Genomic DNA, 54,216 nt, shown 5'->3' with positions numbered 1-54,216 from the left:
TTAATATCCCCAGGCGGCTCCTCTTCCGGAACTTTGCTAGGTTCAGCAAGGGCGATCACCTCGCCCTCAGCGACATCGTTGTCATGAAAAGTCTCTGGTTCAGGCGTTTTCAACCCCTCCACCTGAAGTTTTGCCACCGGAATCCGGGTGCGAAAGTTGTAGCCCACAAATTTCACTACAGCTTCAGCCTCAACTGAATCCCATCGCACATAGGTGTAGACCCAGTTTTGGTTGGCTATTGAGACGCGATCGCCCTTTTTTAGGTTTTTGATGTCGTCTGGAGTAGCGGTGCGCCATGCGCCTTGCTTGCCTTCGCTGTAGTAAGCTTCGCCCTGGTAAACGGCAACGGCGCTGACCTCGACGGGTTTGGACGGGAAGACGCGATCGTCTCTTCGGAATTTTTGAATAGGAGCCACTTCGGGAGCCTCACCCTGTTCATCCGCGCTGAGTTGTTCGATTTCACGGACATCTAGAGATGTGATCGAATCCCGATGATGCTTGGTGGGAGCCTCACCCTGCCAGCTAATTTCGAGCAGGGCGCTACTGATGTGTTTTGTCACCTTCCCCACTCTCCCGTTCCTGTCGAGCAACGTCGCGCCAACGGAAAACTTTTTACGAATATCCTTTTCAGCGGAAGCGACCATTACGAAGCCCTCCCGACAAGTTGATTGTGTGCTTTCATAAGCCTCCTAATTCTTCGCGAAGGGGTAATTGAATTCGTGTCGGATCTTTGCCCTGCCCTGCTGGTATTGGGTCAGTGATGCCTATCAAATCAATCGTGAGTTGGCCGCTACGCTCCAACTTCAGCCGTTTCTTAGTCCCCATTGCTTTGAGGTCGTAGCGACAATGGCATGGAGAGCACCACGCTTTCAGCTCAGCGTCTGGGTTCTCCGGGTCGTGGTTTGGATGGGCAGTCGTCAGCGTGAATCGGGTGAGCTTTGGGATTTCGATCGCCCCAAATTCCTCAGTTTCTTGCCATTCGTATAGGTCTTTCGCCCATGCGGAATGGTCTGTTTCGATGCGTTCAACCAGTTCGGCATCCAACTCGCCAGGTCGCCGACATGGACGGTTACAGGCTTCGCATGTCCAGTTGGCGGCAGTTTTGATCTGGAGGGCGATCGACTCCCATGCCTTGGGATAGCGACGACGATCCATCGGCATCAGGTCACCTCCTCAATAATTTTGCCATTGAAGAATTGGGCGAAGTTTTGGGCGATCGCCTTCAAATCCTCAGTTTCAGGAGATTGCTCAGGAATTCGCACACCGATGCGGCGCTGCCCGTCGGCAATGGTGATGAGGTTGCGATCGACGCTCACGCTCAGCGCCTTGCCGTTGACCACCATCAAGCCAGCGTATAGATGCTTGATGGTGGGTTCGCAACACTCGCTGAGGCGATAGCTGTTGCCTTTGCACCCTCTGGGGGCATCCATCAGGAGGTATTCGCCCGTGGTGGGGCAGCGGACTAGCCTGCTGGCGATGAACAGAGTGCCAGTCGGCCTGTGGTATGCGGGGCAGTTGGATTGAAGCCAGGGCGGTAGGGTGGTGTTCATGTTCTGTGTCCACCTACGCTGTTATTTGATCTATACCGGGGCTGGACACCGCTGATTGACTTTTAATCTGGTCACGCTCTATCCAGCGCAAGTAAACCTCGTCCCTGCCGTCTCTGGCTGGACGATACAGATAGACCCGGACGCGATTGCCCCTTGACCCCTCCCTCCGGTCATAGGTAAGCCGCTGCCCAATCTTGCCCAACAGTGTTTGCACGATCGCAATCGGCGTATCTTTTTGAGAAATCGTGACATTGAGAACGGTTTTCAGGTCGTAGGCGTGTGCCTTCGCTTTTTTGGCAAATTCGATTAAGTCAGCATCGGTGCAGCGGAATTCCCGATTTGGGTCTAGTAGTTGTGGAATCCCCAAAAACTCCAATGCCCCAATTTGAACGCCAAGTTGAGCGTGATTTAGGGACGGTAGCCAGATTTCATGGCTTTGCACAGCCGCATCCACAACAGCCCGATCGCGGTCTTTGAGGAATTGGCGGCCATACACCAGATAGTAGTGGAGCCGGATCTGGGGGTGCCAGCCCTTGTCGTCCTTCTCGATTAGTTCTGGTGTGACTTCTGACCCGTAGCGCTGTTGCAGCTTATGTTTTCGCTCTTTATGCCACTCCTCCATTCTTTTATTTTTCTGAGATTTAAGGGTTTCGTATTGGCTGGGGGTGATCTCATCGGCAGTAGTGATGGCCTCCCGCTCCTTTAAATACTCCTCATCTCGAACAGCTGTGATCTCTTCCTTTAGCTCGGAGCGATCGACCTTCCAGCCGAATTCAAAGATTTGGTGTCCCTCCCCCCGAAGTCCGTAGAGCACCACTTCTCGGTAGCGAATCATACCAATGTTGATTCGGGCGGCCATTTTTGCCCAAGTGTTGAGGGCGGCATGGTGGCTGAAGAATTCGCCTGTTGTTGAGTCAAAATCGAGATCTACCAGCTTTAAACTGGCTTGCGCCATCTTTTGCTGAGATTTCAGCAGCGCTTGTGGCGAGGTGGCACCACTGCCCACTTTGCCAAGTCCGTGTTTGGCGATCCAGATGTGCCGCTCAACGGGTTCTCTTACCCGTGCCAGGGATTGTCTTACGGTATTTTCTGGGGTGCAGCCCTGAAAGCAGCCCCAGACTGCTGTGAAGTGCCCCTTAATATCAACGCTGACCCCGGTTTCGATACTGGGAGAGGCGAGAATTATGTCGTAGTTGCCTACGATTTCATTCAGTCGGCTAATGCAACCGTAGGCTGGGTGTGTTTTGTCGCCGATGCTCTTGCTATCAATCCGGAGGATTCGCTTGTCTGGAAACCGCCTGCGGAGGTGAGACTCCATTGTGCAGGTACTCCAGCGGCTCTTCGTTCTTTGGGAGTGGGTGCAGACAAAGTGGTGTCCACCCTGAGCGATCGCACCAACCAGGGAGTTGTACCATTCGGTTGGTTCGGTCTGGCTGTAGTGGTAGATCTCCCAGCTTTGCTCAGATCCGGGTCTCCAATGGTTGACGATTAAGTAGGGGGCAGTCCTGATTTCGGTATGTTTCTGAACAAACTCGATACTCAGATCGGATAGGTCAGCATCGGATAGGATGACCATTCCGCGATCGCTCTCCAGTGTGTTGATGAGCAGTTGGCGGAGTTGGCGTAAGACGGCAATGCGGTGTTTGCTGATTTCAGTTTCAGCGGAGAACAGATGCCAGAAGACCTGCTCACATTCGTCAATGATGACGATGGCATCATTCCAGTGTTCAGCGTCAAACCGCGCCTGAGAGCCTGGATGCAGGGAGTCCAGGCAGAGTCCATAGCCGAGCAGTCCACGGGTCTCGGAAACGCGAATTTCCGATACGAAATCGATTCCAATGCGATCGCAGATGGCCTGTCCTAGTTGAGTGCGGTGGGTGAGCAGTAGAACCCGCTGCCCGGTTTGAACTGCTTCAGAAACTAACTCAACGAAACTTTCTGTCTTGCCAGTGCCCTTTGGTGACTTAATGGCTAGCAGTTTGGGGTTGTTCAGCAGGCACATTGCCCCCAGGTATCGTTGATTGAGTTCCAGGGTGGGAGTATGGCTGAGCTTGGTGTAATGCTCAATCTGCCAGACTTCGTGCGGTAGAGCCGCTTCATAACAGGATCTAAACGCCTCTGCGCCCTGTGCCACGATGAAATCATCAACGCCTTTTTCGGGGCCGGGTAGGGGCACAACTTTGGCTGTGCAGCCTGCCAGTTGGGCTAAGCGGCACAGCTTTTCTGTTTCACGTCGAACCGCCCATGCGGTTTTTGCCTTGGTCTCATAGTCGAAGCAGATAAGCCATTCTCGGTCTTTGGTGGCGAAATGCTCTAACTCTGGAATCAGTCGGGGCAGGCATGGGTTGCCATGCTCATCTTTACTGCGAGCGCCCATTGTGATACCAGGGAGGGCGATCGCGACCACCCCTTGCGTAAGCAAACAGCCAGCCTTCTTTTCGCCTTCAGTCAGGGTGATTGGGAGTCCGTTTGTAAAAACCCATTCCCAAAAATCTGGGTCTTCATGCTGGAGGGCAGATCCCGCAGGTAGCACTGAGGATGCCACTCGTCCAGCTCCGGAATGTAACACAGCGTCGCTGAAATTCCCGATCTCTTCAATTGCTGGATGCGTTTCTCGGCTCTGCGTTTCTGCTTCGCTGCCCTGGTGCGCTTGCAAAATCCGTTTGACGTAGACTTCTTCATGTCCTAAGCTCCTCGCGATTTTAAGGCCAGCTTTCCAGCTCACCCGCAAGAACGTAGCGCGGCTCGACACGTTTTTGGGGGCAAGATATCTTTTAGGTTTGCCGTTTTCGTCCAGCAATGGGAGGTTGGGTTTGAACCTGACCCAATCCATCGGCTGGCAGTTATTTAGAGGGTCAACTCCCTGGCAGAGCCAGCCCTCTAAATTTGTTTTGGCACGTTGCCCAAAGCGGGTATATCGCCAATTGAGCAGATCGGCGATTGGTGTAGACACCTCACGGGTGACGGGGTCAACTTCTAAATCGCTGATACTGCGGATGTTGAGCCGTGTGATGTCTGGATCGACAGCGCTTTCTACACACCACTCATTCCAGTGCTTGACGGTGATGTGATCCGGTTTGATGGCTTGAAGGTCAATGCGATCGAGTTCAGTAGTGAAACGAGTGGTAGAGGTCATTGGGCTACCTCCGAGGCAATCGCTGCTTTCTCCAGGAACTCAACCCAGGCCGTTAGCAGTGCCAGGGCAGGATCAGGATCTTTGGCAAATACTAAAAACTGGAAGCTGTTTGAATCTGGAAGCCGTTTCCCAAGGGTGGCGTGCCACCCTTGGGACGAATTTTCAAGGCGCACTCTGGCACTTTCGCTGGAGGCGATCGCCTCCAGCAGGGTTTGGAGTAGTTCGGCTTGGGCGGCGCGATCGTCCATCCCCTGAGAACGCTCAACCCAGGCTTTATATTGGTCAGGTTCGAGTTTGCCCCAGGTGCCAAGCAGGTCGATGGCGTTCATGCCGCACCTCCGACAGTCATTCTTCCTCTAGAGAGAGAATTGTTTAAGGGCAGAAGTGTCGCTTGTGGCTGACAGTCCGGATTTGGGGCTGGTATGCTTGTAGTTATGTGAAACATTTTGTTGTCCGTTAGGGCAGACAACAGCCGTCACACTTTCAAGGCGGGGCGGCTGTTGATCACCGGGTGTACTTCTTTCGGCAGGTTTTGCCTGTTGGGTGGTATCTCGCTAATGGGCACGGGATAACTAGAGGTCTGAGAGAGCCGTTACGGTCTGAGAAACTTTTGGCGGCTTTCTCGCCTTATTCAGAAATATTCAAAAACCGCTCCAGTCCTGCAACTGGGGCGGTCTTGCTATGAGGCGATTTGTCGATCTCTTTCGAGAAGCTCAAGCACAACGGGCAGGTTGGAGATTTTAGGTAGATATTGGCGCAGTGCTTCGGTCACTAGATCGCTCTTGTCCTGGCCGACCTCAATAGAGGTGTGACCTAGCGCTTTATCCACAGAGTCAAGAATGTAAACGGTTCGCCGCACTCTCAGCGGTTTCAACGGTTTCAGCCTAGGCATGATGTTTTTACACCTGAACGCAAAAGCTCTTTCAATTGGATTATAGCTTCCTGCTATCAAAACGATCACAATAACCTTTCATCAAATCTTGTAACAACCACCTGTTATATGCGTGATTAGATGCTCGTAAGGGCGTTTGGATTAAAGCTTGTCTAGGCTTCAGGCAAAAAAAGATCGGCTCGCAGCGCTGCTGATCCGATACATGCAAGAAAATAATTTGTCGGGGCGGCAACTCGCTCGGAGATTAGGTGTAAGTCAGCCAAGTGCATTGGCTTATCTTGATGCGGTGACCTATCCAAGCCAAGAAACAAGAGAATCTATTGCACCCGTCCTAAATATGACTCCAGTGGAATTGGAGTCATATTTGGATGACATCCCGGTGCAGCCGCAAAAGTTACTAGATGAAGTCCTGCAAGAAATCAGAGCGATGGGTCGGGATGATTTTTCGGAGGTGGCGAGGGTCGTGTTTGATCGTCTTCTAGATGAACGGAAAGCTGTGACTTAACTAGTGCTGATATCAAGCGACTAATTTCAAAGTACTGCCCCGTGGCAATTTGACCTGACTCCAGCCAAGTGTCAAGCAGTCCTGTTATTTCACATCGAATAATGATGCGATCTACAAGGGCTTTGGCGATCGCGCAGGTGATATGAAGGTCTTGATAAATCTTGTTGTCTGTAATGCTTCCTCCGCTGGGAGGAGAGCATGAAAACCTCCACCTACTTCCGACAGGCAAAACCAAAATTATCCAGTTTCGGTATTCAATCCGAGTCAATTTCATGTGCATCCCTGATGTTGACGGATGCATTTGCTAAGGTAACAAATCAGCTTTAAGTGATGTCACTGTGTCAGTTGGAAACACCGAAATATCACCCGATCGTGGGAGAAACTAAGGCTTTATTCAAGCTTTACTCTTGTTGCGTTTTAGGTTCATAGGTCTCGGGCACGTTGAGCGTATAGCGTTTTCTTCCTCTTCAATATGCTGAAGGTTTGTGCTCTGCCCGCTGCTGTAGCATCTCTTGCCGTAGCAATTATGTCGCCTGCGATCGCTCAAGTCAGCAACGTCCAACAATTACAGTCTCAACTGCAAAATTCTGTCTGTGCGAGTGATTGGAATAATGCCATAGCTGCCATACAACAACTAATTGGTTCTGCCGAAATTACTCCAGATTATCGCCAACAGCTCGTTGCTTATCGCAGCCAGTTAGATGGTTACCGAGCTTCCAGGGTGGAATACGCTCGAAGCAGCGATCCGAGATGCCAATCAACATCCACTGTCATTCAACCATCTTCTCAACAAGCATCGGGACAATCGTTTGATTGGGATAGAGCACTTGCATCGGTTGAAAGTGCAAGACCTCAAACCACAACACCATCAACTAGCGGCTATTCACAGCCTGTTGCTGCCGCTCCTGTTACTGCTTCTGGTGTTTTGGACGAGCAGTTTTGGGCTATTTTCTCAGGCATTGGAGCAGATTACCCAAGAGTATTAGAGTCTGCTAGATCTGTTGAACCTGCAACGATCGTTTCGTATGCACGTATGATTTGCCCAACCGTTCAAGCACATGGCTCTTTGCAGGTTGTATTACGACAACAGGCCGCTAGCGATGTGCCTGCTTCACTTCTTGCAGCAATTAATGTAGCCGCCATCAATGCTTACTGCCCTGAACATAGTTGGATGCTCTAAAGATCGAGTCAGTAACCCTAGCTGGAGTAGCTAGGGTTACTGACTTCTTCCGTCTTCAGTTGTTTGGTTCAGCCTGTTCGACCGCTCACCACGCTAGAGAGACATACAAGCCTGAAAGAACGCAGCCATCACAATCCAGAAGAAACCTGCAACCACGACACCCTTCGCTACCTGGTCTGTGATGTCAAGCGGTTTCTTGTTATTGAGGTCTGCACGTAATCCAGTTACTTCTGATTTGAGTTCTGCAAACTCACGCCGTAGCGATCGCAGCTCCATCAATGTTGGGTTCTGAGAGTTGGGTTGTCCAGATGGTTGTGTTGTCATGTTGTTTCTTCCAAGGGGTTCTGGTTTAAAGTCCCCAACCGCCAGCTCCATCTAACGCAAAAGCGGCTGCTACCCCTTGGAAGAGCAACCGCCGCTGGCTGTCGTAGAACAGTTGTTTCCATTGTGCCCCATTGCGAATTTGGGCACGCTGAACCCAGCGAAATCAGGAGACTTCATGCATCGATTTACCCGCCGTTATGATGTTGCGATCGTCCTTTGGTTGCTCTGGCTTGTCACCTGGCCGCTGCGTTGGGCGTGGCGACGGGTAAAGAGTAGCAAGAAGAGGTAGGGGCGATCGACTCTTCCAAATCCGCAACGGTTGCGGATTTGATCTAGATCGTTTCACTGCCGTCAGTTGCACTCTCAATAACTCTCCAGTCACCCACCTTGGATACTGCAATCCTGACGGGCACTTCCAAAAAGTTTTCTACAAAGTGGTAGCTGCTGCTATATTCTGCCAGCGCTCCGGACGGGCGGCGGATGTGATAGTGAAAATCTGAAATACCGCGATCGCGTTCAATTGCTTGAACGAGCTGCCCGTAGTAGTTGGTCTTGCCAATCTGAAACGAGTCTCGCCATAGCTTTTTGAAATCCAATCCAATCCAGTCATCGCCGGTCCAGCCACCGCCGCGATCGAATACCTGAAGATCGTTAACCAGTAAACATTTATCGCTCACCATGCTGGTAATGGTGACAATTAGCCCTTCAGCTTTTTTGCCTTTGATGAAGTCTGCCACCGCCTCATGGTTAGCATCAGGGCTGATTTTAGAGGGAGCGTAGCTGTCGATGCTTGGTGACTTAGCGCTAGCCATGCCTTCCACCTTGATTGGCTGAGCGCAGCCATCCCAGAGCAATTCGATTGAGCCAAGAGTTTGCGCCGAAAGCTTTAAATACTCTCTTGCTCCTTCATAGAAGAACTGAGCATCCATACCGTTAGGTGCCACCAGGCGAACGCCATTAGCTGTTGGTAGAACTTGCCAATTGCTTGGCAAGTAATCATTTAGTTCCAGTTTTTGTTTTGTCGCCATTCACTCCTCCATTGATTGGCAGGTCTGAAACGTACTCTTCGGTCAACTCCAGTAACAGAGCAATCCGCAAAACTTCGACTTCTGTGGGGCGATCGCCGTCCATCAGCTCCTTCAGCCGCTTTTGTGGTAGCTTGCCTGACTCGGCTAGCTTGCTGAGGTTGTGCATAACTAGCTGAGATAGGGATTTGTATTCCGGTAGTGGTGACCCACCAGGAGGTGGAGGAATCTTGCCCTCCTCCTTCGCCTGGCGCACCGCTTGCTCTACCAGGAAACCTGCCAATCCAGCAGAATTATTGCTTTCGCTATCAGCCCATCGCTTCAAGTCGGCAGCTACGCCGTCAGGCAAGGTTAAAAATACGCGCTTGCTCACATACGCTCCGTTGTTGCTTCCTTTCCATCGTAAGAACTAACAGCCGTTTGGCTACTATTCAGCTTAAAAACTTTAGCTAGCTACTATCTAGTAGCTTTACAGCTACTAAAAATGTGCTATTTTGCATGTATCCGGAATGTCACCCGAATCTGATCAGAATTGCTTGAGATTCCGGTGACATTCAGCCGAGAGCCTGAAATGCCCACAGCACAACTACTAGAGGACTACACCAGAGATGACGTTAGGCGAGAGCTACTGATATGGGCTGATCGCGAGTTAAGCGTCTCCCAGTTTTATGAGTGGCTCCCCTTCTGTCTGGTGCAACGTAAGCCGCTATATGGCAAGCGCGATGTCGCTAAGTTCCTCTTTATTGCCAATCACCTAAAGCGCGATCGCTCCCTTGAGCGAGCAAAAACTGCGCTACTTAAAGACCTTAATCAACACCCTGAAAGGTACCCCAATGACTGAACACAGCAATTTAACCCCCGAAGAGCAAGCTGTTCTAAACAACCAAAAGCAGCAGATTAAGCGACCAATTCACCCTAGCCAAAAGCAGACTGATAAAGCATTTCAGCCTGTTGAAACCGGAGAGATTGCTCGTGTCTATGCCGACAACACGCGTATTACTGCCAACCGATTTCACCAGCAAACTGCCGAACTAAATCAAGAGCTGGCAGGTGCAATTCAGGCAAATCAGCGCTACGTGGAGCAAGCCTCTGACGTGTTGGTTGAGCTGCATCGCACAACCAAAGCTCGCATCTTTGCCGCTGCTGTGGAAAAGATCGAAAACCTCGATCGCCAGTATGAAAAGCCAGAGCAAATCGCAGATTCACAGGTATTTGAGGTGGAGTTTGGGGATTTTTTCGCGCTTCCCGGAATCCCAATCCAGCGGAATCTAACGGGTTCCTGATCTGCAAAGCGCTCGTCCTCGCCATGCTGGTGGGTTCCGTCCTCACCGCATGGCATCTCTTCAACAGCCCTTTATGCTCACAAAACAATGGCACTGAAACGAGTTGCAGCAAATGAATGCTGCGGAATAACCAACAACGGAGAAACCGGAAAGAATCGCATCTATTACGCCCTTTTGCCCGATGGCGGCAGGCGGCGCATTACTAAAGCCAACTACATGGCTTTGCTCAATCGTTATTCCAGTCGCTAACCCAGTCCGGAATTCCGGACTGGAATTCCGGTCCAGCTATTCAATCCAGCCCATATAGCCAAGAGGATTCCAACATGCCAGAAAACGCTACTTATCCAGAAAGCCCTACCTACACAGAAATTTGTGAAGGATTGACCCAGGAGTTTGGCTCCACCTTCCAAAAGATGACCAAACGCTGCAAGCTCACACTGGTCGGGGCGATCGGTTCTGTGCTAGCGACAGACGAACTGGAATTATATCTGTCGCCCGAACAGTACGTCGAATTCCCGCTCCAGTACGTAGTCGAGGACGAACTGAAGGCTGTTGGCCTGGATGAAGCCTTAATCGATATCTTCGATCTGCCCGAACGCGACCTCCTTGATCTACTCGCTGCCCTCATTGCTCAGGTTCAGCAAGGAGTGTTCGCCTGATGAGCTTATTCCAAGAACTCCAGTCCAATACCAGCCGTAAAAACTGGGCGCAGCGAAATCCCATGCTTTCCCTCGCATTGGTGGCCACGGCAGCGATCGCAGCAATGAACCATCAAAACATTCTCGAAAACATGAAAGCGTCTGAAGTTCGAGCGCAGCAAATCAAAGCCAATGCGGCTTTGAGCGCCGAGGCAGAAGCTTCCACCCTTTTCGCTGAACAGCAGGCCGCGATCGCCGAAGGGCGATACGTCGCAGGCTGTATGTTCATTTACTTTGCAGACACTCCCAATCAATACGCCAATGTTGCCGTTGGGGCACGCGTGGTCGATCCGGTCGATGGCTCACCACTGCCACCTGGCACGGTGGTCTGCGACGCTAACGGCAACACTGCAATCCTAGATGGCAACAGCAAAATCAGCCTGCCTGCCTATACAGGCAACAAGGCGATCGTTCGAGAAGCAGAGCAACGCCAGTTTGCAGAAGGCACTTACTCAAACCCCGTGAGGAACTAACTAATGGCCTATCAATCCAGAACCAGACGGCATGAAGAGGACTACCAGGCACCGCAATCTAACTGGCAAGAGCCAGCGGATAGCAGCAGCGGCAAATGGCAGGGCCGACGATGGCTTTCCGCGTTAAAAGACACCTGGATCTTCAGTCTCCTATATTGGACAGCCGCACTCATTGCACTATTCTTTTGCTGGTTGAACATCTTCCCCTACAGTAGAGCCGTTGAGTATCTCGTCGGCCTGACTGGAGTTGTCCCGACTAGTGGAGTAGTCGCTTGGCTGGCTGGCATTCCTTTGAGCATCATCTTCTGGCTCTTGGGAGCAATTCTTTGGCTATTCATCCAGATTTGCGAGACGGCTCCAGTCTTTGTTGAACGCAACCGAATTTTGATGCAAGGCATCATCAATGATGCTGAGTCCGGCAGAAAATATAGCGTTCGCCCCTGGGAAGACCCGTTGCTTCAATCCTTGAAAAAAGTCTACAACCGCTTACCACTGCAAACGGTTGCAACAGCCAGGAATGCCGCCTGCTTTGCGTACATTCTCGACTTCTGCGTTGTTAGCACCATTTACCCGCCAATTGAAGGTGGGTTTGATAGAGCGTGGTTAGTCCTGATGACCGGGCAGTGGAATCAAATCAACTGGGGTAACGTGGCAGCGATCGGCTTCTGCCTGTACTGCGTCGAGTTCCTGGTCAAAGTGATGTTCGGCTTGTCCAACCTAATCACCCATCTCAAGGCTCACCGCTAGAAGGTGCTGACGTATGAAATTCTCTATGGAATCAGCAAAACTGACAGATGAACAATGGATCGAGCATGCTTACCTCAAAGCCGCTAAGGGCACCCACACTGGATTGATTGGGGTGAGTGGCATTGTTGCGGGGGTTGCCCTCGCGGCAGTTACTGGAACAGGTTTCGCATTCTTGCCGCCTGCTATCATCGGCATCCACACTGCTTGGCGACGGAACAAAGAAATGAGCGAGAGTCAGACAGCCATCCAGCAGTATGGCTGCGTTGCTCATGAGTTAGAAGGTCATTCGCTAGGCGAGTATTGCGAACAGTATGGCGACGAGACTGCGATCGCGCAGTTGATATGGGCGGAGAAGAAAGGGTTGCGGCTATCGCCCGATGCAGAGGCGTTGCTCAACCTTTGGAGGCAGCGTCAGGAGAAGCCTAAGCCTCAGCGGAAGGAGTCATTAAATAAATTGCTTGAACCTGCAACGCTTACTCCGTCTGCCTTCACCAATCAAGCCGTTGGATCAGAGTCAGAAGAAAGGTCGATTGACCTACCTGCCAATGATGAGCCAGATGATAGCGATGAGCAGCGCTCAATGGAGCCTGACTTATCCAACCCTGACCCCAGGGCGCGGATGGTGGATCTGCTCACGGTGCTAGGTCGTGACGGTTTCCCGCTTGGGTCGCTAATCCACCATCCGTTTGTCTGGTTTTATGGCGCGTCCCAAAGCGGGAAAACAACCGCTGCCTTGATGCTGGCGATCGCCCGGTTAGCCTTAGATCATCAGGTTGGCTATTTTAGCACCGACGATGATTACCCCAAACGAATTGCCTGGAGCGAGGTAGCCAGCAACTTTCGAGCTTACTCTCAGGGTGTTGACCGGATGACCCGTGCTATTGAATCCGCCTCAAAACATTCTTTAAAGCATCAGTCTGTCATTTTTGACGAAATGCTGGCCGCTGCTAGCCAATACGAAATCGATTTGCAGAAGCTGCTCACCGCTGTGCTGATGAAAGGACCAAAGAGCGGCATAGGTTTCATCGGCATCAGCCAAAATGACACCTCCGGCGCTCATGGGTTGAAAGGCATGGATGCGACCTGGCGCAGTGGTCGTGTTGGCATCTTTGCCGTTCACACTGAAGACGAAATGGGTGAGCGATCGCCCACTGGCAAATATCTGATCGATCGAAACGGTAGAGAAGACCGATGGGAGTTGCCATCATGGATTCTCACCGAAACTAATGAGTATGGGCATCCAGATCCAGTGGTTTGGATGTTAACTCGATTCCCTGAACTGACCAGCTCAAATGGGTCAAGACAAACACCGGACAGAGATGGACAAAACCCGGACAAAACCGGGACAAGCGCTGGACAAAACCCGGACAACCCGCATGGACTGGTGGACAAACCCGTTTTAGGGTTGATTCAAGAATTGGGACAAAATTGGGCTGGCCTGAGCGAGCGGAGTTTTCTCGGATTGTTTTTGACGCTCAGCAAAGGCATGGGGCGAACCAGATTTATTGAGCAACACATGGGAGTAACCAGCGGCAGGAAGCGGCAGGAAATTTCTAAATACATTGATAGCTTGCTCGCCAAATTTCAGGTTGAAGAAACCAGATAGATCGATAAGGACTGATTCATGACCGACCCCAAAAGAACCATTGCAGAAAAGCTCATTGGCGCTAACTGCTGCGCCGCTGCTTCAACCTTTCTGAGTGCTTTGGCTGCAACCTTGCTATCCACCAGTACCCTGTTTGTTGCCAGCCCTTTTATCAGCGACCATCGGGAAGGTCAAATTATTGGAGTGGTTCAGACCTCAGCTACCGCAACGGGACTTAGCCTGACCTGGGTGCTGGTAGGCGGTTGTCTGGCGATCCGCCATTACAGCGATCGCGAAGAGATTGAGGAATGTGCAGAATGCTTTAACTGCAAGTATTTCAGCGTGGCGGCGATCGACTATCTAGCTAATCCCTGCTCAGTTCATCCTGTGGAAAAGCCACAGCCTCAATGTCTTGATTGGGCGGCGATCGCCCCACCACAGCAAAGCAAAAAGTAAGGAGGTACGGATGACTTGGCAAGGCTCAAACATATCGGTAGCTGGATTTAACAAGATATTTCAGCCTTTCGGCGTTTCAGAGGCCAGCAAAAATGAAAAGCTCGGACTCTATGAATGCAGCAGTGACGGCAAGCTTCTGCAAGCAAGAACCTTAGTGCAGCTTGCCTCAGACACTGTTTCTCATCTGATTTCAAACGGATGAGCGATCGCCCCACCACCGCAAAACAAAAGCACCCTCGGCAGGGTGCTTTTGTTTGAATCGGGAACGCTAGCCTTGTAAATGGTTTTCCGTTCGAGAGCCACGCACTTACACTACTAACTGCTTTGCTGTCCCACATGGGGCGGTTTTTTGTATTTAGGCATCGTGCCCTTCGCTTTGATACGCAATCGCCAATTCTTCAAGGCTCACCTTGAGCAAAGTGCAGAGCTTGAGCATTTGAACAGGATCAAGGCTCGGAGAAGATACTCCGTTCTCCCAGTTGCTAATCGTTTGCGGCCTGACCTGCAACTCTGCTGCTAATCGAGCCTGCGTCACTCCTGTGCGATCGCGTGTCACCTTGAGCCACTCAGAAAAGCTTAACTTCACGGGCTGTTGTTGAACTCCAACAATCAGCATATATCCCTCCTTGGAACATCACAAAATGCTTGCACTCCAAGTAAAGCACAAATATCCAATCAATATTGACATATCCAAATAATTGGAGTTATATTTAATTCAGGTGAGGCGAAGAACAGCCAAACCAAAACCCGCTTCCTTCCTATCGAACTTGGCGGAACGGCAGAAGGAGCGGGTTGAGTGAACCCTTAATTAAAGGTCTAGAACCAATATGACATACACTCTCGACACCCAAACGATCGCTCAAGCTGAATTAAACCAATTGCTTGAGACACAAGCAGAAGCGATCGCCCCCGAACCCGAATTAATTGACGACCTGGTGCTTGACGATCTAGCCATGCTGGCCGATCACATTCAAGAGTTGTTGAAGGCGAACGATCGCGGCGACAACCCTACCGAACTGACCGAACTGTTTGCCCTGGTTCAATCAAACGTCAAAAGCATGGCAGTTGAGTTCGGATTCATGAAGGAGGTATTCGCTCAGCAGAGTGAGCACCTTCGCCAAAACGGTATGAAGATTCACCTGGTTCCGATCGCTAGCTAGTAGGAACTGCTCAGATGAACCCAATCATCTGGGCAGCTTCCACCGCTGCCCTCTGCTTCCACCGTGGGTCAGGGAGGTAGTAGATGCAAGGCTGCTACCTCCTCCACTTCGATCGACCCATCAGCGATCGCCACACCGCACAGCATTATCTCGGCTATAGCGACAACATCGAGAACCGCATTACACAGCACGAACGAGGTCACGGTTCACGGTTGTGCCAAGTGGCAAAAGAACGTGATATCGGCTTCATCGTTGCACGCGAATGGATTGGCGATCGCTCTCTAGAGCGTCAACTCAAGCGCCAGAAGAACACCCCACGCCTCTGCTGGATTTGCAATTTCAAATGGTGACCAACATGAATCTTTCCAACTATCCAGAAGCGATCGCTCAGTCCCAATTCCAACTACTCCTGGCTGAACGAACTGTGCGCCGATTGCAAGAGCAGCTAACTCGGCTCACTGCAAAGATTGACAGTGCGATCGCCTTTGATGCTGACCTCAAAAACGATGCTCAGCGCAAAGCGAAACGAACTGAATTGCTGGAGTCTCCGGAATATTTGGAAGTGGCTGAAGTCTATCAAGCTGCCAAGGATAAACATGCTGAGATGGAGATTGAATTGCAACTTCTGCTCAACCGCTTCTCTGTCGCGAAGTTAGAGCAGAGACATGCGATCGCCATCATGGAGTTGCGTACTGCCAGCGCCTAATCTTCACCTGTAAGAAGCCCCTCTCCAAGGTTGCCCCAGTTAACCCAGCCGCCTCTCTTTCCACGGGTCAGCGGCTGGATACCTATTCTGCTAACAGGCAATACCATGCTACTTGAACTTTCAATCTCAATCGGTCTATTCGTTCAATCCACTCCTCCCCTCGTCAACGATGGCCAAATCAATCAACGTGGCGATGAGCAGGGTGAACCTGCCCAGCCAGAAGGCTGTCGCAAGACCTCTGGTCGGTGTCAGTTTGAACCTGCCCTCGCAGAACCCGCTCCACAAATTGCGACCTACACTTGCACAAGTTTAGGAGGGCAATGGGATCAGGAGACTGGAACCTGTCAACCAAAACAATCTAGCTAGCGTTTGATGGCGATCGCCCTCTTGTCACCAGCAGGGGGCGATTGCTTTAAAAGAAACCATTGACCCACGGCAATCAGGAGTGCCCCACCCCAATGGATACCCCAGACATCCTTGCCCAAATTTGCATTCAGCTCGAACGGATTGCCACCGTACTTGAAGCGCAGCCCCAACCCGCACCAGATATCGTAAGAGACTTAGCCGACTATCCTGGGTTTGCCTGGAACTCAATCAATGCCGAAATCATTGCCAAAGACAAGCATGGCGCGATCGCAGTCAGGCATGGCGGCAAAATTTACACTCGCCGTTGCCCTGTTAATAAGTTTGGAGTTGCCATTTGGTACAGTCGCGCCACCGGAAAGGACGGGGATGAAACAATTTACGAGCGGCTCGTTACCTTTAAGGAAGTGAAAATTGAAGCTGATCCACTACCAGATAAAGCCGTGGCACTATTGCGCCAACTGAAGCAACGGAAGACTCAGAGCACATAATAGGGCTAGTAAATGCACCCTGAACACCCCGCCATTGACGGGGTTTTTTAGTGGTCAGGTTACACCAAGACGAGCCTTGAACTGCACATTTTCAGCCGCCAGCTTGGCATTCAGCCGCCTCAGTCCCTGGTTTTCCTCACGCAATTGGGCAATTTCTAAATTCTTTCTTTGCTCCATCGCTCGCAGATGGGATTCCATTACAGCAATCCGCTCGCGCAGTTTGACCATCTCTGACCTGCTCTTATCGCGCTCCGTCCGCAGGTCTTCAATCTGTTCATCAATCAAACCGCGCACATATTCCAAATCCAGCGTTTTGCCCGATCGCCGCTCCTTAATTAGAGAAATGCATGAGCCAGCGATCGCGCCAACCAGTCCAGCCAGATACGGATAAATTTGTGGGTCCATCATTCCTCCCGTCTGGTGCCAAACAGGGTGAATGAGGGAATCTCAAGCAGCCGCAGCAAGGCACTGTAGGCCAGCGTGCCGTAGGTTGTGAACCCGGTGTATCCCTTGGCTAGAAGGCAAATCGTTGCCAGGGTCAGCAGTAAAAAGATTGAAGTGGCGCAGAACAGCCGCCACAGCCGCCCACTTTTCCGGTGGATGGCAACCAGCCCAATCGCTGCCGTTACGGTCAACCAAACAGTCCATGTACCGACAGATGCCCAGCCTAAATTCAGCCGTTGAGCAACTTGGGTTGGAAAGGCTATGAAATCAAACGCTAGGAAAAGGATCACCAACCAGATTTCGCTGCGTAAATAACGGCTGAGTAAGGCGCGTCTGTAGGGCACTCGCTTACCCTCTGCGGTTGGTGTAGTAGCCGTTGATCAGCAATAGCACGGCGCTGATCAGTTGAGCTGTATGGCTGTCTAAGACCTGTTGGGCGGCAAGATAAGTCGTTATCGCGCCTGCAATGCCAGCCATTGTCGTAATGGCATCTGGATCAAGCTTTTGTAGCCGGGTGAGCATGGAGGGGAGAGTAAATCTGCAACTCCAGCGTTCCCTACGGCAAGGGCATCCTGATTTAGGAGAGGCGCGATCGTATAGCGCTCATGAATTATGGAAGTACAGCACATCGATTTGGCACTTGTCGGCTCCATCAAGAGCAAATTGCGCTACTGGCTAGCCGACAGGGTTGGGATTTGTTTGCACGATCACAAGGCAGTAGAAGTAGTTGAGCTGTTGATTAGAACTGCAACTGCAATCCGCTACTGTGCCGCACACCAGATTGAAATTGAAGCGCCCCCGGCAGAAGACGAATCACTTAAGGCCGGTTTGTGGAGATGGATGTTTGCTCACATTCCTGCCACAACCGAGGCAGTAGCACTATTGCCTTGGGCAAATGCTCTAGAGGAGATGGGTCAAGAAATTAAGCGCACGACCTTAGTTTAAAAGCTCTTCAGCCTCCGCCTTCAGTTCGGGTGGCAGATAGATGAGCGATCGCCGCAACAAATCAGCCATCAACTCCAGTCGGGTGCTGGCGAGGTCTAACTTGGCATCCAGTGTGGCGATCGGATGCGGCTTAGAAGCTTTCGGTTTGGGTGCTGGCTTTGCGGATGGAGCTGCCTCGCCAGTGTCCAGATCAGAGCGAAAGAACGAAACCGTTTCCCCGTCTGGCGTTTTGCATTCAATCAGGTCTCGGCTGACCTCTAATACCTCTACCGTTTCTCCCTGGTGGCTGGCCGCGAAATCCGTTACCTGAACGGCCTGACCGGGCTGAAACAGTTCCTTTGCTTCAGGTTTGGCCTTGCCAGTCAACTCTTTGGCTTTGGCATGGGAGACATACTCCCCCGCAGCGGCCAGGGCGATCGCCTCTTGTCTAATCTCCTCAGGAACAGACGGAGCTGCCAACACTCGGAGCGCACTAGAGTCGAAACTGTCCACATTAGGGACGTTGGCAAACTGTTTGGCGACATTCTCGAAATGATTGGCGATCGTTTTGCCTAAGGCAAATTCAGATTCTATCCAGGCTCGGTAATGTCCATAACCAAGAATTTCTTTGGTTTCCAACAACTTCTGTCCAATCTCAACAGCATTTTGTGCCCTGTGTCGTAGCAGAGACTTAATCTCGCTCGTCCGCTGCTGCACAACAACCCGCTGCTCTACATCGAGCTGGTTGTAGTCGAAGTCATACAACACTTCTACTGCTGTCGCCATTTTTTAACCCAAGCGCTGCTGATCTCCATCATGCCCGATCCGCAGGCGTTGCAACCCTTCATTCAGCCAGCTCTGCACCACGTCCACCGTCACATTCTGCTGTTTGGCGATTTGCTCTTCGCTGAGGTCATCGAAATAGCGCTCCACAATACAGCGACGCAGACGATCGGGCAGTTTAGCCAGGTTTTGGCGCACTTCTTTGCGTAGTGCCTCATCCTCTGACTCATCCTCCAACTCATCCGCACCGGAATGATGCAGAACCTCATCTAGCGTCAGCAGTGGCTTGCGCTCGCATTCTTCCTGAATCTGTTGCCATTTCCCCCGTGCAGCGGCGATCGCCTCCTGCGTGGCATATCGCCCGTTGAGCAACAAAGAAATTGCAATTTTCTCAGCATCCACCGTTTGACCTTTGGCAGCCAGCTTGCGCTGCGTGGCCTTAACCCTGGCAAAAAATTCGCGGCTGCGGCGCGGTACCTTGACGTGGCTCCAGTGGTCGCGTTGGAAGTGGAGGATCTCGCCCTGGATATAAGGCACCGCAAAGCTGCTGAATGCCACGCCCTTGGTCGGATCGAATTTCTCAACCGCCTTCAACAGACCAATTCTCGCCAGTTGAATGAGATCGTCAATCGGCTCCGCACTCTGAGCGGCCATCCGGTGTGCGATTTTGAGCGCCAGCTTGTCATTTGCCGTCGCGATGTTATTTCGCAGAGTGGTTAATTCCGCCCGTCTGGTTGCAACTTTGCGATATCGAGACCAAACCTGCTCAGTTGCCATGCGTGTCCGTTCCATTGCTGTCATCCTTGCCCAAGTTTGTAGCGATCGAGGCAAAGGGGGGGCTTCTCCTGCACTCTCATATCTCAGTCATACCCGCTGCCACAAAGACTCTCGCTCTGTGGTTTTGCTGAGTTGGCGTGTAATTTACAAAGCCTTAGCAATTACGTAATGTTTTTGTAAAGTTGGCTACCTTGTCTAGAGAAAAAATACTCAGACAAGGGTGCGTAAATGTCCATTACCACACCCTTGCAGTAGGAACCCTGCGGCGACGAGTTCTGAGTTTTGAATTATGAGTTCCGCATTACCGATGAATCAAGTGGTGTTAGGAGAAGCGATCGAGGTAATGAGGTCGCTGCCCGATGGATGTATTGATGCATTAATTAGCGATCCGCCGTACAACACGACCAACTTCACCTGGGATACCAAGGTTGACTGGCAGTTGTTTTGGAGTGAGGCAGAACGGATTTGTAAGCCAAAGGCCATCAAAGCCTTGTTCGCTCAACAGCCGTTCGCGACAGAGTTAATTGTTAGCAACCGAAAACAATTTCGCTATGAGTTGGTTTGGGAGAAACCGATGGCTCTAGGGTTTCTAGATGCCAACATTCGTCCCTTGCGCTGCCATGAGTTGATTTTGGTTTTCTGCCACCGCTTCCGAGGTAAGGATGCAGACTCCCGCTGCACTTACAACCCGCAGAAAACCCCCGGAAAACCTTATAAGGCAAAGAGTTCCGAGCATGTCTGCCAGCACTATGGTAGACATGCTGGCAGGAAGACAGACAACACGGGTGATCGCTACCCACGAGATGTATTGAAGTTCAATAACGTTTCTGGCGGCTTTCGTAATGGGGAGGCAGCCTACCACCCTACTCAAAAACCATTAGAGCTGATGAAGTGGCTGGTGCTGAGTTACACGGATCTCGGAGGAGTCGTCCTTGATCCATTCAGCGGGTCTGGCTCTACCGCTGCGGCCTGCTTAACGACTGGGCGCAACTTCATTGCAGTGGAGCGAGATCCTAAATTCCACGCAGCTTCAATCCAGCGTCTTTCCCAGATACACGAGGAAGTGCAGTGTGGCTGAATCTCTTTCGTCCCTCTCTTTCCAGGCTCCATCTTCCAGCTTCTTTAAAGTTCAAGAGCGCGATATCCTTGCCGAGCTGCTAGAGGACAAGCGCAGCCTGGAAACCAAACGAGCCTATCGACGCGACCTGAACGATTTCTTCCACGTCATCAGCGATCGCGACCCCACACCCCAACTGGTCAGCGAATTCCTCCGGCTGGAGAGATTCACGGCAATCGGCCTGGTTCTCAATTACAAATCGCATCTGATTCAGCGAGGGTTGAAGGAGGCCACGGTCAACCGACGGCTGGCGGCAATTCGATCGCTGGTTCAATTCGCCCAAAAAATCGGCAAGTGTGAATGGAGCCTGGAGGAGGTTCAAGGCGAGAAAGTTCAGGTCTATCGAGACACCAGCGGCGTAGACCAGGCGCAATATCGCAAACTGTTGGCCGTGCCCGATCGCGCCACTCTCAAAGGAAAGCGCGACTACGCCATCCTCCGGCTGCTCTGGGACAATGCGCTGCGGCGGGGCGAGGTGTCGAAGTGCGATCGCGGCGACTTCGACCCAGATGCCCGCAAGCTCAAGGTTTTGGGCAAGGGGCGAGGCACGCAGGCGCAAACCATTGATCTATCAAGCAAGTCAACGGAGGCGATCGCCGCCTGGATGCTGGCACAGGGCACTGGATTGGCGACCGATCCTCTATTTATTGCGCTCGATCGCGTCTCCTACGGGCACCGACTCAGCGGCAACGCCATCTATAAATTAGTGCGAGAGACGGCTGAGGCGGCTGGCATTAATAAGGTCATGTCTCCCCATCGATGTCGCCACAGCGCCATTACCGCAGCATTGGATGCAACCGGAGGGGACGTGCGGCGCGTACAAAAGTTAAGCCGCCACTCCAAAATCGAGACCGTCATGATTTATGACGATAACCGTGCCGGGGTTCAGGCAGGCGTGACAGGGCTGCTATCAGATTTGATCGATTGACATGGTGCCTACTACTCTTCGGCTCATTCTCAAGAATCCCGATCACAGCATTTTTCAGGTGGGCTGGGCAGTGCCTGTTGCCGCCTGCCGCCACCATACGGCGCTCTACGTGTTTTGTGTTGTACGATCGTTGAGCCTTGAGGAGGCCGCATTCCAACTCCGCAACCTCGGATTTGAAGTGTGGGGAGCCGAGACACAAGACAGTCTCGGCTCTACGACCTGGCGACTCTAGCCGACGGATTGATTGCTAAAGGAAATGATGCCCCAGTCCATCGCGGCTGGGGTTTTGCTAGGAGTGATCGCCCCCGTGACGCATTTTCACAGCTACGACATTGGCTGAACCATTGACGCTGTAGGAATTCTGGCGATGTCGATGTCGCAGTGTCGCAGCCAATGTCGCAGGACGATCCACGCAAGCAGGTAGCCAAACAAGCACTTTTAGCCGGAGAAACGATCGCCTCAATCGCTCAGCGATTAGGGGTCAGCCGCCGCACGATCGAACGTTGGGCAGACGATGGCAACTGGCGAGAGCAAAAAGTTATTTCCATCAATGCCAAACCCAAGCAGTCCGGAATTCTGGACTCATCCCCCAAAAAAGAGCCAGCTCCGCGACGGCAGCGGGGTGGCGGTGACATTGATGAACTAGAAATTATCGACCTGGCGATCAGCGACCTATCCGCAACTCTAAGCGGTGGCGAAACCGATGCGCGATCGCTCGGCAGCATCGCGGGCGCACTGGTGCGGCTGTTGGAGTACCGGCGCAAAGTTATGCCGAAGTCTGCGGCTGACCTGGCAGACATGGCGATCGCCCTAGACATCAGCCCCAGAGAATTCATCCTCACCCTGCAAGAAAAATGGCAGGAGCGAGCGTAAAAAAGCGCCGAGCTGAGTTTGCAGCAGAAGCAGCAGCGGCGATCGGCCTGGATTTGGATGAGACGGCAGGCGATCGCACCGAGTTGGCAGAATCCCTTTCGCTCAAACTGGCTGATTGGGCGCAGCCGCTGTTTATCCCCCGACGCTACAAGTGCCTATGGGGTGGGCGTGGATCGGGCAAGAGCTACGCTGCCGCCGATGCATTGCTGATTGAAGGGCTAAAGCGCAAGATTCGAGTGCTCTGCGCTCGTGAATTTCAAGTATCGATCAAGGAATCAGTTCACGCGCTACTCTCCGAGCGCATCAATGCCTTAGGACTAGACGATTTCTACGAAGCGCAGCGCGACACAATTCTCGGCGCAAACGGCTCGCAGTTTATCTTCAAGGGCGTTCGCCACAACGTTCAATCCATCAAGTCGATGGCTGGGTTGACACACTTGTGGCTAGAAGAGGCGCAAACCATCAGCGCTGAATCGTGGCAGGTACTCATCCCGACAATTCGGGAAGAGGGTAGCGAGATTTGGGTCACGTTCAACCCACTTAACCCCACCGACACGGTGTGGACGGAGCTGGTTGCGAAGGAGCGATCGAACGTCTATGTTCGCCAGGTCAACTGGAACGATAACCCGCATTTCCCTTCAGTTCTGGATGACGAGCGGCGATCGCTAGCCGCAACTGACCCGGCAGCCTACAACCATATTTGGGAAGGCGGGTTCTGGGAGAAATCAGACGCGCAGATTCTCAACGGTAAGTGGGTCATTGAGGAATTTGTTGCGAGCGATCGCTGGGATGGCCCGTATCACGGAGCAGACTGGGGATTTGGCTCAGATCCAACAACAGCAGTTCGTTGCTGGGTTCACAACCGTAAACTTTATGTGGAGTACGAATCCTACGCTTATCATCTCGAGCTGGATGATACAGCTAAGCGCTGGCTTGAGGACGTTCCTGAAATTGACCAGTATTCAGTGCGAGCCGACAATTCTCGCCCTGAATCGATCAGTCACGTCAAGCGAGGCAGGCCAGGTGAGAACGGCATTCCGCCTATCCCGAAACTAGTCGCCGCAACCAAGGGCGCTGGCTCTGTTGAGGATGGCATTGCTCATCTGCGATCGTACGACCAGATCGTGATTCACCCTCGCTGCAAGCACACGATTGAGGAAGCACGGCTCTACTGTTATAAGGTCGATCGCCTCAGTGGTGAGATTCTCCCGATTGTTGTGGATAAGTTCAATCATTGCTGGGATGCGGCTCGCTACGCTTTAGAGCCGGTAATGTTGAGCAGCAAAATTGCTTACTCGTCATCGTTCACATCTAAGAAACGCTAATCTCAGGGCAAGCTAGATGCAGTCTTCAACCATTTGCCATGCTTACCCCCGGCAGACCAAACATCATTCAAGTCATCGGCAGAGCGCTTGGCTTTAGCCGTCCGACGACCATCACCGGCACGCAGCGACCTAGACGAAATGCGACTGCCACCATTCACCACCGAAACTTCGATTTAGAAATTCAAGAGGTGGTGGTTAGGGATTATTTACTGGCGCGGCAATTGGTTGAAATGCGAACCTGGTGCCCGGAAGTCGCCACAACGCTCTCAATCCTGCGAGATGACATTCTCGGCTCGGAGAATGGCGACTCATTGGGATTGACCATCTCCGACACTCTGGAAGACGATGAAACGCCTGTAGACCCGGACGTGAAGGCGATCTGCACTGATTTGTTCAACCGTCTAGACGTGCTCGATATTGCGACGCTGGGGCAAATCATCGATCGCGCCTTAGGCGATGGCGATGCATTCCTCTCGATTGGAATCGATCGCGACGGAACACGCAAGGGGCAGTTGGGCATCAGCCGAACATTGGCGCTGCCGACCTGGACGATGTTTCGACTCGAAGAAGATAACGGCCTGCTGTTGGGCTACGAACAGCGGGTGAGGCTGCAAGGAGAGCCGCTCCACTATTTTTATCCGCCACAGATTGTGCATTTTCGTCACCGCAGGCAGACGCTCTATGGACAATCCATCTGGCGACAATCCGGCGATGATTGGCAGAAGCTGAAGGAGGGGACTGCCGACATGGCAACAGCGGCGCGGGAGTTGGGGATTAATCCAAACGTGCATGAGATGCCAGAGGGAGTTGAGGGTGACTACAAGGATGCCTACCAGCAAGACCATGAGGCGCGTCTGGAAGATGGCGTGATCACGAACTATTACACGCTGGCGGGTGGCGACATTCGCAAACTGGCGAACTACAATCCCAACCTCTCTGCGCTGGCAGATAATGTGCTGTTTCGGCGCACGCGGCTGATTATGCCTGCTCAGATCCCGCTATGGCGCTATGCCGGGTTCAAAATTGATGGGGCGAAGGACATCAGCGGCCAACCCGCCAAAGCTTATGCCCGATACATTAATTCTCTGCGATCGCTCGTCCTCACCCCCGGCATCAAGCAAATCCTCAACACAGAATTGATTCTGCGGCTAGGCTACGAGGCGTTTCTAGAGCGCGGCAAGTATCAGCTCAGTTATCCAGTGCTGCTCACCGACCCGATGGCAGCAGCAGCGCAAGCGGCTCCAGACGAGGAGAGCGAAAGCGAAGAGGAATCCACACCAAGCAACGGAGCGACCAATGGCAGAAAACCCAAAGCCTCTTCTCGAAGGAAGCCCGCTCGTTATTAATGAGGATTGAAAAATGACCGAGGCGATCGCCATGACCGAGAAACCGAGACTTGAATTTTCTGACGAATCACTACCCGACCTTGAGGATCTCCTAGCGATCGCCACTGTCACAGATGTTGACGTAGACGCAGCTGCGACGGAGTGGAAGGATAATCCACCCGATGAAGAGTACATCAACCTATTGGATGCGATCGATGGCGAATGAATTTAAGTTCGATCGCAACAGCCAGCGCTATCGGATCAGCAGCGGCGCGGGGAAGGGGCAGTTCCTCAGCAAAGAAGCAGTCGATGCTCTGACCCAGAAGACGATTCGACAGGCCAAAGATGACCTGAAAACCATCGGCAATCTGCTGTTGAAGCGCAAAATTAGCGTTGGAACCTGGGAGGAAGCAACCGCCAAGACGCTGAAAACCATTGAAATCAACCAGTATGCGATCGGAAAAGGCGGTAGTGGCCGTTTAAATCAGCGAGATTATGGGCTGATTGGGCAACGGCTGAAAGAGCAGTATCGCTATCTGCGGGGATTCAGTGAAGATTTGATTGCGGGGAAGCTCACCGAAGGCCAGTTGTGGCAACGGCTCAACCTGTATGCGGCTGATACCCGACACGCCTATGAGCTGGCACGCACTGAATCCCACGCGCAGGATGGCTATAACTGGGAGCGGCGGTTGCGCCATGCAAGAGACAGTTGCTCACCCTGCATTGACTATGCGGCTCAGGGTTGGCAAGCCATTCGATCGCTACCCAATCCGGGCGATCGCTGTACCTGTGGCTCATCCTGCAAATGCACCAAGGAGTTTGCTAAAGAGAAGCCTGGCGACATGCTGAGTCGGCGATGGGGCATGATCGGACACAGGATTTCCCACCATTTAAAGGCATCATAGAGGGCTTGTATGGCAGTTCTTCCACCGCACCCCGAGCAGAATTGGACGATTCGCTGTACTGAATCAGTGATGACGGCCAGGGTTTCTGAGGGCGATCGCTCAGTCGAAATCCCTGCCTCCCGAGTGCGTCTTCATACTGCTGTTGCTATTGTTATGCTGCACCCAACCGCCCATCAACGCTGTGCGGTTTCCGGTGATAGGCCGCATCCAATGATTGATGATCTGCGAATCATTGGTGACATTCTGGAGTTTGAATTTGGTAGTTCATATTGGGGCGATCGCCGCGCCACACTGACGATTTGCCTCAATCTCATCGAATCGTTCGTGTCCATTGAGAATGGAGAACGAATTTACGAATTCCGAACCGGTAGAAGGCAATGGCTTAGTGGAGGGCGATCGCCACTCACAACGCTTGAATACAACATCGTTCCACAGCACACCTATGAGCATGAGGAGGGGTGTTATGTGGATATAACAACCTATGGCTTTTCTTTTGTTGGGCGCATAGTAACTAGCCAGAAGCCGCCTCAGCCTGAATCCTGCCAGGGCTGTTGCCACTATCACGGTCGCGTCTATGGCGGCAACATGTTGGTTTGTGGAATGCATCCCTATGGAGCTGAAGAGGATAGTTGCCCCGATTGGGAGGATGGCAAGCCACTACAGGAGCCGGATTATCGCAGCCCATTTTGATGGGTAGGAATGCTACGGCAGTTTACTCACTGCCGTCATGTCTAAGCGTTTCGTTCCTGCCAATGATGCTGTCTCCAGCCAACCCGCGATCGCCGCTTCTATTCGACCGAGCGATCGCCAGCTTGAACTAATCAATCAACATGTGCCGCAGGGCATGGAGCCGCTGACGGCTGATGAGGTCATCGTTCTATCGTTCGTGGCCGCTAATAATTTGGTGACCCGCAACATTGGCACCTGGACAGAGCCAGACCTCTACAAGATGGCTGACATGCTGCCAGGACTCCCGGCAACGCTCGATCATGACTGGGGTGATGTGGGCAAGGTAGTTGGGCGCGTGTTGGAGGCGGAAGTCCAGAAGAGCGCCACGGCTCCTAAAGAAGTGCTCGATCGCGCCGGTTATTTTGCCTGGAACAAGAAGATTGTCGATCGCGACGGCCTGGTGCAGACTGTTTGCAATATCTACTTTGAACTGAACAGTTCTGTTATCCAAGGGCTACGGTTTGGTCGGTTGCGCGAGGTAAGCGTCGGCGGGTTCAACTTCACGATGTTGGGCTGTCCGCACTGCAAGACCTCTTTTGCCGACGAGAAATGTCCTCACCTGATTCCGAATCCCTGGATGGATCTGAATGACCCAGAGGTGCGGAAGCTGACCGCTCCCTACTATGAGCGGATTGGACTAATTGATTTACTTGAAATCAGCCTGGTGGCAACGCCAGCCGCGCCGAACGCTGGCGTGATTACAGGCTCAAGGATTTAGTCTGAGATGAAATAGCGGTCTAGCAGGTCACGACCGCGATCGCCCATCTCACTCAGTACTGTTTCAATGCGATCGAATGCCATGCGAGACGGAGAGGTGTGCCCGTTTTCCCAACGGTTGACCGTTACGAGTCTCACTTTTAGCTTGATGGCGAGATCTTCCTGAGTCAGTCCGAGCCGCCAGCGCATCTGACGGATCAATTCAGAGTATTCAATCTGCTCGGCTTCGGCTTCCATACTGAAACTACATAATTCGCATCAGATGATATATCAGAGTATGCATCATCTTCTCAAAACTAACAGGGGATAGAAGGCGATCGGGCAATTTAAGGGGAGCAATTGCACCACCCTCTTGAATATGGCAACCAAACCGAGAACTTCCTCCGCTAGAACGACTAAAACCACCGGAAGCGATGCGATCGCCGCTGGTAGCTCCGAGAAAGACGCGATCAATGCGCTCAACAATGACAAGTTGAAGCGACCCAATGGCAGTGGCGACACGGCAGCACAGTCTGACACTGCAACAGAAACACCCGCCACACCTGTTTCTGTAACGGGCAGCGATAGCGCCAATGGACAGCCAGCGACGGACAGTCAGCCACTACCGCAGATGGTGACGTTGAAGCCAGAGGAGCTACAGGCTTTACTCGGCGACAGCATCAACACCGCTGTTAACCAGGCGATCGCGCCAATTCAAGAGCGGCTCGACCAAACCCAGGCGCAGCTCGACGCGACGACACAGCAGTTGCAGTCGGCAAAAGACGAGGCTTCACGGCTAGCAGGAGTGTTTCAGGTGATGGGGAGTGCTAACCCGGTGGCGAGTGGTGGCGATCGCACCACAGTCATGGTCAACACAGTTACATCGACGCGATCGGATAAAGCCCCCGGTGCTGCCGCAGACTTTTTCGACATCCTGGAAAATTCGGATCAGACCCCGAAGTACAGCCACGAAAACACGCAGGGTCAGATCGTTGTTTCCAAGGACTACACCAATCTGAAGCGGTTTGTGCGCGACAATGCCGCTGCTGTGCGAAAGGATATGGAGCAGTTCGCCAAGGCAAATGGACTGTTGCGATCGGGTATGGGGCGAGACAACACGACCAAGGTCACGATTCCTGATGGATTCCTGGCCTATCTCAGCACTGTGATGCGGCTGACGCACACTCCCAGCTTCATCTTTCACCAGTTTGTAAAGGTGAAATTGGACATGGGTAAGGGCCAGGGGGATACGGTCAAGATCCCTCGATTTGCCTACAACTCTGCGCCTGCCAACAGTGCGGCTCGTAAGCTCAGCGGTTCTGGCACCTATGCCCGAATCACCAACTCGCGCCAGGGCTTGACCCAGGGCAGCGTCTCCTGTGTGTTGGAAGAGTGGGGACTGGGACTGGATAACAACTCCCCGCCGATTCTGATTCCGCAGTTTGTCTCCGCTAACTCGCTGCTGGACTTGGAACAGGTGCTCGATCGCAACCTCAACTATGACTATCAGGTATGGGAAGACCTGACGATTCGTGGATTATGGGACCCGACGAGCCGCGTGGTTTACAACGATCGCAGCTCCGTCACAGCAACGCCAGGTGATGTAGGCGCAGGGGATGACGGCACGTTGACCGAGGGTTTCATGGATGAGCTGTACAGCTACATGCGCGGCTTACAGATCCCAACCTATGAGGATGGCTGTTATGGTATGGCGACTCATTCCAAAGGGCGATCGCAGGTTCGTAAATCCCTCGGCAACCGCTTCCAGTTCCCCTCGGAGCAGTCAATTGAAGAAGTTACTAACATCCTCAACACTGCCAACAGTGGCGAGATGGGCAAGGTTAGTGGCTACCTGGGCAAGATATCGAACTTCCATATCTTTGAAACCAACGCCTTCTCGATGGGCGCTCCTGGCACAGAGGGTGTGCAGACTGAAACGTTGGGTGCTGGAAGCAGGGCAACCCGTACATCCTATGCATTTGGCTCGGACACGATTGGGCGTGGCGTGGGTCAGGAGATGGAGATTCGCCGCTCCAATGATGATGATTTTCAGCGCAGTGACTCTTATATTTGGCGATCGGAGGAAGGGTTCTGTCCGTTGGACGTTGACCCAACTGGCTACTCTGATGCCAGCACTGTGCCGCAACAGTTGCGGGTGATTGACGTTCGTACAGTAGATGTCACTTTGTAGAGGCTGCAATGGCAGAACGTAAAAGACAAACCGCACCCTTGCCGCCTGAAGAGGTAGATTCGGACATTGAGCCGTCTGAATCTGACGAATCCTCTGATGTTGAGCCAGCGATCGCCATCGTTGATTCAGAGTGCATCTATCCGCCCCATGACAATCAGTGTCCTCGCTGCGGTGAGAAGATTCGCACTGATTTGTATGGCGAATTGATGTGCGCGATCGCCGAACCTGAATGCCCACGGCTGGAGAGGTGAGATGTCGGAAACCGATAACCATTACCTCCAGCAAATCGCCCGGAACCTTCAAACCGGTGGGAGCGGCGGAGCGCTGATTGTCAACACCTGCGCCACCTTTATAGAAGTGCTTAGCGTTGGCAACGCTAAGGTTGTGCTGCCTGCCAACCCAAACCGAACTTCGGCGATCTTTATCAACAATGGCAGTGACGACATCGTGCTGCATCGTGGCCCCACAACCGATCCAATGGGGTCGAATCGTGGCATTATCCTCAAAGCCAATGGGGGTGTGTACGAGATCAACTCCACTAATTTGTATCGAGGCGTTGTCAGCGTCTGGGCGGGAACTGGTGCAGTCACTGGAGAGGAGTGCAGCTAGCCATGCCGCTCAGCAATCCTGGCAGCGTTCCGGCAGCCGCTCAGATGTATCAGCCGATTCCAGGCAGTCCTCTATCAGCAACCAGCACACAGGCAGCGATCGACCAACTCGCCGCCCTGCTGGTGGGCTTGCAGCAGAATGCGGGCGCTTCGGCAAACCATACACAGCAAGAGATTGCCCAAATGGCAGCCTTCGTCTCCGGCATGGAAACGGGTATGAGTACATCGATCGCCAACATGCAACAGGCGATCGCCCAACTGACTGCCCTGCTTGCCACCATCCAAAACAGCTTTAAATGGACTGACTACAGCCCAACGCTGCTTGGAGCGTCCAGCAATCCAACCGTGACCTACGCTAACCGGGTGGGTCGATATGCCGAGTTGGGCAAAATTGTGCTGTTCTATTGCAGTTTCAAGACCACCCAGATTAGCAAGACCGGGCTGACCGACACGCTCAGAATTAGCCTGCCGAAACAGGCGATCGCCCTCCTGGGTGACGTGGAGCTGACGGGCACGACGGTGCAGGGGTCACTGGGATTGGCAGGGAACACGGGGTTTGTTCGGGGTGGGACGGGTTATCTAGAGGTGGGTTCCAAGGTTGCAGGCAGTGTTACGGGATTGGTCACCTATGGCCTGACCAGTCTCGGCCTGCTGAATAGTCAGATTACATTTATGGCGGCAGGAGCCTACGAATCCGCATGATCTTGACCCCTGGCGATAAGGCGCTCTGGTTTCCAGAGGTGAAGCTGTCTGGCTCGGCATTGAGAGCGGCGATCGCTCGCTCTCAAATGACGGCTGAATCCAGCAAAGGTGCAAACCGTCCGCTGGAACTACAGGGCCATGTTGAAGTCAAACAGCTCCACATAACAGCACAGAGTTGTTACCTGTCTCGAATTCCGATCGCAGAACTGCCGGAACCCAAGATTGAAGCCAGATGCGGTGGGCACAAGGATGGGTTTGGGCGGCTCTATCCCATCTCGGCTTGGCAAGTGGTACCGGTGGACGGCTATGACCTGGACTACGGAACAGGGCGGCTGCAATTGGCTGGAGGACTGGCGATCGCCACTGAGATTCGCGCCACGTATACGGCGGGATTCGATTTTGCTGAGGATACGCCACAGACGCGAAATATTAAGGCAGCGGTGGCTGCAATTCTGGTCTATCAAACATTGGAGGCGTGATGGTGGGATACGGCGACATCCAGATTGCGCTCAAGCGTGCCAGGGAAAGGGCGGCGGCATCCACGGCGGATGACCTGTATCTCACTGAACTATTGGAGATGTCGTCTGGCATTCGGCTGGCTGACAACGGGATAGAGTATCGCCCCTTCTACGTCGCAGCACGATTTTTGCAGCAGTCGCGCCGCGATCAGACCATCAAAGAGGCCGATGATGTGAAGTTCACCGGGCAGGTTGTGCCGATCGCCTCCCTACTGGAGTTGCAGCGATCGCTCGACAATGCGTTGATTGTGCCAGAGGGGTTTGAGGCGATCGAGGATGAAATAGGGCAAATCGATCCGGCATCAGCCAAAGCAGGATATGATGCCGCGCTACTGTCACTCAAAAAATGGGTATCCAAATAGAAGCTAGATATTAAGGGGAGCGCCTTTTTGCCAAAGGCGCTTTTTTATTGGCAACTCAGTCCGGAATTCCGGACTGAGTGGTTGGGAACTCTGAGGCGATCCGTTAGAGGAATCGCATGAGCGGCGTATTTGCAGGGTTTGAGAATGCTCAGATTGTCTTCGAGACGCTGGGTGAAGATAGCGAGGCTGACGAATTTGGCAACTCTGCGCCTGTCTGCAACCAGCGGAGCGTTTCTGCCAAGCTGAAGCTGGCTAGCGAATCGACGCAGCGGCTATTGCAGCACGATCCACAAGTGGAGCGAGACGCGATCGCCCTGGAAGGGCATTGCATTACGCCAATGATTTTGCCTTTGAATATCACTGAAGAGACCGAAGCAACGCTGACATTCAACCGCAGGTCAGGAAGATTTCGCCTAGTGCTAATCAACCCACCCTATGGCAGAGAAGGGATTGGGGCGATCGTTGAGCAGGCGACAGGCACCAAGATTGTCGGTTGGTTTATTCCGGAGTAGCCATGGAACTGAACTGGAATCCGCCTGATATCACCGATCGCAAAGCAACCTTTATTTGGGGAGCTGAACACGCAGAGCAAACTCACAACGGCGAGCCAAGCCTGACAGGGTTCAAAGACCGCGATCGCCCGTGGACTGAAGTGGTGATTGCAGAGACCAACCTAGAAGAGTTGTTTGCTGAGAAATACGACGGCGATATCAATACTGCCTTTGAAGCGACGGCTGAAGAGTTGGGCGATCGCTTTAAAGAGACCATTGAACACCACCAATGGGATATCAAGAGCACGGGCAAGAAGCGGCATAAGGACGCGCCCAACTGGGAGACCATTGACGACTCTGGCGAGCTGAAGAGATCTCAATCGTTGGAGTTTGAATAATGGACGAACGAGAGCAACTGCGCCTGGAACTTGAGGCTCTAGAAGCCAAGCTAAAAACGATTCTGGTCGATGAGTTGGGCGATTTCAACAACGGCAATCCTGCCATTTGGCGCGGCACGGTTGTGCCTGCGGTATTGGAAACAAAGGGGCTGCGCTGCACGATTCAGCCAGTGCCCCACGGGAATGTAACTCCTATGTCGAGCGGGCAGAGGTTTGCTGATTATTCCTGGGTAGTGGAGCTGGTTAATTTCAGCAGTGATGCAGCGCTGGCGATCGCCAAACGCAAGGTTGAAGCGGCGTTTCCAATGAAGCGACAACCGAACTATCAACCGCCAACCAGTTTAAAGCTGGAACAATGCAAGTTTTGGATTTATGCGCCTAAGGTGCTCAATCCATTGGAGTGAAAGTGCTTTGCGGGATAACAGTAAGACTCTGGTTGCCAGGGTCTTATTTTTTTGTTCATTTCCGCAACCGTTGCGGATTTGGATAGGCGATCGCCCAATCTAGCCCTACACCCCAGCCCAAATAGGCGTGGGAACCCCAATGCAGCCATGCAAGAGGGATATCCCATATGCCTATTAATTACGCTTCAGCCGTCGTGATCACCGAGGGCACAAAGCTTCTTGTCGGGAAGTTGGCTACTAACAGCCGCGTTCCCGCTCAATATACCCTGACCACCACTACGCTTGCGAATAGCGGCGCGGTGGCTCTTTCTGTAACCGCATCAGGCGGTAACCTGCAAGCCAACGATGATCTGTACATCGCGGCGGGTAGCTCGCTGACGTTCGGTGCGGTGTCTGTCATCGTGCGGGATGATGCGATCGTGGATCAAACCACTCCTACCACTCTCAATCTGCTTGCTCCTACAAGCGCCAACATTGCCAGCGGCGCAACCACAAGCACTCGCGCCCTGCTACCGTTGCTCGGTCTTACTGAAGCGTCTCCTAGCGCTGAAACGACCACCGTGGACGTAACAAACTTCCTGTCTGGTTTCGGTCAAGAGTCTGTGGTGACGGGCATTAACCGGAACTTCCAGTGCTCTGGCAACCGGATTCAGGGCGATCGCGCAATGGATAAAATCGTTGCTCCACTCATCCTGGATGACAGCCAGGCGCGGAACGAAATCTACTTTGAACTGCTTTTACCTTCTGGCGAAAAGTTTGAGGGTGCTGGCAAGGTGATGAACCTCAACTTCTCCGCTGCCCTGCGCGACATCGTGAAATATACCTTCCAGTTGCAAGGTCAAGGCTTGAGCTACGTTTATACGCCTGCTGTTTCGTACCTCAGCGCAAAGAACGCTTAATTCTCTCAGTTTCATTACTGTCAACGCTTTTAGGCTCTATTTCTAATAGGAATAGAGCCTAGCTTTGAAGTTTTCAGCTATTAGGTTGACCCATGACGAAGACCACACAAACCGAGCATTTTCAGCCCGATTTCATGCGCTACGAAGGTGAATTTCCAGTTTTATCTGGAGTTCGGGTGGCGATCGCCCCCAATACTCCGGTCAAAGTCTTGAAAACTAGCGCAGAATGCCTGGTTCAAACATTGGATGAACCCGCGCTCTATGGCTATGTGCCGAGCGATCGCCTGACTGATGATGAACCGCCTGCGCCAGGTCAGAACCCTACTGGCACAGCAGTACAAGACCCTTGGGTTGCAGAAGAGCCAACAGTAGCACCAGCTCGCCGAGGCAGAGGTAGACGTGAGCAACCCGCTGACGCATAAACTGCTGCGATCGGCAGACTGGAAGGTTCTTCTGGTCAACGTCACGATTGGCGATGGCAGGCTGACCTGTGGACTGGCTCAGTTCTCCAGAGGATTAGACGAAACCGTGATCCTTCAGCCTGTGGGCGGCAACTCGGATGAACAATATGAGATCTGGGTGCCAGACCGCGCCAGACAAACGTTGACCTTTGTGGTGATGACGGATGTGAGCGATCGCCTGGAATTCAAGCTGGCATAGCCCGTGGGAAATCTCGACCAGCGTTGAGACATTAGTCGAGAATTTCCATGAAAAAAGCTTTACCGTTTTTGGTTGCTCCTAAGACTGAAATCCGGGCGATCGGTACTCCCGAAGTTGGCATTGTTCATCTACTAAAGCGTGGTGGCATCTCACCCTGCGAGAACCCAGTTGATTTGCAAGAAGCGGGTAATCGGCAGGCGAAGGTGCAACTGATTCTCCAGCAAGCGATTAAGCGACTGGCACAGGAAGAAGGCATTAGCAAATCTGAGGCTCGTAAGCGCCTGTTTGCCATGCCAACCAAAGACGCGGCTGACGGCAGCGCGACCGATGAAGAGATGCCCTCGCTTTACGACCATCTCAGCGCCGATGAGGCGGCTGACCTGTTGAACCTGAGAGAAGATACAGCCTCAACGGCAATCAAAGCCGCCTCTTTATTCATTCGTCATCGGGTGGCTTACCCGGTGCAATTAGTTGTTCCGGCTAAAGCAACCTCTACCTCATTGACCGTAGAGCCGCTGAGTTTTGCGATCGCCGACGGTCAAAAAATCAAGTTCGGCTACCTCAAGGTTGAGGTTGATGGAGCGCATGAAGTTGGCGCAGAAGTTGTCACGATCAAGTCGTTGGCTCAGAACCTGGCAGATGAAGCGATCGGCTATCTCTGTGAGTTTGAGACGGGCAAGCTCATGATTGGCGATGCTGACTGGACTGAAGACCACACCCGTGAGTGTCTAACCGAAGAATTAATCATCCGCATTTACAACTTCTACCAGGCCGAGATGACCGGACTGGCAGAGCAAGAGGAAGCAAAGCCTGCTGAAGATGCGGAGGGAAAGAACCTAGCCTCCGACTCCTCAAGCGCCTTGCCAGCCGCAGCCCAATAGATTGGGGCGAGATTTTCTGGCAACTCCAGTATTGCGGCTGCCGAGATGAACGATTCAATTACGAGAATTTCGGCAGTCAGCCTGACTGGCTGATATTTCAAGCGCTTGAGTTTTACACCCGTCGCCAGCGACAGGAGGCCAATGCTCAATCTTCCATTCATGCGATCGGCTGGAGCGGTTTGTTCAATGGTTTCGGCGGCAAGGACAGCAAGAAGCTGGAGCCGTGGGAGCTGCTGCCCTTCCCGTCTGAAGCAAAAGTGCATCAACGGCGGTTGAGCGATCGCACCGCACAAGTGTTGGCGGAAGCCATTCTCGCCAGCAAACTACCGCCCAATGTAGTCGCAGTGATTGGGCAATTCGAAGAGGTCGTGGAACTGGTGGAGGCAGAAGACGATGAGTGAGGGGACAACGCTTGGTAGTCTGATTCTCGAACTCGGACTTGATGCTTCCGGCTATAACGCTGGCCTGGAAGAAGCGCATCGGGTTGCGATCGAAATTGGCAAAGAGATTGAAGCCAGCTTTCGGCATACCAATCGCAACCTGACCGTGTTAACCCCAAAGGTTAACGACAATGCGTTAACCAAGCTGAACCAGCACCTTGACTTAAAGGTGCGGCACGCTAAAACAGTTCAGAAATTCTTCAAAGCTAATCCGCTTAAGGTTTACGTCAACTTTGCCGAGCTAGATTTACTGGAGCGGCGGCTGGATGATACCAAAAAGCAGATCAGAGAACTTTCTACTTATCTCAAAAGCAATCCGCTCAAGGTTGAGGTTGACCTTGAGCCGCTAGACCAGCTAGATCAGCGGCTTGCCGACACGAAGAGACGTGTTTCGGAGGTCTCCACCTATCTAGAAAATCATCCAATCAAGCCACGGGTAGACACCAGCGACATCGACGCAGCAGAGGCGCGACTCGTTGGGCTACAGGAACAAACAAACCGCACCTACAAATCGTCACAGCAGGTTGGCAGGTATCAATCCAACCCGGCAGCTCCAGCAGGCGCAGCAGGCGGCAGCGCTAAGCAAAAAGTCCAGGTTGTTGTTGAGCAACAGAAAGAAGGAGTAGTCGGGAAGGCGGCTGACATTATTGTTGGGCGCGTGTTAGAGCGGACACTCATCCCCGTTGTTGACCTGGCATTGGAGGAAGGATTCACCAGAGTTTTAGGATTGACCTCCAGCATCCTTAAAAAGCAGTTTGGGGGTATCCAGTTTCTCGGCATTGGGCATGTCTTAGCCAAAGAGGTAGACCGACTTCAAAAGACTGTCCAAAAGCTGTATGCGCCAGAACGTGGCGTTACTGGGCGAGTTGAGAAGTTTGAGCGCCAGGTCAAGCGTGACGTTGTGGGCAAGGTGGAGAAGGCGGCAACGTTGCCAGCTAAAGTCCTGACCAAACCGATTCGCGGCGTTCTGGAGGGTTTCTATCAAGGCATTGGCTCGGCATATGGCGAACGCTTTGCAACAGGAGCGATCGAAAAACTAGAGGAACGAACCGGGCGATCGGTTGTTGATGCAGGGCGCAAGGCCGGGGGATTTGGCGCGGGTGTGTCTGGCGTGGACACGCTCAATGCCCTGGTGACGCGGATCGATAAGTTGGGAGATATCAAGGAGGCGTTTGCGCCAGTCCTCCAGAAATATGGAGTTACGCTGCCTGGAGATGCTCAGGGTGGGCCACTGGACATGGCCGCTGCGGCATCGCAGCGAACGGGCAGCATTCTCAATCAATCCCTGGATGAGTCGGTTATTCAGCAGGATTTGGAATCTGCCAAGAAGAGCTTTCTCGATTTAGCTAAGGCGATCGCTACCTCCGACAACGAAGCATCTAAGGCAAAGGCATTAAAGGATTTGTCGCGATCGCTTCAGTCAATGGCGGCCTATCCCAGAGAAGCCGTTATCTCACGATATAAACAGTCTGCGAAGAACTCGGCCAAGGACATGGCGAGCCGGATGCAGAGTCCAATGACTCCAATTGAAGCGCTTGATCCAGACACCAAACGAGTGGTGTTTGTCTCGGCGGGCTTCTCTGCAACAGGTGGCCAGCGAAGCCACAAGATGGCCGAAACGCTGAAGCCCCACATTGCTGATGGGGCGAAGGTTATCCCGTTTGAGAACCGCGAATTTGAAGTAGAAACAGACGCGGCCAAGAACGTACCCGGCTGGATTCGCGATGTCCTCGATCAAGTCTCTGGCACGGTCGATCGCGGCTATAACCCGGCTGCGGTACGAATGGCCGCAGAAGCGTATCAATACAAGCAGGCCAATCCTGACATCGGCGTTGACCTGATTGGGCATTCTGCCGGGGGGCTAATCGCCAGAGAAGCGCAGGCCATTCTTAAGGAGTTGGGCGTTGATGCCAGTGTGTTGAGCATGGGCACGCCCAATGTTGGCGCGTTTCAGGGCGTGCAGGATAATGCGATCGCCCTCATGGGAGCCGGTGATGCGCTGCGCTATGCCGGTGATTCGTCATCGCCGATTGTGGATGGCGTTGGAGGGCACGAACTGCCGCTCTACGCCGACGATCCAAAGGTTCAGGGACTGCTGAAGCAGTTCACGGCGGGTGGAATCACACCTGAGCTGCTCAAGGAAGTTCAGGCATTAACTCACGACGCACCTGAGGCCGCATCGGCATTGGAAAAGCTGACCAAGCGGGTGCAGGACTTAAATCAGAATGCCAGCCAGAAAGTGCAGCAGGCAGCGCAGACGGTGCGATCGAAGATGCCCAATGCATCCGCTGCCCAGCCTACGCCTGCACCGACCACTCAGCCTACACCTGCACCAATCACTCAACCCGTTGAGTCACCCCAACCAGAACCCATCGACCTGGAAGGACTCAAACAAGACCTGGGGGCGCTGAGCAAGATTGACTTGAAGCGAATCGCTGAAAGCATGAGCCTGAAGGGTACCAGCAAGCTCAATAAGAGTCAGCTATCGGACAAAATCGTTGCCGCTGATGCGGAGGCGGCTAAGCGGATGACGATGGAGCGCAAGCTGCTCAATGACTTCATCCAAACTGAAAAGCAGATCGGTAGCCAGCTTCAGGAGGCGGAGAAGCTATCGGGCGATGCTCGCACTAATGCCTTGGAAGCGGTGCGGCAGGCCACCGTTGAACATATTTCAATGATGGATGCCCTTCAGGGTCAAATCCAAACGCCCAATTTCCGGTCTGAATATGGCCTGGTCAAAGGACGTGCTCAACATCGGCTCAACACTTCGGCGGGGATTACTCCAGAGCAAATTGAGAATGAACGCGATCGCCTGTCCTCCAATGAAACCCAACCAAGCGAAACGCGATCGGACGCTGATATCGGTTTGGCCAGAGTTCGCATCACTCCAGATGCTCAACTAACTCGCTCTTTCCAGGAAGCGAGAAAGCGGATCACTCAGGCGATGCAAGTTAACCGCATCTGGCAACGTCAAACGGCGAAATCGTTTGACAAAACCTACGCCGAGTTTGCACGGGAGATCGCCAGCCTCAGCAAGGTCGAGATGAAGTCGTCCGACTTGCCAAAACTGGTAGTCGATGACCAGAAGCTGAAACAGATGGGAGTGAAGGCTCTCTATGACTTCCAGCGCAATCAAATCATTGTCTCTAAAGAAATTGAGAAAATTCTCAGCGAGAATCCTCGTCGGCTGGCTCAATATTCTGATGAATTAAAGGATTTAACGCATGAATTAAGACATGCGGCTCAACTGGGATATGGGCAGAAGTCAATTTCCAAAATTGCAGCCGGAGAACAAGAGTTTGGGCTTGAATTAGTTGGCGAATCGGATGCGAGCGAGTCAGCAAATAGCCTTGCTAATTATTCATTGCAGGCTGTCCAGGAACAAGCCTACAAGCGCAGTGGCTATGTTTTTTCGCCAGAAGAATCAGCCACGATTAAAGCGGCTGAAACAGATGCCTACAGCTTCGAAGAACAAACGCCTGACATCATCAATTCGGTTGCTAGCAACTTAAGAACTCAGGCAAAAGATGATTTTGACTATATCTCAGACATTGCAGCAGAAGCGACTGATGCAATGGTGCAGAGTTTCACTCAATCTCACCCAGTTATTGCTGGCATCTTCGGCAAGATTGCCAAGGATGGCAAGACGATGGGAGTCTCCCTTTTAGGCGCGTTTGCCGCCTTTAAGGTATTACAGACGCTAACTGGCCTGTTCATGAAGTTCGCGCCTGCATCGCTGGCAGTCGCCACTTCAATGGAGCAGGTCGGCAACAATTTCAACTTTGCCTATGGCTCAATGGCAAAGGGCCAGTCGGCGATGCGCGAGGTGCGAGCGCAGGCAAAGGCGTTGGGAACCGACGTGAGAGCTGCATTGGAAGGGAACGCGCAGTTAGCAATGGCGGCACGGGGCACCCGACTGGAGGGGTCGATCACCAAAAAGATGGGCGAATCTATGGAGGAGGCGGTATCCATCTCCGGTTTGACCAATGAACAGCAGGGACGCGCCTATACAGCGATCGCCCAGATGATTGGAAAGGGCAAGATCGGTGCGGAGGAGATGCGGGGGCAACTCTCGGAGGTAGGTGGTATCTTCAGTTCCAGCTATCAGATTTTGGCACGGGCGGCTGGCACCAGCACGCAAGAACTAGAAGGAATGATGCAGCGTGGAGAGCTGCTCAGCGAAGAATACATACCTAAGTTTTTCGCCCAAATGTCAGCAGAATCGGCCACTGGGTTGCCGGATGCGGCTAGCTCATCTCAAGCATCAATCAATCGCTTTAACAGTAGCCTTCTGGAACTGCAAGAGAATTTGGGCAAGCCGTTGCTACCCGCTCGCAATACCGGGCTAGATGCGTTGTCTAAAGGTATGGAAGTAGCTCAGAAATCAGCGAGCTTCCTGCTGACTGGCTTAGTGCTTTTGGTATCCAAAGGCGTTCTCGTATTGCTTGAATCAACGCTCGGCTTGCTGGCTAAACTGGGACTCGCTGGGCCTGTGATGAAGTTTTTTGCGGGTGCGATTCGTGGCGCAATTCCGGCGATCGCCCAATTGGCTGCAACAACTTTTGTTTTCAGCACGTTAATCGACATTGCCTTCGCCTTTGGCAAAGCCTTCACTGACGCTGGGGGCGAGATTCGAAAGTTTACCGAGCAGTCTGGCAAGAACATTGACAACTATCGGATGAAGCTGGAGAGCCTTCAGGATGTGAGTGTACCGACACCTGGCAAAGGGCAGCGTTTACCCGGTGCAGGTTATAGCGTTGACAACGGCATCGGCGACACCGGAGAGGTGTTGCTGCCTGGATGGTTGGGCAAGATCGAGCGCTTTATCCAGGAAGACAAGCTAGGGCAGATGACTGGCTTCTCATTGCCAATGAGAAGCTACGGGCAACTCCGGGCTGAGCAACAGTCTTTGGCGGCTGACGATCTGATTAGCCAGGGCTGGAAGATTGAGGATGATGTCCGTGGACTGTTTGAGCAGCAGGCTAGAGGGAAGGGGCCACTGGCCGACGTTGTTCGTATTGAAGGAGATTTGGAAGGAGTTCAGGCCGAGCGTAGAGCGCTGCTGCCGGGTGATGTTGAGGGCAGACGGGCACTGGATAACAGAGAGCAGGAACTGCTTCAACAACTGGAGAAGCCAAGAGAAGTCGTTGCTGAAATCCAATCTTCTCAAGTCAAGCAGATTGAATTTTATGAAGCGGCAATTGTCAAGGCACAGGAGGCTGGCGATCAGTCAACGGTTGACCGTCTAAACGCTGCAATGGAGCGTGCCATCAAGCGCCAAGACCAACTGAATGCAATTTTGGGCAAGACGGCTGATGTATTGGGGCGCTTAACTCGCGGGTTCGCAGATGTCCAGGGGCAGCTCGAACGAACCAACATGGAGTTGGATCGCAGCGCTGCTACTGCCCGGAAGTCGATCGCCTCGACTCAAATTGCCGGGGTACGACCAGGCGAGCTGGAGTTTGCGCGATCGCAAATTGAACAGGATGATATGAAGTCTCGCATGTCTGCCAATCAGCAGGCAGCAGACCAAATGGAAAACCTGCTTAACACTCCTGATGTGCTGGAAGCATTGGACTCGGTTGGAATTAAATCGGTTGATGAAATCAATCCAACCAGTTTGCAGGCCAGGATTGCCGTCATGGGCGATTCTCCCCAGAAAGATTTGCTGAATCAGGCGGCTGATCAGAAAAAGCAGCTCGATCAACTGCGAACCGAAAGCGTCAGCATCGATGCCCAAATTGAGGAGTCCAAGGCTCAGGCCATTCAACGGTTGCGCGATACGGCGACTCAGGTTTATGACTTTTTCCGGGGGATTGAGCAATCAGCTAAGGAGGTGCAGCTCAACGCTCAGCAGACGGCACTTCAGGCCAAGACGACCCAGGCACAAGGCCGACTGAAATCAGCGCTCGTTGGGTTCCAGGAATCGTTTATTGGAGATTTTGTTGAGTCGCTTATCGGACTGGTGGATGCGCTGAGCAAGCCGATGAATGATGCGATCGCCGCTCAACAGCAAATCCTGGGGGCACAGAATCAATACTTCAGCCAGCTCCAGCAGGCATTTCAACTGCAACAACAACTGCCGTCTGTGGGGCAGGTGGTAGGCCAATATGCGCCAGTGCCAGGGATGATGCCACAAGAGCAGGAGAATCTCGGCGGAACAGACAACCTGCCAGACTTGAATGGGCAAATTGCGCCGATCGCCCTCCCAACTGGAGAGGCCGCACCGCAGATGGGCATGGTGCCTGCTGCAACAGCACAACCGGGCATTACACCGGATGGGCGGCAGTTTGGCATGAATCTTCAGGGATTGCAGCAAGCTAACCCGCTTCAAGCCGCGACGTTTGGGCAACAAGGGGTGAATAGCGCGGTGGCGATCGCCGGACAGAACTACCAAACTCAGGTCAACTCCATCAACCAACAGCTCGCCGCATCGCAGCAGTTTGCCAAGATTGAGGCACAGTTGCAGATGTCTCAGGCCAGCTACGGACTGTGGCGCGCCAATCGCCAGATGGATGATTCGGCTCGCGGCCAAACCCGGACGGTTGAAGATTTGATGGCTCGCGGCCAGGTTGAAACGCCAGAACTTCAGCTTCAGAATACGTTGCGCGGCATGGGGCGCGAGTTTGAAGACGGCCTGCGCGGCATGGACGACTTTAAGCGAGGGTTGCAACAGACCGTTGACCAGGCTGAACTGTTGCAGACCACCATTCAGCAGGGCATTTCACAGGGCATTTTGCCGCAGGAGATGGGGCAATTCTTGCCGCAATTGGATGAAACGATCCGCACCTCTAGCGATCGCCTCGCAGTGTTGCAGTCCAACATGCAGCAATATCGCGATGCCTACGACCAGGCGGTGCAGTTCCAGCTTGAGGAAGCCAAGCGGCTGGAGGAAGAGCGTGGATTCCAGGCACAGCAGCGTGCGGTTGGTCTGGATGTCCAACTTTATGGGGCGCAGGCACAAGCGGCTCGCAACCGGGGAGATGGCGCGATCGCCCGTGGCTTAGACTTTCGCGCTAAAACCCTGGAAACCCAGTCCCAGTTCGACGGGCAACTGCGTGAGCTGAGTGAGTTGAAGCGCACCGGGCAACTGACGGCTGACGAGTTTGAGCGGATGAAGGTCACGCTTGAACAGCTCAACCAGGTGTCATTGGGCAATCTGCGTGACGAGTTTGAGCAAGCTGAAGCAAATCGGCTGTTCCAGGTTGGGCAGCGAGAGAGCGGCATTGGTGTCGAGTTGCTACGAGCGCAGGCTGAACGCGAAAAGCTGATGGGCGGTGGCGATTCGTGGCGATCGATGGAACTGGAGATGCAGGCTCGCGAGCAGGAGATGCGCTCCGGGTTTGAAGCGCGCATTCACGAGATGCAGGAGTTGCAGCGCCAGGGCGAACTAACCCGCGCCGAGTTTGGCCGCATGGCAGAGCAGTTGCAGGAACTAAATCAAACGTCACTGCAAAATCTACGGATGGAGATGGATCAGGCGTTTTTGAAGAGTGGCGGGATGATCCTCAGTCGCGAAGAAAGCTCCAAACTGCAAGACGCTAATCGAATGCTGAACCAGGCGAGAGAGCAGGGTGGGACGGCTTCGGCGGCTTCGATCGTCGCCTCTCAAAATGAGAACAATCCTTACTTTGAGGAAATCCTCAGTCGTGGCAATCAAGGCTACATCCTGAAACTGGCTGAGTTGATGGATGAGGGCGGTTTCAAAGGCAAGTTGCAGGCCGACTCGCTGGCACGGGCCTTCGATGCGGGGCAGATTAATCAATCAGAACTGTCGGAGAAGCTCGATCGCCTGATTGAGGCCACGGAACGCGCCAACGGCAGGCCGAACCTGACGATTAACAATGTGGACGATTTGGGCTTGGCAGGTCGAATCTACAGCGACATCAGCCGATCTAACGCGCTGGATTCAGGCATCTAGCCAAATCCGCAACGGTTGCGGATTTGGTTCCTGGCATGGGTGGGAATTCCAGGGTCAGCGCAAGTCACCAAAATGAGCCTAATCCTGCAAATCGCCAATCTGTCTGTCAGCCTCGATGTCTTTGCCAGCAAAGAATATCCACGAATTCGGGCGGACATTGGCAAGGTCAGCTACACCGCTGCGGGTACACCCGTTGGCAGCGGCACGTTCTACGAACCCAAGCATCTTTGGGATATCAACGTGCTGCTTGAAGACAGGGAACTGCATCTACTCAAGCTGATTTATGCCGAGCATGATTTTCGGCGGCGATCGCTCCAGGATGCCAACGTCACCATCATTGATACGACTCAATATTACGAAGAACGACTACCCAGAACGAGGGCGATCGCCCCTGGCACCGAACAGCTAGACCTGCCAGAACCCAATCCAACTCACTGTCTTTATTACGCTCAGTTCAAGGCGTGGTTCAGTCAAGAGCCACGATTTGACCATCAGCGCGCTTATTGGGGGGCACGATTCACCCTGGTTGAAACCGACAAGGTGGCGGCAGTATGACGGTGAATCTCAGCGCGAGGGGTTACCGAATCTGGGTTTGCAAACCCGGTGAGGACGAATCGACAGGGCTAGAAGTCACTCAAGCCTGTAGTGGTGCGTCTGAAGGATTCTTTCTGGCAACGGATGAACAAATCAGTGAAACTGGCATCCTCCGCACCACAGGTAAGCTCAGCCTGCAAATCCCGATCGCCTGGACTGGCGAGAGTTTTTCATCCTGGGAGAACCCGGAACGATGGGCGATCGGCAACCATGTCATTGTCAAAGTTGCCGATCAGAGCAAGTCCCTACGCCTCCATCCTAGAAGCCATTTATTCATTCTGAAAGACCCGATTCCGCCGTATCCAGGCAACCCGCAGATCGAGCTTAGTTTGGGTGATGCGTTGGTGCTGCTGGATTTCAGGCAACCCGATGACGATAAGAGCGGGATTGAATTTGGCACCAACACTCCCCGAACTGACATCATTGCAACGCTTCTGGAGACGGTTGGACTGGAGTTCAACGGCTCGGTGGAGCAATACCCGCTCAACTACCCCATACCTAAGACTCAAGCCAGTTACATTAAACAGGCAGGAGCCGTGGCGATCGGCGGGTTGCGTGGGTTGTGGGTTGATAAGCAAGGCGTAGTACGGGCGCAAACCATTAACCTCAAACCTGCGAAACGGCTGTTTAAGCAAACCATCGGCGTGAATGACGCGGATGGATTCACACCGGCCCAGGGTGGCGAACGGCCAGCGCCGCTGGTTAAAGTCAGCGGCACAGGATACGTGGTCAGCGCTACCAATGACCAGGGGCGCACGGTCAGCGAAGAATATCTGCCCAGGGAATCGATCGTTGAGGGGGCGGGAGCCGCGAAAACGCTGGCCGTTCGCACCATTGAAACCTGGGGTTGGAGTGCCAATCTGCGCGTCCGCCAAATTAGCGAAGAGAAGGCGCGAGGACTGCTGATTGACAACGGGTTTTATGAGCAGTTGGGCTTTAAGCCAGACGGCAGTCCTTATGCTCTGCGACCCAGTAAGACCAGCATTGAAACCAGTGTCTATGAACAGAGTGAGGAAGGGCGGCTCAACAAAGTCATTGAAAAGTCCAGGGAGCCACGCGGCGTTGTCCTGCGCGACTACTATCTGAGCAATCCGCCTGACAACAATCCTGGATTTTTATCAATGATGAATGCTAGTGAGGCCACAACTAGCTATCAATACAAATCGGGCACACAGACGAAATCCATTGCTAAAACCAGATTGGAGCCGCTAGGGAAGATTGCAGGCAAGGCGAACAACTGGAGCGAATCGTTAGGCAGTCCCGATCCGCTATTTACTGCTGAAACATCCCGGCAGGAATGGACAGAGGTGAATAAGGGCGAGTGGGAGGAAAAGGAGAAATTACAGCAGGCCGCACGGGTTTCGACTGGCTCTATTGCGGCGTTTTTGTCCCTGGCAACGGTGCGCGATCGCACCACCACATCGCGATCCGGCGAGTCACAGCCACCGGCTGCGAATACCCGCAAGCCAAAACAGAACCGGGAAGAAAAGCAGTATGAGGGCGAGGCCAAGTTCAAACCGTTGACTGGCGCAGATTTTAGCCCTAGAGAACGGACGTACCAGTTTGATTATTTAACCAGCGAAGAGCAGGCCGATAAACTCGCTGAGGTGTTCGGGCAGCTTTTAAAGTGTCGTCACCAGGGATTCAGGGTGATGAGCGATTTCAACGATAGTTGGTTCAGTTATCACCCCATGAGCCGCCTGGACGTTGAGTTCAACGGCGCAATCTATTTAGGGCTGACTGATTCTGTGACATGGACATTGGCCAACGACCAAACCTTCATCGTGGCAGACTGCATGAGGGTGGGCAGGACTGCTGGCGCAAGCGACTCTTACCCGGCAGAGCCGAACCCCGATCCAGCCGCCACGACAGAGCAACCCATCATCCCGCTGCAACGGCTAATCCTGAAGGCTACAGGGGCGATCGCCCTGAGTGGGAGTGCCACACATTACCCGATCGCCAAAGGGATTGCCCTGCCGCCTATTTCAGCGCTTGGCGGGTTTGGCTTTGGGGGCAAGGCACTACGCTTAAGAGCGGCGTTTGGTGGATTTGGTATCGGTGGCAGAAGCCGCCGCAGCTATGGGGCAAAAGGAGCGATCGGGTTTGGGGGCAGGGCAACGATCGATCAGCCAGTCGTCAGCGGGTTAGCGTCTGGATTGGTTGGAGCGTGGACGTTTGACACGAATTTCAACGATGCCATTGGCAACAGCCACTTCACCAATATTGGCGGACAGGCGATCGCCCCCGGTTGGATTGGCAATGCGGCTGTGTTCAATGGGGCGGGATACCTGACTCAGCCGAGCAATTCAGCAGTGAGTATTGGCGATCGCGACTGTACGATCGCTCTCATTTATTCGCATCGCGGTGGCGCTAGGCCGCTGCTGCATAAAGGAACTGACGCGCTGGAGGTTGAATATTACCTCTACACCACGTCTGGCAATGCGTTTAGATTCGCTCGCGGTGGCAATATTCTCAACGGCACACCTTTAATCTCAGGACAAACGTATCTGATCATTTGCTGGCATAGCTTTGCGGACGATCAGATGGGCTTTGAAATTCGAAACATGAATGACGGCACAACCTCTACAGACCAGCGAGATCAGCTTGATCCGTATGCGGCGTATGGGCTTGACTCTCCCATGCAAGTCGGCAAAAACCACACCACCCTGATGCTGCAAAATACGTCGTACATTGATGCCTTGCACCTCTGGCACCGTGTGCTGACTTCGGCAGAACGAGACGAACTCTACAACGGTGGCATCGGCAACGAATACCCCTTCTAGCGGCGTGGGAACTACAGCACAGCCGCTTTTGGGATAGTCGAAATGTCAGATTGGACAGCATTTAACTCATTTCTAGATCGGGTTGGAAACGTTATGTTTCGTGGAGCTGCCGCACCCAATCCGGCACTGTTCTCTCTGTTGCTGTGCAATCCGGTTGCTCCATTGACTCGTCAATCCTCGGCATACGACGTAATTGCTTCTGAAGTGGCGCAGACCACTGGCTATGTGCCCCAACCGTATCTGGCTGACGTGGGTACCTATGACTCGGTTCAAAAGCGGTTTGAACTGCCGAGCGAGATGTTAACGTTTAGCGCAGCCGGTGGCACGATTCAATTTGTTCAGGCTGTGCTGTGGCAGGGTCGCAGTGGAGCGGCAAACAAGCCGATCGCCGCAGTTGACCTGGTCAACAGCCAGTTGCAGGTTGCCGCACACGGTGGCACAGATGGCGATCGCGTCATCGTCACCAGCAGCGACACCGTTCCAGGCGGCATTGCCGCACAAATTTATTATTTGAAGTCGGTTTCAGCCAATTTGATTGAGCTATATCAAGACCAGGCGTTGCTGACTAAGGTGAATCTCACCAACGCTGGGGCTGGCGATCATACGTTGCGATTCGCCAACGGATACCCGGTCTGGGTGGCAACTTACGACCTGATCACTATTTCTGACGGCAATACCGAAACGATCGCCGTTGAAATCAACGTTTTGAATTCTGGCAACGCCAATGGAGTCTAGAGCCAGGGCGATCGCTCTGTTTGGGGCTGATTCTGCCAGGGCGAACCATCTGAATCGGGCAACTGAGGCGCAGCTTGCCCTGGAAGAAATGAGCGGTGCTGCCACCCTGGAGGGCATTGATGCTGATTGGGGGGTGGCGATCGTTCGTGGTGCTGGGGGTGAAGCGATCGCCGCCGGCGAACTGATTACCACTGGGGGCATTGCCGCAGGGCAAGCAATAGACGGCGCTGGGAGTGTAGTTGATGCCATGCCGAGGCCGAGGCGAAAGCAAGAGGATATCCCGCCGCTGCCGCCACCTGTTGGTAAGTTTCTTTGGATCTACACCATTGACAACCAAACTTATTTGGGCGGCAAAACGGCGCGACTGGCGCTTGAAGACTCCCCATTGATTCCTATTCAAATCCACCAAATCAATGGAGTGCGGTTTATTGCAAACTTGGCCTCTATCCAAAAGCCAACCACGATTACTGTTCTGAACCAGGCCGGAATCAGCGAAATTGAAAGTAGCAGAACCTATGGACCAATCCCAGTCGGCTATGGCCTCCTGGTTGGTGTCGCCATCCCACAAGTGCAGCTAACTGAAAGCAACCAGATTGAATTAGTTCAACCCAGTCAGCTATCGGCAAGCGGGGATTTTAGATTTAGCCCAGACGGCAGTGGGTCTATTGAGTGGGATTATTCCGGAACGATTGAAGGCATTTCCATTGACACTAACGATGAGGCGATCGCCTTTGAGGGCGGCACATTCAGCGTGTTTCAAGGGTTCTATCCCACATATATTGAGGATGGAACCGTTGTCGCTTCGGAATTCGATTACAACATTAGTATCGAGGGCAGGCAGTTCATTCTCAAATCTGTTAACATTCCGTTCTCGATGCGCCAATCGATTAGCTCTAGTAGTGTGCAGGGTGGCAGTAGCAGCTACAGCTATAACGTCGATTTTGACTGGCACCAAACATTATTAATTGATCAATCTCAGTCCAGAGCGTTAGTTTATCGGGCGATCGGAGGTCAATCGGGATTAGAAAGTCCGAATAGGTTTGCGACGTATGGGGAGGGTTTGGTTAACGGGGTTTGGCTATATGAGAATGATGAATTTATAGCCTGCAACAATATTCCGTTTTTTCATGCCCTTATTGACGCAGAGGCGGTTTCGCCGCCAGTTGCAAATGAAATCCATACCTATACAAAAGGCACAGGGTTGGCTGCGCTGGAGGCTGACACAGGTTCAGGCGAACATCCGCTGTGGGATAAGTTGATTGGCTTACAAGTAATTGTTTCAGTCTTAGAAGAAGGTCAGGCGGAGGGTGGAACCAGGGCAATTAAAGGCTTTGGAACCATTGTTGATGCGGCTTACGACCTTATTATTGAGCCTCTACTTCCCGAGAGTCGGATATACACTTCCATCACCGTCGAGTTCGATCGAGTTGTGCGGGTTCCCTGGGACTACTGGGCAACTGAAAACGGCACGATCGTAAGCAACACGGGCAGCATCCACGACTTGCTGCAACAGTTGAACCGTAATTCGATGGGCTACTATCCGGCGAGCATCTATCGACCTGACGGGCGCACAGGTGAAGGGATGGCTGGCCTACCAATTGTAGGACTGAAAGTAATTGACCTTCCACAGCGCTCAACCTGGATTGGAAACAGGGTTTATATCGCTACCCCTATCCCAAACCAGCCTGAGTTAGCAGCTACTGACTATGCCGGGGCTTGGACGATGAGCCTGGATGAGGATGGAGTCTACCAATTTAGACGGGCAGACCAGCCAGAGAGCAGCATGAGAACGCCTCTTACCCTGGTCGGGGAAAGCTTCGATCAATACGGCGAACTTGGCAACTACTACCCGATATGAACCCGATATGAACCGAGCCAAACAGATAGCCATCCTGGCGGCAAATCAGCAGCAAAGCCAATATATGAGGCGATCGAATCTGCAAGAGCAGCGGCGCGATCGCCAAACCCAGTTCAATGCCATCTACCAGGGCTATGAAGCCTCGACCGGGTTGCATCGCTCGAAGGGTGCGGACGGTTCGTTTATGTATTGCGAGAGCATCACCAGCGGTGGGGTTGCCAGCGGCAAGGCGGTGACTGTGCATCGGCCTGCCAGCAACCCTTACGGCTACATGAAGGGGATGCCGCGCTAGTGGGAACAACAGAGCGTCCACCTATCCTTGGGCGTTGTGATTCCAGTCAAGCTCAACTTATTAATTAAGCAAGGCGCAGACTATGCTCTGAGCATCAAAGTGCTGCAAGGAGAGCCGATCAAAGTGTCGGCGGATGTGCAACCCGGTGCGCCTGCAATCCCAATTCAACCGCTGCGATCGCCACTTGTTGCGGGAACCAACATTGATTTTGACGGCATTGATTATGAACTGAGTGAGGACGTTGGGTTGGGGGCGATCGCCCTACCCGTCGTCGCTATTCCATTGCCGTTGGAGCGCAACGCGAAAGGACAGGTTGTTGCTGATCTGGCTGGTTGCACGGCTCGTTCCCAGATTCGTAAGCAAAGCGGAGAGTTGATCGCCATTTTCACTCCGGCGATCGACCCAGATGGATTTATCTTGCTGTCGCTCACCAACATTCAGACCAGCGCTCTGCCAGCAAACCTGGTTGCAGGCGCATCAATCAATGAAAGCGAGTTGCAACTGCGCGAACCGCAGCCGTGCGACTACCTCTGGGATGTTGAGCTGATTTATCCCGATAGCCGAATTGAATGCCCACTGGAAGGGGCGGTTTTGGTGGCGCGGGAGGTGACGGTATGAGTGGCATTGAGCAATCAACCACGGTTGTGGTGCGTCCGGCTGCGGTACGGATTGCGGCCAGGGTCAGCGTTGGCTTGCCGGGACGGGGCACAACAAACAGCCGAGCGCTGGAAACCGAGCCGATTATCGCCGCAGTGGCGTTGAGTGCGCTGCGAATGGTGGCGATCGACTCTAACGGCAACTTAATTTACGCCGACAGCAGCAATCTGGCGCAGATGTTTAGCGTCGTGGGTCTGGTGCGATCGGCGGTTGAGGCTGGAGCTGCGGTGCCAGTTTTGGTGGAGGGGCTGTTCAGCGATGCGGCCTGGAACTGGATTCCAGGACTACCCATTTTTCTAGGAATCAACGGCACATTGACCCAGACTCCACCAACATCAGGCTTCTTGCTGATGGTGGGGATGGTGATTTCGCCCACTCAAATTTTTATTCAACAACAGGAGCCGACGCAGTTATGGAATTCTTGACTGTCATTGACGGGATACGAACCCTGATCAACGCGATTACTGCGTCTGGTGGGGCAGCAGATGCCAACAAAATTGTGGCAACCGGAACAGATGGGCGGTTGGATCAATCGCTGATGCCGATTGGGGTTGCGGCTGACACCGACACAATTCTGGCCTCGGAAGCGCTATCAGCCGGAGATTTTGTCAACATCTGGCTCGATTCAGGGACTCGCAAGGTTCGCAAGGCCGATGCTTCAAACAACCGGGCGGCGAACGGGTTTGTGCTGTCTGCCGTCTCCAATGGGCAGAACGCTACGGTTTTTTGCCAGGGGCGGAATACCGCCGTTTCTGGGATGCCGCCTGGGGGCGTGGTTTGGCTTTCTGCAACAACGCCAGGGGCGGCAAGCATTACTCCCCCCGCTACTACGCCGGGATACATCGTGCAGCAATTGGGGTTTGCGCCCTCTGCTACTGCGATTTTGTTTGAATACGACGGATATATTTTGATCGCATCATGACACGCTATCTGACGCTGATAGACGGTGTGCGGCAATGGATGAGCACGGCAGTTAGCTCTATGGGCGCTGCTGATGCTAACAAGATTCCGTCTCTAGGCAGCAATGGCAAGCTGTCTGAGACGTTGCTGGACGATCGGCTAGCCAATATTATCAACGGTTTTGCGGCAGCAACGGTTGGGCAGGTGCTGGCAAAAGGTGCTGGCAATAACCTGGTTTATGCTACGCCGTCCGGTGGTTCTGGTGGTAGCGGCGGAGTGCTGTTGCAGCACAAGGTCGTAGAGGTTACAAACCTGATGACTTTCTCATCCTCGGCCACAGCACAAATTCCCTGGGACGACACGATTCCGCAAATTACAGAAGGGTCGGCAATTCCAGGCTTGAGTATCCAGGTCACTCCATTGTCTGAGTCCAGCAAGCTGCGGGTTCATGCCGTTGTGTATTGGGGTAGCGGATCAACCGAATCCTCCGACAATTCGCAGCATCAATTTGCGATGTTTCGAGATAACAACGCCAACGCGATCGCCAGTGCCGGGGGCGAGCAGGGAACGCTTTATCGGCTCGCCCCAGCGCTTCTAGGGGCATCGGTACCGTCTAACTCGCTAACCGCCACAACCTTTCACGTTAGAACAGGTGTTCCGGTAGGCTTTGCGCCATACATCGTGATTAACGGCTACTGGGGGGGCAACGATCGCCGCAGGCATGGTGGTGTGATCAAAACGTTCATTGAAGTGATGGAACTCGCATGAACACGAACTGGTTACTTTTGCCTCAAGCCATCATTAAGCGTTACGGCTTTGTCGCTAATTGCGAGATTGACCCAGACGGCAGATCCGGCAGGCTTTTTGACTGGAGCCACCCCACTCTGCCAGAACCTACCCAGGCCGAACTGGAGCAGCTTCTACTGGACTATGAAGGCACTGCGATCGATCGCCTCAAGGCCGACCGCAAGCGCGAAGTTGACCAGCTCCGCGAGCAATACGAATTTTCCACATTTGAGTGGAACGGTGAGGTCTGGCAGAGCGATCGCGATTCCACAACCCGCATATCAGGGGCCGTGCTAGTGGCACAAATGGGCTACTGGCAGGGCACCTGGAAAACAGCGGATAACCAGGAAATCGAACTGGATTCATCTCAGATCGTTGCGTTGGGGCTAACGCTGTTCGCGCATGTCTCGAAAGTCCATACAGACTGCCAGAACCATAAAAAGGCGATCGATTCCCTGGAAAGCATTGAAGCCGTCGCCGCTTACGACCTCTCCGCTGGATGGGGGTAGGAACCATACGGCAGCGTTGAGACTGCCCTATGACTTTTGAGCTGACTGAAGAAGATTTCTCCCTGCTGCGGCGATCGCGCCAGTTGCGGCTCCACACCGAGTTGCAGCTACATCCATCCACCTTTCTGTATCTAGACTCGGCCTACCAGATGCACATCTGCTGTATTGAGTCGAGCCAGGCTTGCAACCTGTTGCAGCGCAAATCTGAAGTGAGAGACCTGGTTTGGTTGATCACCGGCTGTGAGCAGGTGACTTTATGGCTAAACCAAGAGCGTGTATGGGCAGAAGCCACACGCGAGATACTACCCCGCTTATCCTCAGAAGAACTAGAATCGATCGCAACCGCCATTATTGAGGATATCGGCATGGGGACGGCAATTCTGGAGAAACCAGCGGCTCAAACTGCTTCAACACAGGTGCTAGCAATCAACGAAAACTTTGTCCCGATTGACCAGTTGGCAGAGCAAATCTCCAGCATCACCGGGCAGCCAACCGCGATTATCATCAAACAAATTCTGGCTGCAAAGCCTGAGATGGATTTTGATGGCACAACGTACACGGTTGCCCCAAACGCAGGCGACACGGTGATCGACTATTGGGCAGCCGAGCTGAAGGCGAAGATTCGATCGCTGCCAGCGCCCGTGGTACCCGTGACCGAGGCCAAGCAAAATGGTGCGGCGACAGGAATCACAATCAATGAGCCAGACGCTGTAGAGGTAGAGGAGGAGTCAAAATCCTCCGCACTGAAGTTGCCGAGCGGGTTTGGCAAATCGGTGAGCAATCGCTATCAGCCCACTCTGAGCAAGCTGTTGCCCAAGGATGAGGAGCAGCAGTCGTTTTATATAGTGCAAATCACCAGCGAAACGGATGCTGGCAAAGATTTCTTGAGCCGCATCGCTAAAGCGATCGCCAAGAAATATAACAACAAGCCTGACGAGAAAAGAGCCTATGAAGGACTCCTAAAAGTAGCAAAAACGATGCGGCAAGCAACAGCCGCATAAGCCCAACTCAAGACTCAAGCTCCCGCCCTCGCTCACACGCGAGGGTTTTTTAGTATCTGCCAGCCGGCCTCCCGGCCAATCCGGCCACAGCGCTGAAGCTGGAACCCGTAGCGATCGCCCTCCTTTGGCGCGACTCCCAAGACTGCCTGGAGTTGGGACGTTGCCACAACCCAACCTCGCTCGGCAATTTCTTCAAGCTGGCGCTGTGGCAGTAGCGGGTCGGGTG

The 54,216-nt window shown here is 53.1% G+C and carries 70 protein-coding genes and 1 pseudogene (1 of these 71 only partly in view); 54 read left to right on the top strand and 17 right to left on the bottom strand.

The window, feature by feature from the left end:
- From IQ268_RS08760 to IQ268_RS08735, 6 genes are all read right to left on the bottom strand, one after another.
- Nucleotides 1-644, bottom strand: partial view of a hypothetical protein gene (locus IQ268_RS08760; RefSeq protein WP_193877564.1) — the 5' end (the start) only. It extends 1,369 nt beyond the left edge of the window; 644 of the gene's 2,013 nt are visible here — the first part of the coding sequence; it begins with the start codon at nt 642-644; its stop codon lies off the left edge, out of view.
- A 34-nt stretch (nt 645-678) separates the two neighbouring features.
- Nucleotides 679-1,161 carry an HNH endonuclease gene (locus IQ268_RS08755; protein ID WP_193877563.1) on the bottom strand — a complete coding sequence of 161 codons (483 nt, stop codon included), beginning with the start codon at nt 1,159-1,161 and terminating at the stop codon, nt 679-681.
- Complete coding sequence (locus tag IQ268_RS08750) at nt 1,161-1,550, bottom strand: hypothetical protein (protein WP_193877562.1); 390 nt, start codon at nt 1,548-1,550, stop codon at nt 1,161-1,163. Before IQ268_RS08750 ends, IQ268_RS08755 begins: the two co-directional genes overlap by 1 nt.
- A gap of 13 nt (nt 1,551-1,563) precedes the next feature.
- Nucleotides 1,564-4,686, bottom strand: coding sequence for a plasmid replication protein, CyRepA1 family (locus tag IQ268_RS08745; RefSeq protein ID WP_193877561.1), 3,123 nt, complete (start codon nt 4,684-4,686; stop codon nt 1,564-1,566).
- Nucleotides 4,683-5,015: a hypothetical protein gene (locus IQ268_RS08740; RefSeq protein ID WP_193877559.1), complete on the bottom strand. Its 333-nt coding sequence runs from the start codon at nt 5,013-5,015 to the stop codon at nt 4,683-4,685. Before IQ268_RS08740 ends, IQ268_RS08745 begins: the two co-directional genes overlap by 4 nt.
- A gap of 350 nt (nt 5,016-5,365) precedes the next feature.
- Complete coding sequence (locus IQ268_RS08735; RefSeq protein ID WP_193877557.1) at nt 5,366-5,578, bottom strand: hypothetical protein; 213 nt, start codon at nt 5,576-5,578, stop codon at nt 5,366-5,368.
- A 202-nt stretch (nt 5,579-5,780) separates the two neighbouring features.
- Here IQ268_RS08735 and IQ268_RS08730 point away from each other — a divergent pair, with 202 nt between their 5' ends.
- Nucleotides 5,781-6,083, top strand: a complete 303-nt coding sequence (locus IQ268_RS08730; RefSeq protein ID WP_228035210.1) for a helix-turn-helix transcriptional regulator — start codon at nt 5,781-5,783, stop codon at nt 6,081-6,083.
- Between the two features lie 472 nt (nt 6,084-6,555).
- Nucleotides 6,556-7,263 carry a hypothetical protein gene (locus IQ268_RS08725; RefSeq protein WP_193877553.1) on the top strand — a complete coding sequence of 236 codons (708 nt, stop codon included), beginning with the start codon at nt 6,556-6,558 and terminating at the stop codon, nt 7,261-7,263.
- Between the two features lie 93 nt (nt 7,264-7,356).
- On the opposite strand, the gene IQ268_RS08720 is transcribed toward IQ268_RS08725, so the two are convergent.
- Complete coding sequence (locus IQ268_RS08720; RefSeq protein ID WP_193877551.1) at nt 7,357-7,587, bottom strand: hypothetical protein; 231 nt, start codon at nt 7,585-7,587, stop codon at nt 7,357-7,359.
- A 76-nt stretch (nt 7,588-7,663) separates the two neighbouring features.
- Here IQ268_RS08720 and IQ268_RS32185 point away from each other — a divergent pair, with 76 nt between their 5' ends.
- Nucleotides 7,664-7,876, top strand: coding sequence for a hypothetical protein (locus IQ268_RS32185; RefSeq protein ID WP_228035209.1), 213 nt, complete (start codon nt 7,664-7,666; stop codon nt 7,874-7,876).
- Between the two features lie 43 nt (nt 7,877-7,919).
- On the opposite strand, the gene IQ268_RS08715 is transcribed toward IQ268_RS32185, so the two are convergent.
- Nucleotides 7,920-8,615: a hypothetical protein gene (locus tag IQ268_RS08715; RefSeq protein WP_193877549.1), complete on the bottom strand. Its 696-nt coding sequence runs from the start codon at nt 8,613-8,615 to the stop codon at nt 7,920-7,922.
- On the bottom strand, nt 8,584-8,985 hold the full coding sequence (locus tag IQ268_RS08710; RefSeq protein WP_193877547.1) for a hypothetical protein: 402 nt from the start codon (nt 8,983-8,985) through the stop codon (nt 8,584-8,586). Before IQ268_RS08710 ends, IQ268_RS08715 begins: the two co-directional genes overlap by 32 nt.
- 198 nt (nt 8,986-9,183) lie before the next feature.
- Here IQ268_RS08710 and IQ268_RS08705 point away from each other — a divergent pair, with 198 nt between their 5' ends.
- From IQ268_RS08705 to IQ268_RS08665, 9 genes are all read left to right on the top strand, one after another.
- Entirely contained in the window at nt 9,184-9,453 is a 270-nt protein-coding gene (locus tag IQ268_RS08705) for a hypothetical protein (protein WP_193877545.1), read from the top strand.
- Nucleotides 9,446-9,895, top strand: a complete 450-nt coding sequence (locus IQ268_RS08700; protein WP_193877543.1) for a hypothetical protein — start codon at nt 9,446-9,448, stop codon at nt 9,893-9,895. Before IQ268_RS08705 ends, IQ268_RS08700 begins: the two co-directional genes overlap by 8 nt.
- 87 nt (nt 9,896-9,982) lie before the next feature.
- Nucleotides 9,983-10,144, top strand: a complete 162-nt coding sequence (locus IQ268_RS08695) for a hypothetical protein (protein WP_193877541.1) — start codon at nt 9,983-9,985, stop codon at nt 10,142-10,144.
- 74 nt (nt 10,145-10,218) lie between these two features.
- Nucleotides 10,219-10,554 (top strand): hypothetical protein, encoded by a 336-nt coding sequence (locus tag IQ268_RS08690; RefSeq protein ID WP_193877539.1) that lies wholly within the window; start codon nt 10,219-10,221, stop codon nt 10,552-10,554.
- Complete coding sequence (locus IQ268_RS08685) at nt 10,554-11,066, top strand: hypothetical protein (RefSeq protein ID WP_193877538.1); 513 nt, start codon at nt 10,554-10,556, stop codon at nt 11,064-11,066. The genes IQ268_RS08690 and IQ268_RS08685 overlap by 1 nt, the downstream gene beginning before the upstream one ends.
- 3 nt (nt 11,067-11,069) lie before the next feature.
- Nucleotides 11,070-11,813 carry a hypothetical protein gene (locus tag IQ268_RS08680; protein ID WP_193877536.1) on the top strand — a complete coding sequence of 248 codons (744 nt, stop codon included), beginning with the start codon at nt 11,070-11,072 and terminating at the stop codon, nt 11,811-11,813.
- 25 nt (nt 11,814-11,838) lie between these two features.
- A complete protein-coding gene (locus IQ268_RS08675) occupies nt 11,839-13,419 on the top strand; it encodes an ATP-binding protein (RefSeq protein ID WP_193877534.1) in 1,581 nt (526 codons plus the stop codon).
- A gap of 18 nt (nt 13,420-13,437) precedes the next feature.
- On the top strand, nt 13,438-13,854 hold the full coding sequence (locus IQ268_RS08670; RefSeq protein WP_193877532.1) for a hypothetical protein: 417 nt from the start codon (nt 13,438-13,440) through the stop codon (nt 13,852-13,854).
- 10 nt (nt 13,855-13,864) lie between these two features.
- Nucleotides 13,865-14,056 (top strand): hypothetical protein, encoded by a 192-nt coding sequence (locus IQ268_RS08665; protein ID WP_193877530.1) that lies wholly within the window; start codon nt 13,865-13,867, stop codon nt 14,054-14,056.
- Nucleotides 14,057-14,209: 153 nt separating this feature from the next.
- Here IQ268_RS08665 and IQ268_RS08660 read toward each other — a convergent pair whose 3' ends face one another.
- The gene (locus IQ268_RS08660) at nt 14,210-14,470 is read right to left on the bottom strand and encodes a helix-turn-helix transcriptional regulator (protein WP_193877528.1); all 261 of its coding nucleotides are present in this window, start codon (nt 14,468-14,470) and stop codon (nt 14,210-14,212) included.
- A 211-nt stretch (nt 14,471-14,681) separates the two neighbouring features.
- Between IQ268_RS08660 and IQ268_RS08655 the strand changes: the two genes are divergently transcribed.
- The 5 genes from IQ268_RS08655 to IQ268_RS08635 all read left to right on the top strand — a co-directional run bounded on the left by IQ268_RS08655 (nt 14,682) and on the right by IQ268_RS08635 (nt 16,574).
- Nucleotides 14,682-15,014, top strand: coding sequence for a hypothetical protein (locus tag IQ268_RS08655; RefSeq protein ID WP_193877526.1), 333 nt, complete (start codon nt 14,682-14,684; stop codon nt 15,012-15,014).
- 83 nt (nt 15,015-15,097) lie between these two features.
- Complete coding sequence (locus IQ268_RS08650) at nt 15,098-15,364, top strand: endonuclease (RefSeq protein WP_193877524.1); 267 nt, start codon at nt 15,098-15,100, stop codon at nt 15,362-15,364.
- 5 nt (nt 15,365-15,369) lie between these two features.
- Nucleotides 15,370-15,720, top strand: a complete 351-nt coding sequence (locus IQ268_RS08645; protein WP_193877522.1) for a hypothetical protein — start codon at nt 15,370-15,372, stop codon at nt 15,718-15,720.
- Between the two features lie 105 nt (nt 15,721-15,825).
- Nucleotides 15,826-16,086, top strand: a complete 261-nt coding sequence (locus IQ268_RS08640) for a hypothetical protein (RefSeq protein ID WP_193877520.1) — start codon at nt 15,826-15,828, stop codon at nt 16,084-16,086.
- Between the two features lie 59 nt (nt 16,087-16,145).
- Nucleotides 16,146-16,574 carry a single-stranded DNA-binding protein gene (locus tag IQ268_RS08635; protein ID WP_193877518.1) on the top strand — a complete coding sequence of 143 codons (429 nt, stop codon included), beginning with the start codon at nt 16,146-16,148 and terminating at the stop codon, nt 16,572-16,574.
- A gap of 54 nt (nt 16,575-16,628) precedes the next feature.
- On the opposite strand, the gene IQ268_RS08630 is transcribed toward IQ268_RS08635, so the two are convergent.
- The 3 genes from IQ268_RS08630 to IQ268_RS08620 are packed head-to-tail and all read right to left on the bottom strand — an operon-like array spanning nt 16,629 to nt 17,540.
- Complete coding sequence (locus IQ268_RS08630; protein ID WP_193877516.1) at nt 16,629-16,982, bottom strand: hypothetical protein; 354 nt, start codon at nt 16,980-16,982, stop codon at nt 16,629-16,631.
- Nucleotides 16,979-17,362 carry a hypothetical protein gene (locus IQ268_RS08625; RefSeq protein WP_193877514.1) on the bottom strand — a complete coding sequence of 128 codons (384 nt, stop codon included), beginning with the start codon at nt 17,360-17,362 and terminating at the stop codon, nt 16,979-16,981. The genes IQ268_RS08630 and IQ268_RS08625 overlap by 4 nt, the downstream gene beginning before the upstream one ends.
- A gap of 4 nt (nt 17,363-17,366) precedes the next feature.
- Nucleotides 17,367-17,540, bottom strand: a complete 174-nt coding sequence (locus IQ268_RS08620) for a hypothetical protein (protein ID WP_193877512.1) — start codon at nt 17,538-17,540, stop codon at nt 17,367-17,369.
- Nucleotides 17,541-17,630: 90 nt separating this feature from the next.
- Here IQ268_RS08620 and IQ268_RS08615 point away from each other — a divergent pair, with 90 nt between their 5' ends.
- On the top strand, nt 17,631-17,963 hold the full coding sequence (locus tag IQ268_RS08615) for a hypothetical protein (protein WP_193877510.1): 333 nt from the start codon (nt 17,631-17,633) through the stop codon (nt 17,961-17,963).
- On the opposite strand, the gene IQ268_RS08610 is transcribed toward IQ268_RS08615, so the two are convergent.
- A complete protein-coding gene (locus tag IQ268_RS08610; RefSeq protein WP_193877508.1) occupies nt 17,955-18,728 on the bottom strand; it encodes a DUF3102 domain-containing protein in 774 nt (257 codons plus the stop codon). The two genes, IQ268_RS08615 and IQ268_RS08610, sit on opposite strands and share 9 nt — an antisense overlap.
- Before the next feature lie 3 nt (nt 18,729-18,731).
- Complete coding sequence (locus IQ268_RS08605) at nt 18,732-19,517, bottom strand: sigma-70 family RNA polymerase sigma factor (protein WP_193877506.1); 786 nt, start codon at nt 19,515-19,517, stop codon at nt 18,732-18,734.
- A 274-nt stretch (nt 19,518-19,791) separates the two neighbouring features.
- Between IQ268_RS08605 and IQ268_RS08600 the strand changes: the two genes are divergently transcribed.
- The 10 genes from IQ268_RS08600 to IQ268_RS08555 all read left to right on the top strand — a co-directional run bounded on the left by IQ268_RS08600 (nt 19,792) and on the right by IQ268_RS08555 (nt 27,422).
- Nucleotides 19,792-20,580 carry a site-specific DNA-methyltransferase gene (locus IQ268_RS08600; RefSeq protein ID WP_193877504.1) on the top strand — a complete coding sequence of 263 codons (789 nt, stop codon included), beginning with the start codon at nt 19,792-19,794 and terminating at the stop codon, nt 20,578-20,580.
- On the top strand, nt 20,573-21,547 hold the full coding sequence (locus IQ268_RS08595; protein WP_193877502.1) for a tyrosine-type recombinase/integrase: 975 nt from the start codon (nt 20,573-20,575) through the stop codon (nt 21,545-21,547). The genes IQ268_RS08600 and IQ268_RS08595 overlap by 8 nt, the downstream gene beginning before the upstream one ends.
- 1 nt (nt 21,548) lies before the next feature.
- Complete coding sequence (locus tag IQ268_RS08590; protein WP_193877500.1) at nt 21,549-21,779, top strand: hypothetical protein; 231 nt, start codon at nt 21,549-21,551, stop codon at nt 21,777-21,779.
- A gap of 161 nt (nt 21,780-21,940) precedes the next feature.
- Entirely contained in the window at nt 21,941-22,420 is a 480-nt protein-coding gene (locus IQ268_RS08585) for a helix-turn-helix domain-containing protein (RefSeq protein ID WP_193877498.1), read from the top strand.
- Nucleotides 22,402-23,745 (top strand): PBSX family phage terminase large subunit, encoded by a 1,344-nt coding sequence (locus IQ268_RS08580; RefSeq protein WP_193877496.1) that lies wholly within the window; start codon nt 22,402-22,404, stop codon nt 23,743-23,745. The genes IQ268_RS08585 and IQ268_RS08580 overlap by 19 nt, the downstream gene beginning before the upstream one ends.
- Before the next feature lie 38 nt (nt 23,746-23,783).
- Entirely contained in the window at nt 23,784-25,091 is a 1,308-nt protein-coding gene (locus IQ268_RS08575) for a hypothetical protein (RefSeq protein ID WP_193877494.1), read from the top strand.
- 13 nt (nt 25,092-25,104) lie between these two features.
- The gene (locus IQ268_RS08570; protein WP_193877492.1) at nt 25,105-25,296 is read left to right on the top strand and encodes a hypothetical protein; all 192 of its coding nucleotides are present in this window, start codon (nt 25,105-25,107) and stop codon (nt 25,294-25,296) included.
- Nucleotides 25,253-25,975, top strand: coding sequence for a hypothetical protein (locus tag IQ268_RS08565; protein WP_193877490.1), 723 nt, complete (start codon nt 25,253-25,255; stop codon nt 25,973-25,975). Before IQ268_RS08570 ends, IQ268_RS08565 begins: the two co-directional genes overlap by 44 nt.
- 9 nt (nt 25,976-25,984) lie before the next feature.
- Nucleotides 25,985-26,665: a hypothetical protein gene (locus IQ268_RS08560; protein ID WP_193877815.1), complete on the top strand. Its 681-nt coding sequence runs from the start codon at nt 25,985-25,987 to the stop codon at nt 26,663-26,665.
- 37 nt (nt 26,666-26,702) lie between these two features.
- Entirely contained in the window at nt 26,703-27,422 is a 720-nt protein-coding gene (locus IQ268_RS08555; RefSeq protein WP_193877488.1) for a hypothetical protein, read from the top strand.
- On the opposite strand, the gene IQ268_RS08550 is transcribed toward IQ268_RS08555, so the two are convergent.
- Nucleotides 27,419-27,658: a helix-turn-helix domain-containing protein gene (locus IQ268_RS08550; protein WP_193877486.1), complete on the bottom strand. Its 240-nt coding sequence runs from the start codon at nt 27,656-27,658 to the stop codon at nt 27,419-27,421. The two genes, IQ268_RS08555 and IQ268_RS08550, sit on opposite strands and share 4 nt — an antisense overlap.
- 121 nt (nt 27,659-27,779) lie before the next feature.
- Here IQ268_RS08550 and IQ268_RS08545 point away from each other — a divergent pair, with 121 nt between their 5' ends.
- The 26 genes from IQ268_RS08545 to IQ268_RS08420 all read left to right on the top strand — a co-directional run bounded on the left by IQ268_RS08545 (nt 27,780) and on the right by IQ268_RS08420 (nt 53,990).
- The gene (locus IQ268_RS08545) at nt 27,780-29,591 is read left to right on the top strand and encodes a DNA-binding protein (RefSeq protein ID WP_193877484.1); all 1,812 of its coding nucleotides are present in this window, start codon (nt 27,780-27,782) and stop codon (nt 29,589-29,591) included.
- A gap of 8 nt (nt 29,592-29,599) precedes the next feature.
- On the top strand, nt 29,600-29,842 hold the full coding sequence (locus IQ268_RS08540; RefSeq protein WP_193877482.1) for a hypothetical protein: 243 nt from the start codon (nt 29,600-29,602) through the stop codon (nt 29,840-29,842).
- A 1-nt stretch (nt 29,843) separates the two neighbouring features.
- Entirely contained in the window at nt 29,844-30,200 is a 357-nt protein-coding gene (locus tag IQ268_RS08535) for a hypothetical protein (RefSeq protein WP_193877480.1), read from the top strand.
- Between the two features lie 2 nt (nt 30,201-30,202).
- Entirely contained in the window at nt 30,203-30,901 is a 699-nt protein-coding gene (locus IQ268_RS08530; RefSeq protein WP_193877478.1) for a hypothetical protein, read from the top strand.
- Nucleotides 30,898-31,380, top strand: a complete 483-nt coding sequence (locus IQ268_RS08525; protein ID WP_193877476.1) for a hypothetical protein — start codon at nt 30,898-30,900, stop codon at nt 31,378-31,380. The genes IQ268_RS08530 and IQ268_RS08525 overlap by 4 nt, the downstream gene beginning before the upstream one ends.
- Entirely contained in the window at nt 31,380-31,781 is a 402-nt protein-coding gene (locus tag IQ268_RS08520) for a hypothetical protein (protein ID WP_193877474.1), read from the top strand. The genes IQ268_RS08525 and IQ268_RS08520 overlap by 1 nt, the downstream gene beginning before the upstream one ends.
- Nucleotides 31,782-31,897: 116 nt before the next feature.
- Nucleotides 31,898-32,293 carry a hypothetical protein gene (locus IQ268_RS08515; protein ID WP_193877472.1) on the top strand — a complete coding sequence of 132 codons (396 nt, stop codon included), beginning with the start codon at nt 31,898-31,900 and terminating at the stop codon, nt 32,291-32,293.
- 2 nt (nt 32,294-32,295) lie between these two features.
- A complete protein-coding gene (locus IQ268_RS08510) occupies nt 32,296-32,670 on the top strand; it encodes a hypothetical protein (protein ID WP_193877470.1) in 375 nt (124 codons plus the stop codon).
- Complete coding sequence (locus IQ268_RS08505; RefSeq protein WP_193877468.1) at nt 32,670-33,074, top strand: hypothetical protein; 405 nt, start codon at nt 32,670-32,672, stop codon at nt 33,072-33,074. Before IQ268_RS08510 ends, IQ268_RS08505 begins: the two co-directional genes overlap by 1 nt.
- A 167-nt stretch (nt 33,075-33,241) precedes the next feature.
- The gene (locus IQ268_RS08500; RefSeq protein ID WP_193877466.1) at nt 33,242-33,973 is read left to right on the top strand and encodes a phage tail tube protein; all 732 of its coding nucleotides are present in this window, start codon (nt 33,242-33,244) and stop codon (nt 33,971-33,973) included.
- A 92-nt stretch (nt 33,974-34,065) separates the two neighbouring features.
- On the top strand, nt 34,066-34,395 hold the full coding sequence (locus IQ268_RS08495) for a hypothetical protein (protein WP_193877465.1): 330 nt from the start codon (nt 34,066-34,068) through the stop codon (nt 34,393-34,395).
- Complete coding sequence (locus IQ268_RS08490; protein WP_193877463.1) at nt 34,373-34,633, top strand: hypothetical protein; 261 nt, start codon at nt 34,373-34,375, stop codon at nt 34,631-34,633. Before IQ268_RS08495 ends, IQ268_RS08490 begins: the two co-directional genes overlap by 23 nt.
- Before the next feature lie 47 nt (nt 34,634-34,680).
- Nucleotides 34,681-35,514 (top strand): hypothetical protein, encoded by an 834-nt coding sequence (locus tag IQ268_RS08485; protein WP_193877461.1) that lies wholly within the window; start codon nt 34,681-34,683, stop codon nt 35,512-35,514.
- A 179-nt stretch (nt 35,515-35,693) separates the two neighbouring features.
- Nucleotides 35,694-35,915 carry a hypothetical protein gene (locus tag IQ268_RS08480; protein ID WP_193877459.1) on the top strand — a complete coding sequence of 74 codons (222 nt, stop codon included), beginning with the start codon at nt 35,694-35,696 and terminating at the stop codon, nt 35,913-35,915.
- Complete coding sequence (locus IQ268_RS08475; RefSeq protein ID WP_193877457.1) at nt 35,908-43,875, top strand: tape measure protein; 7,968 nt, start codon at nt 35,908-35,910, stop codon at nt 43,873-43,875. Before IQ268_RS08480 ends, IQ268_RS08475 begins: the two co-directional genes overlap by 8 nt.
- 72 nt (nt 43,876-43,947) lie before the next feature.
- The gene (locus tag IQ268_RS08470; RefSeq protein WP_193877455.1) at nt 43,948-44,430 is read left to right on the top strand and encodes a hypothetical protein; all 483 of its coding nucleotides are present in this window, start codon (nt 43,948-43,950) and stop codon (nt 44,428-44,430) included.
- Entirely contained in the window at nt 44,427-47,252 is a 2,826-nt protein-coding gene (locus tag IQ268_RS08465) for a hypothetical protein (protein WP_193877453.1), read from the top strand. Before IQ268_RS08470 ends, IQ268_RS08465 begins: the two co-directional genes overlap by 4 nt.
- 93 nt (nt 47,253-47,345) lie before the next feature.
- Nucleotides 47,346-47,987, top strand: coding sequence for a hypothetical protein (locus IQ268_RS08460; protein WP_228035208.1), 642 nt, complete (start codon nt 47,346-47,348; stop codon nt 47,985-47,987).
- Complete coding sequence (locus tag IQ268_RS08455; protein ID WP_193877449.1) at nt 47,977-49,845, top strand: hypothetical protein; 1,869 nt, start codon at nt 47,977-47,979, stop codon at nt 49,843-49,845. Before IQ268_RS08460 ends, IQ268_RS08455 begins: the two co-directional genes overlap by 11 nt.
- Entirely contained in the window at nt 49,823-50,137 is a 315-nt protein-coding gene (locus IQ268_RS08450) for a hypothetical protein (RefSeq protein WP_193877447.1), read from the top strand. Before IQ268_RS08455 ends, IQ268_RS08450 begins: the two co-directional genes overlap by 23 nt.
- A 36-nt stretch (nt 50,138-50,173) precedes the next feature.
- Nucleotides 50,174-50,755: a hypothetical protein gene (locus tag IQ268_RS08445; protein ID WP_193877445.1), complete on the top strand. Its 582-nt coding sequence runs from the start codon at nt 50,174-50,176 to the stop codon at nt 50,753-50,755.
- Complete coding sequence (locus IQ268_RS08440; RefSeq protein ID WP_193877443.1) at nt 50,752-51,219, top strand: hypothetical protein; 468 nt, start codon at nt 50,752-50,754, stop codon at nt 51,217-51,219. The genes IQ268_RS08445 and IQ268_RS08440 overlap by 4 nt, the downstream gene beginning before the upstream one ends.
- Entirely contained in the window at nt 51,207-51,716 is a 510-nt protein-coding gene (locus tag IQ268_RS08435) for a hypothetical protein (RefSeq protein ID WP_193877441.1), read from the top strand. Before IQ268_RS08440 ends, IQ268_RS08435 begins: the two co-directional genes overlap by 13 nt.
- On the top strand, nt 51,713-52,462 hold the full coding sequence (locus IQ268_RS08430) for a hypothetical protein (RefSeq protein ID WP_193877439.1): 750 nt from the start codon (nt 51,713-51,715) through the stop codon (nt 52,460-52,462). Before IQ268_RS08435 ends, IQ268_RS08430 begins: the two co-directional genes overlap by 4 nt.
- Nucleotides 52,459-52,989, top strand: a complete 531-nt coding sequence (locus IQ268_RS08425) for a DUF4376 domain-containing protein (protein WP_193877437.1) — start codon at nt 52,459-52,461, stop codon at nt 52,987-52,989. Before IQ268_RS08430 ends, IQ268_RS08425 begins: the two co-directional genes overlap by 4 nt.
- Nucleotides 52,990-53,018: 29 nt before the next feature.
- Nucleotides 53,019-53,990 (top strand): hypothetical protein, encoded by a 972-nt coding sequence (locus IQ268_RS08420; protein ID WP_193877435.1) that lies wholly within the window; start codon nt 53,019-53,021, stop codon nt 53,988-53,990.
- Between the two features lie 32 nt (nt 53,991-54,022).
- Here IQ268_RS08420 and IQ268_RS08415 read toward each other — a convergent pair.
- Nucleotides 54,023-54,216 (bottom strand): annotated as a pseudogene (locus tag IQ268_RS08415) (hypothetical protein); the annotation flags it as partial.

Source organism: Oculatella sp. LEGE 06141, assembly GCF_015207605.1.
Classification (GTDB): domain Bacteria; phylum Cyanobacteriota; class Cyanobacteriia; order Elainellales; family Elainellaceae; genus Oculatella.
The sequence above is the reverse complement of the archived record's forward strand: the minus strand, read 5'-3'. Positions and strand labels throughout refer to the sequence as shown.

Bases quoted from the DNA above. Each gene is read 5' to 3' on its own strand.
- IQ268_RS08755 (WP_193877563.1), bottom strand. From the start codon at position 1,161: ATGCCGATGGATCGTCGTCGCTATCCCAAGGCATGGGAGTCGATCGCC.
- IQ268_RS08750 (WP_193877562.1), bottom strand. From the start codon at position 1,550: ATGAACACCACCCTACCGCCCTGGCTTCAATCCAACTGCCCCGCATAC.
- IQ268_RS08745 (WP_193877561.1), bottom strand. From the start codon at position 4,686: ATGACCTCTACCACTCGTTTCACTACTGAACTCGATCGCATTGACCTT.
- IQ268_RS08740 (WP_193877559.1), bottom strand. From the start codon at position 5,015: ATGAACGCCATCGACCTGCTTGGCACCTGGGGCAAACTCGAACCTGAC.
- IQ268_RS08735 (WP_193877557.1), bottom strand. From the start codon at position 5,578: ATGCCTAGGCTGAAACCGTTGAAACCGCTGAGAGTGCGGCGAACCGTT.
- IQ268_RS08730 (WP_228035210.1), top strand. From the start codon at position 5,781: ATGCAAGAAAATAATTTGTCGGGGCGGCAACTCGCTCGGAGATTAGGT.
- IQ268_RS08725 (WP_193877553.1), top strand. From the start codon at position 6,556: ATGCTGAAGGTTTGTGCTCTGCCCGCTGCTGTAGCATCTCTTGCCGTA.
- IQ268_RS08720 (WP_193877551.1), bottom strand. From the start codon at position 7,587: ATGACAACACAACCATCTGGACAACCCAACTCTCAGAACCCAACATTG.
- IQ268_RS08715 (WP_193877549.1), bottom strand. From the start codon at position 8,615: ATGGCGACAAAACAAAAACTGGAACTAAATGATTACTTGCCAAGCAAT.
- IQ268_RS08705 (WP_193877545.1), top strand. From the start codon at position 9,184: ATGCCCACAGCACAACTACTAGAGGACTACACCAGAGATGACGTTAGG.
- IQ268_RS08700 (WP_193877543.1), top strand. From the start codon at position 9,446: ATGACTGAACACAGCAATTTAACCCCCGAAGAGCAAGCTGTTCTAAAC.
- IQ268_RS08695 (WP_193877541.1), top strand. From the start codon at position 9,983: ATGGCACTGAAACGAGTTGCAGCAAATGAATGCTGCGGAATAACCAAC.
- IQ268_RS08690 (WP_193877539.1), top strand. From the start codon at position 10,219: ATGCCAGAAAACGCTACTTATCCAGAAAGCCCTACCTACACAGAAATT.
- IQ268_RS08685 (WP_193877538.1), top strand. From the start codon at position 10,554: ATGAGCTTATTCCAAGAACTCCAGTCCAATACCAGCCGTAAAAACTGG.
- IQ268_RS08680 (WP_193877536.1), top strand. From the start codon at position 11,070: ATGGCCTATCAATCCAGAACCAGACGGCATGAAGAGGACTACCAGGCA.
- IQ268_RS08675 (WP_193877534.1), top strand. From the start codon at position 11,839: ATGGAATCAGCAAAACTGACAGATGAACAATGGATCGAGCATGCTTAC.
- IQ268_RS08670 (WP_193877532.1), top strand. From the start codon at position 13,438: ATGACCGACCCCAAAAGAACCATTGCAGAAAAGCTCATTGGCGCTAAC.
- IQ268_RS08665 (WP_193877530.1), top strand. From the start codon at position 13,865: ATGACTTGGCAAGGCTCAAACATATCGGTAGCTGGATTTAACAAGATA.
- IQ268_RS08660 (WP_193877528.1), bottom strand. From the start codon at position 14,470: ATGCTGATTGTTGGAGTTCAACAACAGCCCGTGAAGTTAAGCTTTTCT.
- IQ268_RS08655 (WP_193877526.1), top strand. From the start codon at position 14,682: ATGACATACACTCTCGACACCCAAACGATCGCTCAAGCTGAATTAAAC.
- IQ268_RS08650 (WP_193877524.1), top strand. From the start codon at position 15,098: ATGCAAGGCTGCTACCTCCTCCACTTCGATCGACCCATCAGCGATCGC.
- IQ268_RS08645 (WP_193877522.1), top strand. From the start codon at position 15,370: ATGAATCTTTCCAACTATCCAGAAGCGATCGCTCAGTCCCAATTCCAA.
- IQ268_RS08640 (WP_193877520.1), top strand. From the start codon at position 15,826: ATGCTACTTGAACTTTCAATCTCAATCGGTCTATTCGTTCAATCCACT.
- IQ268_RS08630 (WP_193877516.1), bottom strand. From the start codon at position 16,982: ATGATGGACCCACAAATTTATCCGTATCTGGCTGGACTGGTTGGCGCG.
- IQ268_RS08620 (WP_193877512.1), bottom strand. From the start codon at position 17,540: ATGCTCACCCGGCTACAAAAGCTTGATCCAGATGCCATTACGACAATG.
- IQ268_RS08615 (WP_193877510.1), top strand. From the start codon at position 17,631: ATGGAAGTACAGCACATCGATTTGGCACTTGTCGGCTCCATCAAGAGC.
- IQ268_RS08610 (WP_193877508.1), bottom strand. From the start codon at position 18,728: ATGGCGACAGCAGTAGAAGTGTTGTATGACTTCGACTACAACCAGCTC.
- IQ268_RS08605 (WP_193877506.1), bottom strand. From the start codon at position 19,517: ATGGAACGGACACGCATGGCAACTGAGCAGGTTTGGTCTCGATATCGC.
- IQ268_RS08600 (WP_193877504.1), top strand. From the start codon at position 19,792: ATGAGTTCCGCATTACCGATGAATCAAGTGGTGTTAGGAGAAGCGATC.
- IQ268_RS08590 (WP_193877500.1), top strand. From the start codon at position 21,549: ATGGTGCCTACTACTCTTCGGCTCATTCTCAAGAATCCCGATCACAGC.
- IQ268_RS08585 (WP_193877498.1), top strand. From the start codon at position 21,941: ATGTCGCAGGACGATCCACGCAAGCAGGTAGCCAAACAAGCACTTTTA.
- IQ268_RS08580 (WP_193877496.1), top strand. From the start codon at position 22,402: ATGGCAGGAGCGAGCGTAAAAAAGCGCCGAGCTGAGTTTGCAGCAGAA.
- IQ268_RS08575 (WP_193877494.1), top strand. From the start codon at position 23,784: ATGCTTACCCCCGGCAGACCAAACATCATTCAAGTCATCGGCAGAGCG.
- IQ268_RS08570 (WP_193877492.1), top strand. From the start codon at position 25,105: ATGACCGAGGCGATCGCCATGACCGAGAAACCGAGACTTGAATTTTCT.
- IQ268_RS08565 (WP_193877490.1), top strand. From the start codon at position 25,253: ATGAAGAGTACATCAACCTATTGGATGCGATCGATGGCGAATGAATTT.
- IQ268_RS08560 (WP_193877815.1), top strand. From the start codon at position 25,985: ATGGCAGTTCTTCCACCGCACCCCGAGCAGAATTGGACGATTCGCTGT.
- IQ268_RS08555 (WP_193877488.1), top strand. From the start codon at position 26,703: ATGTCTAAGCGTTTCGTTCCTGCCAATGATGCTGTCTCCAGCCAACCC.
- IQ268_RS08550 (WP_193877486.1), bottom strand. From the start codon at position 27,658: ATGGAAGCCGAAGCCGAGCAGATTGAATACTCTGAATTGATCCGTCAG.
- IQ268_RS08545 (WP_193877484.1), top strand. From the start codon at position 27,780: ATGGCAACCAAACCGAGAACTTCCTCCGCTAGAACGACTAAAACCACC.
- IQ268_RS08540 (WP_193877482.1), top strand. From the start codon at position 29,600: ATGGCAGAACGTAAAAGACAAACCGCACCCTTGCCGCCTGAAGAGGTA.
- IQ268_RS08535 (WP_193877480.1), top strand. From the start codon at position 29,844: ATGTCGGAAACCGATAACCATTACCTCCAGCAAATCGCCCGGAACCTT.
- IQ268_RS08530 (WP_193877478.1), top strand. From the start codon at position 30,203: ATGCCGCTCAGCAATCCTGGCAGCGTTCCGGCAGCCGCTCAGATGTAT.
- IQ268_RS08525 (WP_193877476.1), top strand. From the start codon at position 30,898: ATGATCTTGACCCCTGGCGATAAGGCGCTCTGGTTTCCAGAGGTGAAG.
- IQ268_RS08520 (WP_193877474.1), top strand. From the start codon at position 31,380: ATGGTGGGATACGGCGACATCCAGATTGCGCTCAAGCGTGCCAGGGAA.
- IQ268_RS08515 (WP_193877472.1), top strand. From the start codon at position 31,898: ATGAGCGGCGTATTTGCAGGGTTTGAGAATGCTCAGATTGTCTTCGAG.
- IQ268_RS08510 (WP_193877470.1), top strand. From the start codon at position 32,296: ATGGAACTGAACTGGAATCCGCCTGATATCACCGATCGCAAAGCAACC.
- IQ268_RS08505 (WP_193877468.1), top strand. From the start codon at position 32,670: ATGGACGAACGAGAGCAACTGCGCCTGGAACTTGAGGCTCTAGAAGCC.
- IQ268_RS08500 (WP_193877466.1), top strand. From the start codon at position 33,242: ATGCCTATTAATTACGCTTCAGCCGTCGTGATCACCGAGGGCACAAAG.
- IQ268_RS08495 (WP_193877465.1), top strand. From the start codon at position 34,066: ATGACGAAGACCACACAAACCGAGCATTTTCAGCCCGATTTCATGCGC.
- IQ268_RS08485 (WP_193877461.1), top strand. From the start codon at position 34,681: ATGAAAAAAGCTTTACCGTTTTTGGTTGCTCCTAAGACTGAAATCCGG.
- IQ268_RS08475 (WP_193877457.1), top strand. From the start codon at position 35,908: ATGAGTGAGGGGACAACGCTTGGTAGTCTGATTCTCGAACTCGGACTT.
- IQ268_RS08470 (WP_193877455.1), top strand. From the start codon at position 43,948: ATGAGCCTAATCCTGCAAATCGCCAATCTGTCTGTCAGCCTCGATGTC.
- IQ268_RS08465 (WP_193877453.1), top strand. From the start codon at position 44,427: ATGACGGTGAATCTCAGCGCGAGGGGTTACCGAATCTGGGTTTGCAAA.
- IQ268_RS08460 (WP_228035208.1), top strand. From the start codon at position 47,346: ATGTTTCGTGGAGCTGCCGCACCCAATCCGGCACTGTTCTCTCTGTTG.
- IQ268_RS08455 (WP_193877449.1), top strand. From the start codon at position 47,977: ATGGAGTCTAGAGCCAGGGCGATCGCTCTGTTTGGGGCTGATTCTGCC.
- IQ268_RS08440 (WP_193877443.1), top strand. From the start codon at position 50,752: ATGAGTGGCATTGAGCAATCAACCACGGTTGTGGTGCGTCCGGCTGCG.
- IQ268_RS08435 (WP_193877441.1), top strand. From the start codon at position 51,207: ATGGAATTCTTGACTGTCATTGACGGGATACGAACCCTGATCAACGCG.
- IQ268_RS08430 (WP_193877439.1), top strand. From the start codon at position 51,713: ATGACACGCTATCTGACGCTGATAGACGGTGTGCGGCAATGGATGAGC.
- IQ268_RS08425 (WP_193877437.1), top strand. From the start codon at position 52,459: ATGAACACGAACTGGTTACTTTTGCCTCAAGCCATCATTAAGCGTTAC.
- IQ268_RS08420 (WP_193877435.1), top strand. From the start codon at position 53,019: ATGACTTTTGAGCTGACTGAAGAAGATTTCTCCCTGCTGCGGCGATCG.